This window comes from Candidatus Accumulibacter phosphatis (genome assembly GCF_012939955.1).
Classification (GTDB): Bacteria; Pseudomonadota; Gammaproteobacteria; order Burkholderiales; family Rhodocyclaceae; genus Accumulibacter; species Accumulibacter delftensis.
In genome coordinates, this window is sequence record NZ_SPMY01000018.1 from 56,648 (window position 1) to 101,684 (window position 45,037).

Consider the following 45,037-nt stretch of genomic DNA (forward strand, 5'->3'; position numbering starts at 1 on the left):
ACCGACGGGCGTATCGAGAACGTGTTCACGCTGCGTATTTCGAATACCGCCGAAGTGCCGCACCGCTATGCGATCACGGTCAGCGGCATGGACGGTATCGATATCGTTGGCGAGCGCCTTGTTGATCTTCCGGCCGCTTCGTCGCAGACCGTTTCCCTCTCGGCACGGGTCGAGCCAGGGGCTGGGAAAAAGGGCTCCAATGAAATCTTCTTCGAGGTTCGTTCCGAGAGCGACGACAAGCTCTCGGTTCGCGAAAAAGCAAGCTTTTTCATGCCATGAAGAGTAGGCGCGCGACCGATAGCGGCCCATGGTACCGCGAGCCCTGGCCCTGGCTGATCATGCTCGGGCCGGCGGTGGTCATTGTCGCTGGTGTGGCGACCGCCTATCTGGCAGTGATCAGCAATGATGGCCTGGTAGCCGACGATTACTACAAGCAGGGACTGGCGATCAATCAACGCAGCGAGCGTCACCTGCGTGCGGCCGAGTTGGGACTCGAAGCGGAGCTGATTCTCGGCGGGGATCGCGATCGCATTCGCGTTCTGCTGCGCGCCAAGGAGGGGACGCCATTGCCGGCCACGCTCAGCTTGCGCATTACGCACCCGACGCGGCCGGGTTTCGATCAGAGCGTTTCAATGCGCTCCGAAGGGGGTGGCGTCTATGGCGCCAAGCTGCTGCCGATCCATGGTCGCTGGCATCTTGTCCTTGAAGATGAACAGCAGGAGTGGCTGTTGGCGGGTGACTGGGAGAGTGACAAACAGCCTGCGCTGCGGCTGATACCCTCGGCCCGAGTACTGCCTGCTGACGAAAAAATTTCAGTTGATAAAGAAAGGTAAGGAATGGCTTGGGATCTGTTGTTTTCGAGTGATTACGGTCTGTTCAGCGTTTTCGTGATTGTCTTCCTCCTCGGCATGTCGGTCTGGTTCCCGTATTACTTCCACAAGAAAATGCGTCAGGGCGAACAGCGGAACAAGACTTAGGCCGCAACGCCTGATCGCCATTTTCGGCGGGCGGCGAGCGTAGGCGCCGACGGCGCTGGCGGCGGCAAGGACGCGCGCGCCACTGCCGCCGGTGCTCATCGGCGCGTGTGCGGGCTCAGGCGTGTGCCGCCGCTGGCCGCAACTCTTCTTCGTGGAGCACGAATTGGCCTGCCTTACGGTCGGCAAAATAGGCCCGCAAGCAGAGCGTGACGCTCTGGAAAGCGAGTTCCTGCCACGGGATCTCTGTTTCGGCGAAGAGCGCTGTTTCCAGGGTTTCCAATCCGGCTGCGAAGCCGGTATCGAGCAGGCGGGCACGGTAGAAGAGGTGCACCTGGTTGATGTGCGGGATGTTGACCAGCGAGAACAGTTCGCCAAGCTCGACGCGTGCGCAGGCTTCTTCGAGTGTTTCGCGCAGCGCGCCCTGGCGGGTCGTTTCACCGTTCTCCATGAAGCCGGCAGGTAGCGTCCACAAGCCGTAGCGTGGGGCGATCGAACGCCGGCACAGGAGGATTTGTTCCTGCCATTCGGCGATACAACCGATCACCAGCTTCGGATTTTGGTAATGGATCGTGCCGCAGCTTTCGCATACGTGCCGGGGGAGGTTGTCGCCCTCCGGAATCGACAGGCTGACCGCTTCGCCGCATTGGCTGCAGAAATACATTTCTCGGAGTCCCCGCTGCGTTCGATGACGCCGCAAGTTTATATGATTCGGGCCGGCAGGGCATCGCCTGTGGCGATGGCTCTGGCCTCTGCCGCAGGGCAAGTGGCGGTCGCGGGTCGCGTGCTGGGGAGGCGGCCCGGCAAGCGGGGCTCGAAAGAGCACAATCTTTTGCCGAAGAGGCGCTGCCTTGCCGTTTGGCCTGTGCCTGCAGTGTGCCATCTGGCTATACAATGCGCGACAATGCTGTGTTAAGTCAGCGACACGCGCCTTGGGCGCGATGACAAGGGGGGGCGGATGTTTCTGATTGTTGGCTACGTAATCATTCTGGTGGCAGCACTGGGCACCTACGCGGTTCACGGCAGCCTGGCGGCGCTGTGGGTGCCGATGGAATACATTGCCATCGTTGGTTTGACCATTGGTGGCTTCGTCGCCAGTAACGAATTGAAAATCATCAAGTCGACGATTGCTGCCTTGCCGGGAATCTTCAAGGGCTCGAAGTTCACCAAGGCGCTGTACGTCGACCTGCTGGCGATGCTCTTCGAGGTCTTGGCAAAGGTGCGCAAGGAAGGGCTGATGTCGATCGAGAACGACGTCGAGAACCCGCACGACAGCCCGATATTCAGCAAGTACCCGGTGCTTGCCAACGATCATCACGTGATGGAGTTCATTACCGACTATTTGCGCATGATGGTCGGCGGCAACCTCAACGCCATCGAGATCGAGAATTTGATGGATATCGAAATCGACACCCACCATCACGAGGCCGAGACGCCGGCACATGTCGTCTCCAAGATTGCCGACGCGGTACCGGCCTTCGGTATCATCGTTGCCGTGATGGGCGTGGTGAACGTCATGGGCTCGGTCGGCGAGCCGCCGGCGGTGCTGGGAAAAATGATCGGTGGTGCGCTGGTCGGCACCTTCCTCGGTATTCTCATCGCTTACGGCTTCGTCTCGCCGGTGGCCAGCCTGCTCGAACAGAAGGCCCAGGACGGCGCGAAGATCTATCAGGTGATCAAGGTCGTCCTGCTGGCGTCGATGTCCGGCTATGCGCCACAGGTGGCCGTCGAATTCGGTCGCAAGACCCTGGCCTCCGGGGTGCGTCCGACGTTTGGCGAACTCGAAGACGAACTCAAGAATCGCAAAGGCAAATAGGCGATGCGGATGCGACTCAGGGGAGGCGCTGAATGAGCGAAGACGTACGCCCAATCGTCATCAAGCGTATCAAGAAGGTGGCAGCGGCGCACCACGGGGGCGCCTGGAAGATTGCCTACGCGACTTCGTGACGGCGATGATGGCTTTCTTTCTGCTGATGTGGCTGCTCGGCTCGACGGCCAGCGGTGATCTGCAGGGGATCGCCGACTATTTCCAGAACCCGCTGAAGATTGCTTCGCAGGGAGGGTCGGGCACCGGCGACAGTTCGAGTGTCCTCAAGGGTGGTGGCAAGGACCTGACGCGCACCGCCGGGCAGGTCAAGAGAGGCGATATCGAGGCTCAGAGCAAGACCATCAACCTCAAGGAGACCAACGCCGAGCATGCGCGCAAGGTCTTCGAAGAGCGCGAGACGCTGATGCTGGGGGAACTCAAGCAGAATATCGAAAAGCTGATTGAAAGCAATCCGGCGCTCAGGCAGTTCAAGAACCAGTTGTTGATCGATATTACCAGCGAAGGTTTGCGCATCCAGATCGTCGACGAGCAGAATCGCCCGATGTTCGATACCAGTAGCGCCGACCTGAAGAGCTATACGCGTACCATTCTGCATGAAATTGGCAAGGCGCTGAATGCCGTGCCGAACAAGCTGAGTCTGTCGGGGCATACCGACGCCGCTCAGTTCGGTGGCGGTGCCAAGGGTTTCTCGAACTGGGAGTTGTCGGCCAATCGCGCCAACGCTTCGCGGCGCGAGCTGATTGCCGGTGGCATGGATGAGCACAAGGTGTTGCGCGTCGTCGGCCTGTCGTCCACCGTACTCTTCGACAAGAACGATCCGCTCAGCTCGATCAATCGCCGGATCAGTATCATCGTTCTCAATCGACGTGCGGAAGAGGCCTTGTTACAGGAAGACGGCAAGGCGGATGCAGTCGAGGTTAGCGGCCAGGGAATCAATGCCGACGCCATCGCCTCACCGCCAGGGAGCGGCCGCTAGGGCTGAACTGTGCCGTGCGCGGTGTGATGGCAGTTGCTGTTTGCTCAAGCGCAACGCCGGCCGGGGGCGCGCTCGGGCAATCCTGATCAGTCGTGCGGCACGGTTTCGGCGAAGGCGGAGCGTGTCATCAGTTTGCCGTAGAGGCGGGCAAGGTTGGCGTGCTGTTCCTGCCAGTGGATCTCGGGGAAACGCAGGATCAGATAGCCAAGCGCGCAGCCCACGGCGACGTCGGCGAGCGAAAAATGCATGCCCATGCAGAAGCTTTTGTCACCCAGTTCTTCGGCCATGAACTCCAGGCTGCGGCCGATCTTGTCTTCCTGGCGCTTGATCCAGTCAGCAGCTTGCTGAGCGGGCGGGCGCTTTTTTTTCGAGGAAGGTCAGCGCGGCCGCATCACAGACGCCGTCAGCCAGCGCCTCCCAGCGCTTGACTTCAATGCGCTCACGATTCTGGTTGGGCATCAGTTTGTTGTTCGGAGCGACATTGTCCAGGTACTCGACAATCACTCGTGAGTCGAATAGGGTGGTGCTGTCATCCAGGACGAGGACCGGTATCTTTCCCAGCGGATTGACGTTGGCCACCTGCGTTGCCGGAGTCCATGGCGAATCCAACTCAAACTCATAGTCGATTTTCTTTTCTGCCAGAACGACGCGTGCCTTGCGGACGTAGGGGCTGGTCAGCGATCCGATGAGCTTCATTTGTTTCCCGACAGTAAATATTTGCGCACAATTATACCATTGCAGCGGTATCTCAATTACGAGCGCATGCCGCGGACGGGTAAAATAGCGGGCTACCCTGCACACGCCTCAAGGACGCCCGCCATGCCCGATTCCGCACTTGTTTCCCTTTCCCCGCTGGATGGCCGTTACGCGGGCAGGCTTGACCCGCTGCGCCCCCAGTTTTCCGAATACGGACTCATCGGCCGTCGTTTGCAGGTCGAAATCGAGTGGCTGAAGGCTCTGGCTGCCGAGCCGCATTTCGCCGAAATACCGGCCTTTTCTGCGCCAACGCTGGCCGAGCTTGATGCCCTGGTGAGTGACTTCGGTGTCCAGCAGGCCGGCGAGGTGAAAGCGATCGAGGCGGTCACCAACCATGATGTCAAGGCGCTCGAGTACTGGATCAAGCAGCGCTTGGCAGGCAATGCAGAAGTGATGGCCGTCGCCGAGTTCATCCATTTCGCGTGCACCTCGGAGGACATCAACAACCTGGCGCACGCCCTGATGCTGCAGACGGCTCGCGACGAAACGATGTTGCCGATGCTGGACCGCGTGCTGGCGCGCCTTCGCGATCTGGCGCACGAATTTGCCGAACTGCCGATGATGTCGCGAACGCACGGCCAGCCGGCGACGCCGACGACGCTCGGCAAGGAAATGGCCAACGTCACCCATCGCCTGAGCCGCGCACGCGCCGGCATCGCCCGGGTAGCGCTGCTCGGCAAGATCAATGGCGCAGTGGGCAACTACAATGCCCATCTCGCCGCTTACCCGGATTTTGACTGGGAGAGTCTGGCGCGTCGCTTCGTCGAATCGCTGGGCCTGGAGTTCAATCCCTATACCATTCAGATCGAGCCTCACGACGCCATGGCGGAACTGTTTGACGCCTTTGCCCGCACCAACCTGATTCTGGTCGACCTGAACCGTGACCTGTGGGGTTATATCTCGCTCGGTTTCTTCAGGCAGAAGCTCAAGGCTGGCGAGATCGGCTCGTCGACGATGCCGCACAAGGTCAATCCGATCGATTTCGAGAACTCGGAAGGAAACCTCGGCTTGGCCAATGCCTTGCTGCGTCACCTTGCCGAGAAGTTGCCGATCTCGCGCTGGCAGCGTGACTTGACCGATTCGACGGTGTTGCGCAATATGGGGGTGGCCTTGGGATATACCTTGCTCGCTTACGACTCGCTGCTGCGTGGCTTGAACAAGCTCGAGGCCGATGCAGAGCGCCTGCATGCAGATCTCGACGCCAACTGGGAACTGCTCGCCGAGCCAGTGCAGACGGTGATGCGGCGCTATGCGGTGGCCAATCCGTACGAGAAACTCAAGGAACTGACTCGTGGCAAACGGGTTTCACGGCAGGCGATGCAGGATTTCGTCTCGACGCTGGAGATTCCAGCGGCAGCCAAGGCCGAACTGCTGACGCTGACGCCTTGGGACTATACCGGCAAGGCCGCTGAACTGGCGAGGAGGATTTGATGGGCAGCGCTGCTCCCCTGCGTCCCGATGGCCCCGATACCGATGCGACGCCTGTGTCGAAGAGCGACGGCGAGGTGCTCGAGCCGATCGTTTGCGGCAGCTGCCAGCGGATGCTGCCCGGCGACGCCCGCTACTGCCCCACCTGCTGCGGCGAGGACGGTCGGCGCGGTGCGCTGCAAGGCGCCATCTTTCTTGGTGCCGTACTTGGTGTCCTCGCCGGCGGTCTGATCGCCGCCGTCTGGTCTTCTGCCGTTGGTGTAGAGCAAACCCGCTGGAGCGATGTCCTGGCGACGCTTGCGACCTGCATCACCATCGGCGTGGCGATCGGCATTTTTCGCACGCTTCGCACGCGCCGGAAGGGCTGACGATGGCGCAGTTTGCCGAGAATCTGAAGAAGCTGCCGGGGGTGTCGCACATCGCGGCGATCAATCTGTTGGACGCTGCCGGCGAAGTGCAGGCCGTGCTCGAGAACAAGGCGGGCAGCCAGGGTTCAGTGGCGGTCTACAACCACCTGGCACAGACCTACGGGGCGATTACCCCGGAGGCGGCCAGGAAAGGCCTGGAGATGTTTGCCGAGCACACTGAGGACGCGCGCGCCAATCCCGGCAAGCATGTCAATATTGATCGTTTGCTGATGCTTGTGGAGGAGCGCAAGACGCTGCGCACGAAGCACATCTTCGCGGTCTGAGTTCGGATTTTACACTCCACACTCCACACTTCACACGACGGCGCCGTCCTCGTTGGCGCCTTCGATTTTCCGCTTCGGCTTGACGAACTGCTCGCGTGAGACACCGAGCCACATGACCAGCGGGCTGGCGACCAGAACCGACGAGTAGATCCCGAAACAAATGCCGATGGTCAGCGCCAGCGAGAAGTAATAGAGCGTCTCGCCACCGAAGATCAACATCGCCAGAACCATGACCTGCGTTGATCCGTGGGTGATCACGGTGCGCGAAATGGTGCTGGTGATCGCATGGTCGAGGACCTGTGGTGTGCTCAGGCCACGCGCCTTCTTGAAAGTCTCGCGGACACGGTCGAAAACGACCACTGACTCGTTGACCGAGTAGCCGAGCACGGCGAGCACTGCCGCCAGAACGGAAAGCGAGAATTCCCACTGGAAGAAAGCGAAGAAGCCAAGGATGATGATCACATCGTGCAGGTTGGCAATGATCGCCGATATCGAGAATCGCCACTCGAAACGAAACGACAGGTAGAGGACGATGCCGATGATCACCACCAGCAGCGCCAGGGCGCCGTTCTCGGCCAGTTCTCTACCCACCTGCGGGCCAACGAATTCGACACGGCGCAGCGTGGCGCCCGGCGCTTCAACGGCGAGCGCCTCGATGACCGCCTGACCGATGCTGGCCGTGTTCTGATCGGCCGTCAGAGGCAGGCGGACCAAGACGTCCTGGCTAGACCCGAAATGCTGGACCGAGAGGTCGTTATAGCCGGCTTTGCCAAGCCCGTCGCGAATTTTTTTCGAGGTCCGCCGTTTGCGTGTAGTGGAGCTCGATCAGCGTTCCGCCGGTGAACTCGACCGAGAGATGCAGACCTCGGGTGAAAAGAAAGGTCACCGCCAGCAGGAAAGTGAGCAACGAAATGACGTTGAACACCAGCGCATGGCGCATGAACGGGATGTCTTTGCTGATCCGGAAGAATTCCATGGTGGTGCCTCTCTATTTGACGGCGGCCGAGCCAGCGTCGGCCGGTTTCCAGTCCACCTGGCCGATGGACAAATTTTCGACCTTGCGGCGGCGGCCATAGATCAGGTTGACCAGCGCGCGCGAGACGACCACTGCCGAGAATAGTGAAGTCATGATGCCAAGGCAGTGCACCACCGCGAAGCCGCGTACCGGGCCGGAGCCAAACATCAATAGCGCCAGACCGGCAATGAGGGTCGTGATGTTGGAATCCAGAATGGTGCCGAAGGCTCGTTCATAACCGGTGTGGATCGCTGCTTGCGGCGATGAGCCATTGCGCAGTTCCTCGCGGATGCGTTCGTTGATCAGGACGTTGGCGTCGATGGCCATGCCCAGGGTCAGTGCGATGGCCGCGATACCGGGCAAGGTTAGGGTTGCCTGCAGCAACGAGAGCAGGGCGATCAGCAACAGCAGGTTGGCGGCCAGGGCAATGACTGAGACGAGGCCGAACAAGCGGTAGTAGGCGATCATGAAGACGGCGATGGCGGCAAAGCCCCACATCGTTGACTGGAAGCCCTTGGCGATGTTTTCGGCACCAAGGCTGGGACCAATGGTGCGCTCTTCGATGATTTCCATGGGCGCGGCCAGCGAACCGGCGCGCAGCAGCAGCGCCGTGTCGTTGGCTTCGGTGGTCGTCATGCGGCCTGAAATCTGCACGCGACCACCCCCGATCTCTGCCCGGATCACCGGCGCAGTGACCACTTCGCCCTTGCCTTTCTCGATCAGCAGGATGGCCATTCTCTTGCCGACGTTGTCGCGGGTGATGTCCTTGAAGATGCGTGCACCCGGCGAGTCGAGCGTCAGGTGCACGGCCGCTTCGTTGGTCTGGCCGTCGAAACCGGGTTGGGCGTCGGTCAGGCGGTCGCCGGTGAGCACCACCTGCTTCTTGACCAGCAGCGGTGCGCCGTCACGCTCGACATAGAGCTCGCTGCCGAAGGGCACCTGACCAGCCAGTGCCGCTTCGACGGCGCCTGGCGTTTCCTCGACCATGCGGATTTCCAGCGTTGCGGTGCGCCCGAGGATGTCCTTGGCTTTGGCTGTGTCCTGCACGCCCGGCAACTGCACGACGATGCGATCAGCGCCTTGCTGGGCAATCACCGGCTCGGCAACACCGAGTTCGTTGATGCGGTTGTTCAGGGTGGTGATGTTCTGCTTGAGCGCGAAATCCTGTAGGCGCTTGATCGCTTCCGGCCGCAGGCTGGCGACCAGCTTGAGGTCGCTGTCTTCGCCCTGATCAAGCAGGAGCAGATCGGGCTGGTTCTCCTCGAGGGTCAAGCGTCCCTGGTTGCGCTTCTCCTGGTCACGAAAACGGATCACGATGCGCTCGCCCTGGCGGTCGATGCCGGCGTGGCGGACATTCTTGTCGCGCAGCAGGGTGCGCAGATCGGCGCCGAGCGAGTCCAGGCGTTTGGTCAGCGCGCCCGGCATGTCTACCTGCAGCAGGAAATGTACGCCGCCACGCAGGTCGAGGCCGAGGTACATCGGCAACGCGTGCAGCCTGGTCAGCCATTGCGGCGAGCTCGACAGCAGATTCAGGGCGATGACGTATTGCGGGTTGCTACTGTCCGGGTTGAATTGCTTCTCCAGGACATCCTTTGCCTGCAGCTGCGTGTCGTTGCTCAACAGGCGAACCTTGACGCCATTGCTGTCGACAAAGAGGCCACTGTTGGCTATCGCGGCTGCCTGCAGAGTGCTGGCGACGCGTTCACGGGTGCTGCTGTCGATCTTCACCGTCGCCTTGGCGCTTGAAACCTGCACCGCAGGCGATTCGCCAAAGAAGTTGGGCAAGGTGTAGATCAGGCCGAACAGCAGTGCCAGGCCGACGAGGACGTACTTCCAGAGCGGATAGCGATTCATGAATACTTTTTGTGCCGTCAGAGGACGCGAGCGCTGCCCGGAGACAGGCGCCCGGCTGGTGGTTAGAGTGCCTTCAGCGTGCCTTTTGGCAGAAGCAGCGTGACCGCCTGTTTCTGGACCTGGATTTCGACGGCGGTGGCAACCTCGATGGCGATAAAATTCTCGCCGACCTTGGTAATGCGGCCGGCAATGCCGCCACCGGTGACTACTTCATCGCCTTTGGCAAGGGCTTCGACCAGCGCCTTGTGATCCTTGGTGCGCTTCATCTGTGGCCGGATCATCAGGAAGTAGAGGACGATGAACATCAAAATGATGGGCAGGAGCTGCATGAAGCCACCCGTTGGGTCGGCAGCGGCAGCGGTTTGGGCGTGGGCGGTACTGATTAGCACATCAGTCTCCTAGAATGGAAGGTTTAAATTGAACCCGCAATTATAGCACTATCATTCCGGCGGCCGCCGGCGGCGGCTGTGGAAGCTGCGCACCGTTTCGGCGAGCGTGCCGGCAGCAATCGCCGTGCGCAGTTCATGCATCAGCTGGTGATAATAGTGCAGGTTGTGCATGGTGCCGAGTTGCGCGCCGAGGATTTCGCCAACGCGGTGCAGGTGATGCAGGTAGGCGCGTGAAAAGTTCTGACAGGTATAACAGTCGCAGCTGTCGTCGAGCGGCTGAGGGTCTGTCTTGTGCTTGGCGTTTCTGATCCGGATATCACCATGACGGGTAAAAAAAATGACCGTTGCGTGCGTTGCGCGTCGGCAGCACGCAGTCAAACATGTCGATGCCCACCTGCACCGCGGCTACCAGATCCTCGGGCGTTCCGACACCCATCAGGTAGCGGGGCTTGTCGCCTGGCAGGCGTGGAGCGGTGTGGGCGAGGATTCTCGCCATGTCGTCTTTTGGCTCACCGACCGACAGTCCACCGATGGCGTAACCATCGAAGCCGATTTCGGCGAGCCCGGCCAGCGACTCGTCGCGGAGGTCCTCGTACATGCCACCCTGAACGATCCCGAACAGTGCGTTGTGATTGGCGAGCAGGTCGTGCGCGGCACGCGAGCGCTGCGCCCAGCGTAGCGAAAGCTGCATCGAGGTAGCGGTTTCGCCGTGGCTCGCTGGATAGGGCGTGCATTCGTCGAGAATCATGACGATGTCCGAATCGAGCACATGCTGGATGCGCATCGACTCCTCCGGCGTCAGAAAAAGCCGGTCGCCGTTGATCGGCGACTGGAAGGTGACTCCTTCTTCCGTGATCTTGCGCAGGGCCCCGAGCGAAAAAACCTGAAAACCGCCCGAATCGGTGAGAATCGGTCCATCCCAGGACATGAAGCGGTGCAGTCCGCGATGTGCGGCAATGGCCTCCAGACCCGGTCGTAACCAAAGGTGGAAGGTATTGCCGAGACAGATCTGCGCGCCGCTTTCAATCAGGTCGCGCGGGGTCATCGCCTTGACCGTCCCGTAGGTGCCAACCGGCATGAAGGTGGGGGTTTCGACGATGCCATGGGCGAGGTTGATGCGGCCTCGGCGGGCTGCGCCGTCGGCGGCGAGAAGTTCGAAGTTCATCTATTGAAGGCCATCAGGAAACTGGAGGTGGCACGCCACTGCGCGTCACGGCGTGAAAACGCGGGCAAATGGCTTTCCGGATAAAAAACACCGCCTGGGAGCCAGGCGGTGCGTTTCGTCGGCGATTACGGGTTCGCCAGGGCCGGGGCGCTGGCGGTCGCAAGAACTGACAGATCCGACCTCCTGCGTGCCCGGAGCCTGGCGATGCTGCTGCGCAGGCGAACCGGGAACGAAGACTGCCGGATGAGTGGCGGCTAAGCTCAGCTGGCGTCGTCGATGGCCGCTCGCGCCGCTGCCAGGCGGGCAATCGGCACCCGGAAAGGTGAGCAACTGACGTAGTCGAGGCCGGTACGATGGAAGAAGGTGATCGAATCCGGGTCGCCACCATGCTCACCACAGACGCCCAGCTTGATCCCCGGGCGCGCCGCACGACCTTTCGCGACGGCCATTTCGACCAGCAGGCCAACCCCTTTCTGGTCGATCGATTCGAAGGGGTCGCGCTCGTACATGCCGTCTTTCAGGTAGCTCGGCAGAAACTTGCCGGCGTCGTCGCGCGAGAAACCCATCGCCATCTGCGTCAGGTCGTTGGTTCCGAACGAGAAGAACTCCGCTTGCTGGCCAATGCTGTCGGCGATCAGGGCCGCACGTGGCGTCTCGATCATCGTGCCGACCATGTAGTCGATCTTTTCGCCACGCGCGGCGAAGACGGCGTCAGCGGTCTTGCGGATGATCTTGGCCTGGGCGTTGAATTCACGTACCGTCCCGACCAGTGGCACCATGATCTCGGCCTTGACGTCGAACCCCTTGGCTTTCATGTTGAGCGCCGCCTCGATGATCGCGCGGGTCTGCATTTCGGTGATTTCCGGATAGGTAATGCCGAGGCGGCAGCCGCGGTGACCCATCATCGGATTGAACTCGTGCAGGTCATCAACCCGCATCTTGATCACCCCCAGCGGCACATTCATTTCGTGGGCCATGATCTTCTGGTTGGCTTCGTCGTGCGGGACGAATTCGTGCAGCGGCGGGTCGAGCAGGCGGATGGTGACCGCCAGCCCGCTCATTTCACGGAACAGACCTTCAAAGTCACCACGTTGCATCGGCAGCAGCTTGGCGAGTGCCTTGCGGCGGCCTGCTTCGTCCTCGGCGAGGATCATTTCGCGGACGGCCTTGATGCGGTCGCCTTCAAAGAACATGTGCTCGGTACGGCAGAGGCCGATGCCCTTGGCGCCGAAATTGCGCGCGGCCTTGGCGTCGTCCGGGGTGTCGGCATTGGCGCGAATGCCAAGCCGCTTGTACTTGTCGGTCAGGTCCATCAGCGCGCCAAAGTCGCCGGTCAGTTCGGCTTCCTTGGTTGGCACCTGGCCTTCGAAGACATTACCGGTCGAGCCGTCGAGGGAAATCCAGTCGCCTTCCTTGTAGACTTCTCCACCGACCGTCATTGTCCGTGCGTGGTAATCGACACGCACCGCGCCGGCACCCGAGATACAGCACTTGCCCATGCCGCGTGCAACGACTGCCGCGTGCGAGGTCATGCCGCCGCGCGCGGTCAGGATGCCAGTGGCAACGCTCATGCCGCGCAGGTCCTCGGGGGAGGTCTCCTGACGCACCAGGATCACGGCCTTGCCCTTGCGGACCCATTCTTCGGCTTCGTCGGCGAAGAAGACGATCTGGCCGGTGGCGGCGCCCGGTGATGCCGGCAGGCCGTGGGCGATGGAACGTGCTTTCTTGATTGCTGCCGGGTCGAAGACCGGGTGCAGAAGCTCGTTGAGGCGATCCGGACCGACGCGGCGCAGGGCTTCCTTCTCATCGATCATGCCCTGACGCAGCATTTCCATCGCGATGCGCACCATAGCCGCGCCGGTACGCTTGCCGCCACGCGTCTGGAGCATCCACAGGCGGCCTTCCTGGATGGTGAACTCGACGTCCTGCATGTCCTTGTAGTGGTCTTCGAGCTTGGTTTCGGCGGCCAGCAGCTGCTTGTAGATGTCCGGCATCAGCTCTTCGAGCGATGGGAAGCGGCTGCGGCGATCTTCCTCGCTGACCATCGCCAGTTGTGCCCAGCGCCGGGATCCTTCGAGGGTGATCTGTTGCGGCGTACGGGTGCCGGCAACGACGTCTTCACCCTGCGCATTGATCAGGAACTCGCCGTTGAAGAGGTCTTCGCCGGTGCCTGCATCGCGCGTGAAGGCCACGCCGGTACCACTGTTGTCGCCAAGGTTGCCGAAGACCATGGCCTGCACGTTTACGGCCGTACCCCAGGCGTCAGGGATGTCGTTCAGTTCGCGGTACACCACGGCGCGGTCATTGTTCCAGCTCTGGAAGACGGCCATCACCGAACCCCACAGCTGCTCCCACGGATCGGTCGGGAACTCGCGCCCGATGCGGGCACGAATCAGCCCCTTGAAGCGCTGCACCAGTTCCTTCAGGTCGTCGGTGCTGAGATCGGTATCGAGCTCGACGCCTTTCTTTTCCTTGAGCATGTCGATGACCACTTCGAAGGGGTCATGCTCTTCCTTCGATACCGGCTTGAGGCCCATCACCACATCGCCGTACATCTGGATGAAGCGGCGGTACGAGTCCCAGGCGAAACGTTCGTTGCCAGCCTTGCTGGCCAAGCCGGCGACGGCCTCGTCGTTGAGGCCCAGATTCAGGATGGTGTCCATCATACCCGGCATCGAGGCGCGCGAGCCCGAGCGTACGGATAGCAGCAGCGGATCTGCGGAGTCGCCGAACTTCTTGCCCATTTCGTTTTCGATGAAGGCAACACTGGCACGGACTTCCGCATCGATCAATTTGGCGACAGCATCCTGGCCCTGCTCGGTGTAGACCGTGCACACTTCGGTACTGATGGTCAAACCGGGCGGAACGACGATTCCCAGGCGGCACATCTCGGCCAAGTTGGCGCCCTTGCCACCGAGAAGATTCTTCATCGTGGCATCGCCGTCAGTGCGGCTGGCACCAAATACGTACACGTTCTTTGTTTCAGTTGACATAAATACCTCGCGTATGAGGGGAGAAGGAAGGGAGCTTCGAGCAGTACGCTCGAAGGGGCCCTAGAGGGAGTTACCCGGGCAAGTTACGCCGCGGGTCACTGAATTGCAGCGCTCCCGACCCGTAAGCGGACCAGGAGCGGAAAACGGGCGCAGCGCCAGCGATCAGATTTCTTCTGCCTCCATCTTGATCGCGCCGCAGGGGCATTCGGCAACACACATGCCGCAGCCCTTGCAGTAGTCATAGTTGAATTGAAAGCGCTTGCCGGGGCCGAGCTTGATGACTGCATTGTCCGGGCAGACGCCATAGCAGTTGTCGCACTCGAAGCAGTTGCCGCAGGACAGACAGCGGCGGGCTTCGAACAGCGCCGTATTCTCGTCCAGGCCGCCCTGGACTTCATCGAAAGTCGACTGGCGACGAATGATGTCCAGCATCGGGCGCACGGTTTTCGGTGCGTCGGCGTAATACCAGGTGTTGAGTTTCTCGAAGTTGGCCACTTCGTGTTGCACTGCCGGAACGTGTTCCTCGCCGCGCAGCCAGGCGTCAATATGCCGCGCCGCCTGCTTGCCGTGACCGATGCCGACGGTGACGTTGCGCTCCGCGGGAACCATGTCGCCACCCGCGAAAATTCCCGGATGACCGGTCATCATGTTCGCCGCGACCTTGACTACGCCGTCGCTGACCTCCAGGCCGGGAACGCCTTCGAGGAGTCCGAGATCGACATCCTGTCCCAGCGCGAGGACCAGTGAATCAGCCTCGATGGTCTCGAACTCGCCGGTCGGCTGCGGGAAGCCCGTCTCATCCAGGGCCATCTTTTCGATGGTCAGGGATGACTCGTCGGCCTGGGTGATGGTCGACAGCCACTTGACCATGATCCCTTCCTGAAGGGCTTCTTCCATCTCGAAATCATGGGCCGGCATTGCCGCGCGTGTGCGGCGATAGACGATCAAGGGTTCGGCGCCCATGCGCTTGGCGGTACGCGCCACGTCGATAGCGGTATTGCCACCGCCATAGACGACCACGCGGCGACCGAGCATCGGCTTCTCTTCGCCCTCCATACTGCGTAGCAGCGAGATGGCGTCGACGATTTTCGCCGCGTCGCCAGCCGGGATGCGCGCGCGTTTGCCGATGTGCGCACCAACGGCCAGGAAGGCGGCGTCGAACTTGCCGTCGGCCATGGTGTTGAGAATGTTATCGACTTTGGTGTTCAGATTCACCTTGACGCCGAGTTCCACGACGCGCTGCATTTCTGCCTCGAGAATGTCGCGTGGCAGTCGGTATTTCGGAATCCCGAAGCGCATCATGCCGCCGAGCAGCGGTCCCGCCTCGTACACCGTGACGCTATGGCCGAGGCGGCGCAGGTGGTAGGCCGCCGACATGCCGGACGGACCGGCACCGACGACGAGCACATTCTTGCCCGACTCGCTGCTCGGTGGGGTGAGTTTCCAGCCGAGCTTGAGGGCCTCGTCGCCGAGAAAGCGCTCGACCGAATTGATGCCCACCGGCTCGTCGATCTGGCCGCGGTTGCAGGCACCTTCGCAGCTGTGGTAACAAACGCGTCCCATGATCGCCGGGAAAGGGTTGTCTTTGGTCAGGTGCCGCCAGGCGCTTTCATAGTCGCCGGATTCGGCATGAAACAGCCAGCCCTGGATGTCCTCACCAGCGGGACATTGCTTGTTGCAGGGGGGCAAGCGGTCGATATAGACCGGCCGCGAAGTACGCCACGAGCCGGTGTGGTTGGCCAGCGAGGAGCCGGGGTCTAGGGTAATGGCAAAGGGTTTTTCCATCAGTTCGCCTCCTGGTCGAGCAGTCCGTATTTGCGAATGTTCTTGTCTGCCGCCGCTTGCAGGCGGGCGATCGTTGCCACTGCCGGCTTCTTGCCGAAGAGGTGTGCATAGCGCTTCTGCCGCTTGAGGTATTCCTCAACCGGTTGCTTTCTGCGGATCTTCAAGGTGCCGGTAAGCTCGCCGTTCTCCGCTTCGAAGACCGGAAAAATGCCGGTTTCCTTGGCCAGGCGCGCCAGCAGAATGGTGTCTTCCGACGCCGCGCCCCAGCCCAGCGGACAGGGGACGAGAATGTGGATGTAGCGCGCGCCACGCATGCCCATGGCCTTGGTGACCTTGTACTCGAGATCACGCAGGTCGGCGACGGTAGCCGTCGCGACGTAAGGAATTTCGTGGGCCATGGCGATCGCCGGGAGGAACTTGCCCTGGCCGAACTGGTTGCCCGGTTCGGGGCCGACCGGCATGGTCGTCGCGGTGCGCGCTGCCGGTGGCGTTGCCGAACTGCGCTGTACGCCGGTATTCATGTAGCCGCCGTTGTCGTAACAAATGTACAGAACATCGTCATTGCGCTCGAACATGCCCGACAGGCAGCCGAAACCGATGTCGGTGGTGCCGCCGTCACCGCCCTGGGCGACGACGCGGACGTCACCCATCTGGCCTTTGTTTCTTTTCACCTTGATCGCTGCGGCAATGCCGGTGGCAACCGCCGCAGTGTTGCCGAACAGCGAGTGGATCCAGGGAATCTGCCACGAGGTTTCCGGGTAGGGCGTCGAGAAGACTTCGAGGCAGCCGGTGGCATTGGCGGCAATCAGGCGGCCACGGGCGGCATTCATCGCCGCATCGATGGCGTAACGTGCGCCGAGTGCTTCACCACAACCCTGACACGCACGGTGTCCGGAGTTCAGCGAATTGGTGCGTTGAATGTTGGCCTGGACACTGCGTTCTGATGCTTCCAGGAGACGATTGCCGACGGTGAAAGTGCCGGTCTGATAGAAATGGACGGGTTGAAAGCTCATCGTGGTTCTCCTCAGCCAATCCGTGCGGCGACGACGCCGACGTCACGCAGCATGCTTTCCGCTGCCGGGCCCGAACGGCGCGTCGTGCGCTCGCGTTCGAGTTGCTTGTTGACCACGTCCCAGTCGAGGTCGAGGAAGGTCAGGCGCTCAAGTTCGCCGCGGATGGCCTTGGCGAACAGCGCGTGCAGCGACTTCATGGTGATCGCCCGCCCGCCGAGTCCGGCGACGACGGTGTGTCCTTCGAGTTGCAGCCCGGACATCGCCATGCGTACATCGGTCGACACGACGCCGCCGATGCCGACGGCGAGGCTCTTTTCGAGCACGACGACGCGTTTTGCGTTCTGCAGCGCTTTACGTACCTCTTCGAGCGGGAAAGGACGGTAGGAAATGATCCCCAGGACGCCGATCTTCTCGCCCGCCAGGCGCATCTCGTCGACGACATCCTTGATGGTACCCAGGATCGAACCCATCGCCACGACGATGGTTTCCGCATCGTCGGTGAAATAGGAATGGGTCAGACCACCCGAATCGCGACCGAATATGGTCTTGAACTGCGCGGCCAGCTTCGGGATCAGTTCCAAGGCCTGCATCTGCTTGGCGTGCGCGAGGTAGCGCACTTCGGAAAAAGCTTCCGGGCCGACCATCGCGCCGATCGATACCGGGTCGGTCGGATCAAGGACCTGGCGCGGCTCGTAAGGCGGCAGGAAGGCATCGACCTGCTCTTGAGTCGGTACGTCCACGCGCTCGTAAGCATGCGTGAGAATGAAGCCGTCCATGCAGACCATTACCGGCAGGCTGACTTCCTCGGCAAGTTTGAAAGCCAGGATGTGCAGATCGAGCGCTTCCTGGTTGGTCTCGGCAAAGAGCTGGATCCAGCCGCTGTCGCGTTGCGAGAGGGCATCGGTATGGTCGTTCCAGATATTGATCGGAGCTCCGATGGCACGGTTGGCGACGGTCATGACGATCGGCAGGCCGAGGCCGGAAGCGTTATAGACCGCCTCGCACATGAACAGAATGCCCTGTGAAGCGGTGGCGGTATAGGTGCGGGCACCGGTTGCCGAGGAACCGATGGCGACGCTCATTGCCGCGAACTCCGATTCGACGTTGATGAACTCGCAGTCGCTTATTTCGCCGGCCTTGACCATTTCGCCGAGGCCTTCGACGATGTGTGTCTGGGGCGAAATCGGGTAGGCGCAAATGACTTCGGGCCGGCAAAGGCCGACCGCTTCGGCAACCGCGTGTGAACCTTCAGTCTGTTTAAGCATGTGCGGCCTCCTGGTGACTTGCCCCGGCAACTTCGTCAAGGACGAACTGATAAGCCTCGCTGGCGGCGGCGATGTTGTTGCTGGCGATCTTCTCCGAGAACTTGGTATTGATGGCCTTGATCACCGACTCCAGGCGGATGATTCCCGAGGCGGCGGCGAATCCGGCGAGCAGCGGCACGTTGGGCATCGGTCGGCCAACGTGCTTGCGACTGAGATCGGTGGCCGGGACGGTGAGAAGTCGCTCTGCCGGCCAGTCACGGACAAAATCAGCAAGGCCCAACTCGGTAAAGCTGCGGCTGGTGTTGATCAGGATATAGCCGCCTTTCTTCAAGCCGGAGAAGACATCGACCTGGAAGAGCAGGGTCGGATCCTGAATGATCAGGGCATCGGGCTCCATGATTGGTTCACGCAGCCGGATCTCCTGGTCAGCGATACGGCAAAAAGCGACTACCGGGGCGCCGGTGCGCTCCGATCCGAAGCTCGGAAAGGCTTGTGCATGGCGGCCTTCCTCGAATGCGGCAATCGACAACATCTCGGCAGCGGTAACCACGCCCTGGCCACCGCGACCATGTATTCGGACTTGGAACATGTTTCCTCCAGTGTTGAACTTCGGTTGTACATCGGTGTCGTTTTGAAGTTTGCGCAGCATAGCTCAGTTCGAGTTCATTGAAAACATCGACCTCGATCTGGATCGCAGGCAGCCGCAATTTTCCGGAAAGTCGTCAGAATCGGCGTCCGATAGACGAGATTTGCTCAACTGCCGACTCTCTGCAGCAGCTTGGTCTGGTGCTGGTGCTACCGATGCGTGCGGCGATGCCACCCGCTTGCTGGTCAGTGCTCATGCCGGCAGTGGGCTACTCCCCGGCCTTTTCGGCATCAGGACCGTATAGTCGAAGTCCAGGAGGACGCTTGGATCGTAGGAACCGTCGGCCCGCTTGTAGGGGAAGTCGGCGCAGCTACGGTCCTTGGTCGCCACCGTACGCACGCGCAGTGCGCCAAGGTCATGGCGGCCCGGCAAGGACATCTGTTCGATGATTTCCGACCACGCGTAGACCGTATCACCGGCGAATGCGGGCGCGACATGCCTGCCGGCGTTGATCGCCACGATGCTGAAGGCATTGGCCAGGCCGTTGAACGACAGCGAGCGCGCCAAGCTAATGATGTAGCCACCATAGACAATTCTGCGTCCGAAGCGTCCACTCTTTTCCGCATGCTGGTTGAAGTGTACCCGCGCCGTGTTCTGGTACAGGCGGGTGGCCATCATGTGCTCGCTTTCTTCGATGGTCATCCCGTCGAGATGATCGATTCGTTCCCCGACCCGATAGTCGTCCCATAGATCAGTACTGCCCGAGAGGGCGGTGTCGTAGCCTTCCACCCTGATTCCAGGCGGAATGACCAGCTCGCTCACCGGCACGACATCGTGCAGCTCGGGAATGACGGTTTCGGGCGCCGGCGACGCCGGGTCGCGCTTGCGAACCATGACCCAACGGCGGTAATCGAGGGCAATTTGCCCTCGCTGATTGACGCCGCACGAGCGTACGTAGACGATGCCTGTCTTGCCATCGCGGTTCTCCTTGAGCCCGATCACTGTCGAATCGGCGGTGAGCGTGTCTCCCGGATAGACGCGGTGGCCAAAGCGCCCAGCGGCGTAGCCGAGGTTGGCAATGGCATTGAGCGAGATATCGGGCACCGTCTTGCCAAAAACCACGTTGAAAGCCAAGAGGTTGTCCACCGGGGAACGGAGAAAGGACAGGCTGTGCGCGAACGTGTCGGCCGAGGTCAGGGCAAAGCGCGAGCCGGTCAGCGCCGTGTACAGGGCCACGTCACCTTCGGTGATGGTGCGCGGGGTCGCATGCACGATGGCCTGGCCGACGCGAAAATCCTCAAAAAAGTTGCCCCATCTGGTTTTCTCGCTCATTTTCTCTTCTCTCTGCTGTTGTTGATTACTGTGCTACAGCCCATAGGCTGCCGCCAGGTCCGGATCTCGCCTGGCCACCAGGCTCGCCAGATCGACGATCACCCGCGCTTGTTTCCAGGTCGCGTCGTCCTGCATCTTGCCGTCGATGGTCGCTACCCCACTGCCATCGGGCATGGCTTCCAGGATACGTTTGGCGAACAGGACCTCCTTGACGTCGGGGCTGAAGACGCGCTTGGCAATGGCAATCTGGTTTGGTGCCAGCGACCAGGCGCCTGAGCAGCCCATCAGGAAAGCATTGCGGAATTGCGCTTCGCAGGCCGCTTCGTCCTTGAGATCGCCGAAGGGGCCGTAGAACGAGTGCAGGCCGTGTGCCACGGCCGCATCGACCATGCGCGCCACCGTGTAATGCCACAGATCCTGCTGAAAGAAAGCGCGCTGTTCCTGGGCTTCCTGCGCGTCGGCAAGAACGCCGTAACCGGGGTGTCCGCCACCGACGCGGGTGGTTTTCATGCCGCGCGACGCGGCCAGGTCGGCCGGGCCGAGGCTCAGGCCGTGCATGCGCGGACTGGCGCCACAGATCGCCTCGACGTTGGTTACCCCCTGCGCGGTTTCGAGCAGGGCGTGCAGCAGAATCGGCTTGCGGATCGCGTACTTCGCCTCAAGCAGAGCAACGTACTGATCGACGAAGTGAATATCCCATGGCCCCTCGACTTTGGGAATCATGATCACATCGAGCTTGTTGCCGACATGTTTGATGATTTCGCTGAGGTCGTCGAGAACCCAGGGGCTGTTCAGCGCGTTGATGCGCACCCACATGCCCGTGTCGCCAAAGTCGTTGTTCTCCAGCACTTCGATGAAGCCGGCACGAGCGGCCTCCTTGGACTCGATCGGGATCGCGTCCTCGAGGTTGCCGCACATCACGTCGCATCTCCTGGCCGTCTCCGGCACTTTGGCGCGGATTTTTTCGATGTGCGGTGGGAAGAAATGGATCATTCGCTCCGGTCGCACCGGTAATTCGCGCAGGGGTGGTGGCGCACCGATGGCGAGCGGCTTGTAGAAATGGACGGGTAGCTTCATGGCGTTTTCCCCTGGTGAAAAGAACTGTCTGGTTGGCAAAGGCGGCACGAGGTGGCCACAAGTGGCCAAAGTCTCGTCGGCGAAGATTTCAGGCCGGTCCGGCGACGACGCCGGCGTCATGCAGGCGGCCAACTTCCGCTTCGCTCATGCCGAGAACTTCGAGCAGAATCTGGTCGGTGTGCTCACCCAGTGCCGGCGCCGGCAGCGCCGGCAGGCGTGGCGAGGCGCTAAAGTCGAGCGGCGTCGTGGGCATCAGGTAGCTGCCGACGCCAGGCTGCTCGGTCATGGTGAACAGCGGATTGTCGATCGAGCAATCGGGATCGTTGGCCAGCGCCTCGCGAACGCTGCGATAAGGGCCCCAGGTGACGCGGTGCTCATCGAGGATTGCTGCGGCTTCGGCCAGCGTACGCGCCTGGCACCAGGCTTCGATCAGGGCAGCGATCTGCTGGCGGGCGCGGAAGCGATTGCCTTCGTCGTCAAGATCGAGGCCGAGGCGGACAGCGAGCGCGTCGATCGACTCCTTTAGTCCGGTCGCCTTGAGCAGGCTGCGCCACTGCCTGCGGGTCAGTCCGACGATCATCAGGCGCTTGCCGTCGAGGGTCTGGAAGTCGCGCCCGAAGGCGCCGTACAGGTAGTTTCCCTGCTTGGGTCGGTCGGCGTCGTTGACCATCACCTCGGCGATCATGCCGACGTTGCCGAGCATCGCCAGGGCCACGTCCTTCAGCGCCAGGCGCACCAACTGTCCTTCACCGGTCATGCGCCGGTGCCTTTCGGCGGCAAGCATGCCGATGGCAATCATCTGGCCGCTGATGAAGTCCCAGGCAGGAAAGACATGGTTGACCACCTCCGGGGAATTGCTCGGCCCGGTCATGTAGGGCAGACCGATCTGCGGGTTCACCGTGTAATCGACCTCCGAACTACCATCGCGGCGACCGGTGAGGTTGACCATGATCAGGTCCTGACGATGGACTTTCAGCGCCTCGTAGCTCAGCCAGCCCTCGGCCGGGAAGTTGGTGCTGAACAGGCCGGCGTTGTCGCCTGGCGCACAGATCAGCTGGGTCAGCAATGCCTGACCGCGGGGATTGCGGAGATTGACGGCGATTGAACGCTTGCCCTTGTTCATGCCGGCCCAGAAAAGGCTGTGCTGGCCATCAAGGGTCACTGGCCAGCGACCATAATCGAGGCCGCCACCGATCGGGTCGAAGCGAATGACGTCGGCGCCGAGTTGGGCCAGCGTCATGCCGCCAAGCGGCGCGGCGACGAAAGCCGATCCTTCGACGACGCGCAAGCCCTTGAGAATTCCGTCCATGAGTTTCACCAATCCTGCCTGCGTGCCGTACGGCTGCCCATCGATTCGCCAGGTGAGCGAAGCGCCACCTTGCTCAAGGCTGGCTCCTGTCCGGACGCGGAGCGCACAGTATATGGGAAAAGGGGGGGGGCGGGCGCACACGTTCCGAGTTTTTGGGTAGCGACGCGCGATGGTCGTGCGTCGGCTTGAGTTTGACGGAACGCTGTGCTGTACTTGCCGAATGCCCGTAGGGCGAACTCTCAAGCGGTCATGATATGTCGAGCCCCCCTGATCATGGAAGGCATGACCGCCCCCCTCTTTTCCGGCCTTTCTCCCGCCAGGGAGAAAGGAGATTCGTGCGTCGCTTGCGCGACTTTCACATAAAAGGATGGACTTGATGACGGACGCGACAGCAGACTATGCAGCATGGATTGGCCGCCGGGAGATCACCGACGATGAGCTGGCTCTGGCGCCGGCCTTGGCGGCGGCCGCGACGCTGGACGACACGGCGACGCGCTTCGCGAAGGGTAGCCCGCTACCGCCGCTATGGCACTGGTTTTACTTTCTTCCCCGGGCAGCGCAGGCGCAGCTCGATGTCGACGGGCACCCACAGCGTGGCGGCTTCATGCCGCCGATCCCCTATCCGCGCCGGATGTTTGCCGGCGCCCGCATGCGCTTCCACCGGCCGCTACTGATCGGTCAGCCGGCGCGGCGCGAGGCCGTGATTCGCGATGTCCGGCAGAAATCGGGGCGATCCGGGTCGCTGGCCTTTGTTTCCGTGCTTTGCCGCTTCTATCAGGATGATGTGTTGTGCATCGAGGAAGAGCAGGACATCGTCTATCGCGAACCGGGCGCGGTGGTCGCTCGCCCGTCTGTGATCGAGTGGCCGCCGGTCGAGCACGGAACGTGGTCGCACATTGTGACCCCGGACCCGAAGCTGCTGTTCCGCTTCTCAGCACTGACTTTCAATGCCCATCGCATTCACTACGACCGGCCGTATGCGGTCGACGAAGAGGGCTATCCGGGGCTGGTGGTGCATGGCCCCTTGACCGCCGTCTTGCTGATCGAACTGCTGCGAAAGAATTCGCTGCGCCCGGTAGTCAGCTTCAGCTTCCGCGGACTGGCGCCGCTTTTTGACCTGGCCCCGTTTCGCATCGTTTGCGCCGGCGAGGACGGCCAGATGTCTCTCGAGGCTCAGGCGCCCGACGGCGTGGTGGCAATGAGCGCCCGCGCCGAGCTCATGCCGTTGTAGTTGTATTGCGGTCGGGCTTGCGGTGCATGGTCGCCGCTAGACGTTGATGCCGCTGGCGCTGTTTCTATTTCTGAGCAAGCGCAGGTGAATTTCCTGAATACCCCGCAGTCATCAAAGCGATCGCATTATCGCGTAGCGGGCGTTCGGGCAATAGTCCATTAAAAACTGATTGGCAAGCGGTCATGGGCGAATTACCCGTCTTCCTCTCGTGGACGATGTCCTTGACGAATGCGCGGCTGCTTATATTTTATCGTAAGCACATTCTGTTCAAGGTGAGTAATCCGGCGATCCGAAAGGTCGCGATCATTTCAAAAAAACACCGGGCCGGCACAGAGCGCTCCTCCGCGGGCGAATGATGGCGAGGCAGGCGTTCGCTTGAGGCGCTGACCTTTACGGCCCTCGGCAAGGCCTGGCGCGCTGCAGACTTTTGTCTTGAGTTTTTTATAAGACTTAAAAGATTTCTTTTGGGAGCCGTGAGCGTGTTGCCTTGCACCACGATCGTCGATAGAATCATTATCAGCGACGGGGAATAATTGATCAAGACAACCGCATAATAGTCGGGGGTATCTATTGTGCGCAATTATGGAGGGTGGACATGAAACTCACACTGACCCATGACGAAGTAGCTGCCTATTGTGGCGACTTGCACGCTTCCAACGAGGCGTTCAAGTCCCATTATCCGGCAGATTCTTTCGACCGGCAGCCGGTGCACACGGTTTACGGGGGGGCCAATCTGCTCAAGGCCGGCTTTGCCGCCAAGTTGGGTGAGGTGGCGCTCAAGACGCTGGAAACGTATGCGCCCAGCTACAGTGTTTTTGCCCGTGCTCTTGGTTTGCCGCGCGCCGATACCTTGCCGACCAACGCCATGGAGCTAGCGAGTCTGACGCGTGCGCTGGAAGCGAATCCCGAGCAGGTGCGTGAGACCAAGCAGGCGGCCTGGCTGGCTTTTACGGTTTATAACCGGGTCGTCAAGAAGCTGAAAACCGAGCCGGTTGAGGACAACCGCATCGATTTCGAGGATGGCTACGGTAATCGCCCGGACGCTGAGGAAGATGACCATGCCGCTGCGGCGGCAGACGAAGTCGCCAAAGGTATGCGCGAAGGCCTGCTACCGCCGTTCATCGGCATCCGCGTGAAGACCTTTTCGGACGAGTGCAAGCAGCGCTCGATTCGCACCCTCGATATTTTCCTGACCCGGCTGGCCGAACAGACCGGCGGCAAGCTGCCCGAGAACTTCATCGTTACTCTGCCCAAGGTGACGACGCCAAGCCAGGTGTCGACCTGCGCGAAGATCCTCGAAAATCTTGAAGCCAGACTTGCTTTCCCCAAAGATTCGCTGAAGATGGAAATCATGATCGAAACGACGCAGTCGATCATCAACTACCTGGGCGAGAATACGGTGCCGCTACTGGTGGCCGCTGCGGGTAGCCGCTGCCGCTCAGCAATTTTCGGGACTTACGATTACACGGCCTCGTGCAACATCACCGCCGCACACCAGAATCACACCCATCCAGCCTGCGATTTTGCCCGCCACGTGATGCAGGTCAGCCTCGCCGGAACCGGCATCACGATTAGCGACGGCGCGACCACCAGTATGCCGATTGGACCCCACAAGGCAGCCAAGGACGCGCCGCTGACGGCGCAGCAGATGGACGAAAACCGCACCGTGGTGCACGGTGCCTGGAAGCTTCATTACGACAACATCATGCACTCTTTGCGGCACGGCTACTACCAGGGATGGGATTTGAATCCGGGGCAATTGCCGGTGCGCTATGCCGCGATCGATACCTTCTTCCTGAGCAGTCTGCAGGATGCCTCGGCGCGACTGAACGCTTTCCTGAACAAGGCTGCTCAGGCGACCCTGGTTGGCAATACTTTTGACGACGCGGCGACAGGGCAGGGCTTGCTGAACTTCTTCCTGCGCGGAATGGCGTGCGGCGCGATCACCGAGCAGGAAGTTCTGGCGACGGGCATCACCCTCGACGAATTACGCTCGCGTTCGTTTGTGCAGATTGTCAATAATAGAACCGGTAAGCAAGGGACGTAACAGCCGATCGGGTACCAAGCACGCAAGAAAGGGATGAGCCATGACTGAGGTCAAGAACGGGACGCAGGAAGCACGACAGTATCTCCAGGCAGCCGATGCACTGATCAAGAAATCGCTGAGTTGGGTGAAGCAGCAGTGCGCCGGCGAGAAGGGCGTCTCGAACGAGAAACTGGACGCACATCAGATGGCCAGCTTCGATCTGGCCTGGTGTGCCGCTGAAGCGACCGCCGCGCGCTTTGCGGTGGAGTATGCCGAAAAGCTTGCCGCTGCCGCGGCGGACAACGACGGTCTGTGTCTGGAAGAGCGGATGGCGCAGGCCTTTTGTGCCGAGGCTTTGCAGAACATCCATAATCGTTTCTGGGCACGGCCGCAGAGTTTCGGTCTGAACGCCGCCGACCTGGCGGCTTTCGCTTCAAGCGCACTTGCCACCTTCTGCCAGGCGCAACTGGATGCCGACAAGCTGGCGGCTCTGGGCCGCGAGGTCGTGGCCCTGGAGGGCGATAGCGGCGCCTACATGCTCGGCGACGACGCGCTGATGATGCAGGACGCATTTCGCCGGCTGGCGACCAATGTGGTGATGCCGCTGGCCGAGGAGATTCATCGCCAGGACCGCATCATTCCGCAGGAAATCCTCGATCCGCTGACCGAAATGGGCTGCTTCGGGCTGTCGATTCCGGAACGTTACGGCGGCATCCAGAGCGACGATCATGAAGACAACATGGGCATGATCGTGGTCACCGAAGAGCTGTCGCGTGGTTCGCTCGGCGCCGCAGGCAGCCTGATTACCCGTCCGGAAATTCTCAGTCGCGCCCTGCAAAAAGGGGGCACGGAAGAGCAGCGACAGAAGTGGTTGCCACTGGTGGCGATGGGCGACCCACTGTGTGCCATTGCCGTCACCGAACCGGATACCGGCTCCGACGTTGCTGCCATGCGCCTCAAGGCGACCAAGTGCGATGGCGGCTGGCTGCTCGACGGCGTCAAGACCTGGTGCACCATGGCCGGCAAAGCGGGTGTGCTCCTGGTTCTGGCACGTTCCAACCCCGACCGCTCGCTTGGCCACAAGGGCCTGAGCATGTTCCTGGTCGAAAAGGACTCCTATGACGGCCACGATTTCGAGTATCGGCAGGCGCAGGGCGGTGTGCTCAGCGGTCGGGCGATTTCGACCATCGGTTATCGGGGAATGCATTCCTATGAAGTCTTCTTCGACAATGTTTTCGTCCCCGACGAGAACCTGGTTGGCGGGCCGGAAGGCGAGGGAAAGGGCTTCTACTTCACGATGGCCGGCTTTGCAGGCGGGCGCATTCAAACGGCGGCGCGTGCCATTGGGGTCATGCAGGCCGCCTTCGAACGTGCGGTTTCCTATGCCGGCGAGCGCAAGGCATTCGGCAAACCCATTGGCGAGTATCAGCTGACGCTGGTCAAGTTGGCGCGCATGGCGACCCTGCTGACCGTATCCCGCCAATTCACCTACGCCGTCGGGCGTTTGATGGATGAGGGTTCGGGGCAGATGGAAGCCAGCATGGTGAAGCTGTTTACCTGTCGGACGGCCGAATGGCTGACCCGTGAAGCGCTGCAGATTCATGGCGGCATGGGCTACGCCGAGGAGTCACCGGTCAGTCGCTACTTCCTGGATGCGCGTGTGCTGTCGATTTTCGAAGGCGCCGAAGAAACGCTGGCGCTGAAGGTCATCGCTCGCTCCCTGATCGACGCCGCGTAGGTCCGGCTTCAGTCTGCACTTCGCCCAAGCCTTCTCCCGCGCGCGGGAGAAGGGGGGATTCGTGAGTCGCGATTGGTGAAGGTTGAAGGTTAAATGCGACTCTTACCGCAAGAGGAAGATTTCATGTCGCAAGCGATTCGTTTCCGAGCGCAGGTCGAACTGGCTGAAAAAGTGAAGCTGGACGTGCAGCAAGTCCGCTATCCCCACTATGGCCGCTATCTGGAGGAGTTTGTACCGGGGCAGGTGTTTGTTCACCCGCGTGGTTTCACCTTCTTCCCTGCCCAGATGGAGGCTTTTGCGCGTACCTACATGCAGTGCAATCCGCTGTATGTCAATGACCAGTACGCGCGGGCCAGCGGCTTTGCCGGTCTGGTCGCTTCGCCGCAGATGGTCTTCAATGTCGTTCTCTCGCTGGGCGTGCAGAACGATTCAGAAAAGGCGATGGCCAATCTCGGTTATTACGATGCCCAGTACCTGCGACCGGTCTATCAGCTGGATACGATTCGCTCGCTGACCAAGGTCATAGACCGCAAAGAGCGCGGTGCCGGCAAGCCGGGCATTGTCACCATCCGTACTCTGGGCCTCAACCAGAATGACGAGGTCGTGCTGCAGTACGAGCGGAAAATCATGGTCGCCGGGCAGGGCGATCGTCCGCCAACGACGCCCTTGCCGCCGTCGACCGTGATGCCGGCCTTCCCCTGGGTGGACGCTGCCGAGGTCGCCTTGCCGGAGTTTCCGGAGTCGCTCCCTGCCGGACTGACTGGTCCAAACTCCTGTTTCGAGGACTTTTCCGTCGGCGAGATCATCGTCCATGCCAATGGCCGAACAATCACTGACGAGCATTTGCCACTGACTTACGCGGTGGGCAATACACATCCGCTGCATTTTGACCGCGTCTTCAGTTCCGGCCTGTCCGGCAAGATGAGCGGTGATCCCATCGTTTATGGCGGTCTGGTCTTCGCCTGGCTGGAAGGCCTGGCCAGTCGCGACGTCAGCGAGAACAGCGTTTGGGAGCTGGGTTTTACCGAGGGCTATCACACGCAGCCGTCGGTCAGTGGCGATACCGTGGCCGCCTTGTCGCGGGTACTGGCGGCCGAAGATGCGCCGGGCGACCTGGCTGCGAAGTTCGGCATCGTGAGTTTCCAGCTGATCGGCGTCAAGAATGTTAGTGCTGCCAGGGCCTTTGCCCAATACGGCGTCGATTTGTTCGTCAAGGAAGGCGACAAGAAAGCGCTGGCCAAGGAGAAGATCGATGCGAAGATTTTTGAGATCGAGAGACGTCTCTTGATCAGGAAAAGGGGCTAGCCATGGATGTTCTGCAAACGAAGCGCGATCGACCGTGGTTGATGCGCACCTATAGTGGTCACAGCTCGGCCAAGGCGTCGAACACGCTTTATCGAACGAACCTGGCCAAAGGTCAGACGGGATTGTCGGTGGCCTTCGATTTGCCGACGCAGACCGGTTACGACGCCGACAGTCCCCTGGCGCGGGGCGAAGTCGGCAAGGTCGGCGTGCCGATATCGCATATCGAGGATATGGATCAGTTGTTCGACCAGATCCCGCTCGATCAGATGAATACGGCGATGACCATCAATGCCACCGCACCATGGTTGCTGTCCTTGTACATCGGCCTGGCACAACGGCGGGGAATCGATCCGAAAAAATTGAGCGGCACGACGCAGAACGACATCATCAAGGAATACCTGTCGCGCGGCACCTACATCTATCCGCCGGGCCCGTCGATGCGCTTGATCGCCGACACCATCAACTACACCATCAAGCACGTGCCGAAGTGGAATCCCACCAACATCTGCAGTTACCACCTGCAGGAGGCGGGGGCGACACCGGTGCAGGAACTGGCCTATGCCCTGTGCGCGGCGATGGCGGTTCTGGACCGGGTGCAGGCGTCTGGCGAGATCAAGCCGGACGAGTTTTCACAGGTCGTGGAGCGTATCTCCTTCTTCGTCAACGCCGGCATTCGCTTCGTCGAGGAGTGCTGCAAGCTGCGCGCCTTCGGCGAAATGTGGGATGAGTTGACCCTTACCCGCTACAAGGTCGCCGACCCGAAGCTGCGCCGCTTCCGTTATGGCGTGCAGGTGAACTCGCTCGGGCTCACCGAGCCGCAGCCGGAAAACAACGTCCAGCGAATCGTTCTGGAGATGCTCGCGGTGGCGCTTTCCAAAGGCGCGCGGGCGCGCGCCATTCAGCTTCCCGCCTGGAACGAGGCCATGGGTTTGCCGCGCCCCTGGGATCAGCAATGGGCGCTGCGCATGCAGCAGGTATTGGCTTTCGAAACCGATCTGCTGGAGTATGAAGATATCTTCGATGGCTCGCCGGTCATTGCCGCCAAGGTCAGGCAACTGGTCGAAGGTGCCAGAAAAGAGATCGCCAATGTCGAGGCGCAGGGCGGCATCATCGCCGCCATCGAGTCCGGCTACGTCAAGCGTGAACTGGTCGCCAGTCATATGAACCGCCTGCGTGCCATCGAGTCGGGCGAGCTGAAAATCATCGGCGTCAACTGCTTCCAGGAAACCGCCGAATCGCCACTGACCCTGGGCAGCGATGGCGGCATCATGAAAACCGATCCGGCCGCCGAACGCGAGCAGATCGAACGCCTGCAGGCGCATCGAAAAAACCGCAACGACGCCGACGTGCAGGCTGCCTTGCAAGGGCTTGGCGATGCCGCCAGGAGCGGTGAAAACATCATGCCCAGTTCGATTCGCTGCGCCCTTGCGGGAGTCAGCACCGGCGAATGGGGCGATTCGCTGCGCGCCGTGTTCGGCGAGTTCAGGCCACCGACCGGTATCGATATCGCCATCGACAGCTGCGCAGTACTCGGCAGGAAGGATCAGGTCACCGAACTCAGGACCCGCGTCGCCAGTACGGGTGAGGCTCTCGGTCGTCCCTTGAAACTATTGGTCGGCAAACCGGGCCTGGACGGACACTCGAACGGCGCGGAACAGGTTGCCGTCAAGGCCAGGGACGTCGGCTTCGAGGTGGTCTACGACGGTATCCGGCTGACGCCGCAACAGATTGCCCAGGCCGCGGAGGAAGAGGGCGTGCACATGGTTGGCCTGTCGATACTGTCGGGAAGCCATATGGAACTCGTGGAGTCGGTTCTCGATGAACTGCGCCTGCGCGATCTGGCAAGCGTGCCGGTGATCGCCGGCGGGATCATCCCGCTGGAGGATGCGACGAAACTGGTGGCGCTGGGCGTCAGTGCGGTCTATACGCCCAAGGATTTCAGTTTCAACACCATCATGGCCGATATGGTGGACGTGATCCGCGCAGCCAACGGGCTGGGACGCCTTGGACCGCTGCCCTGACCCGCACATGACACAGGTGCCGCTTCCCGATCCCGAGCAGTTGGCCGTGCGGATACTGCGCCGGGAGCGTGCGGCGGTGGCCAGCGGCTTGAATCTGCTCGACAACAAGCTGGCGGCCGCGCGTCAGCGCTCGGCACGTTTGCTGGCGGCGCTGTCCGCTGAGCGGGCGCTCAATGACGGCCACCTTATTGGCGTTACCGGCCCTCCCGGCGCCGGGAAGTCGTCGCTCGTGTCGGCGCTGATTCGCGAGTGGCGGCTGGCGGGTCGGACGGTCGGAGTGCTCGCTGTTGACCCATCCAGTCGCCCCGAATTGGGCGGTGGCGCTTTGCTGGGCGATCGCATTCGTATCAAGAACGCGTCCTACGACGAAGGCCTGTTCATTCGCTCGCTGGCCAACCGCAACCAGTTGGGTGGCGTGGCGAGCGAGGTCTGGCCGATGAGTTGGCTGCTGCTGGCCTGCTTCGATATCGTCGTCGTCGAGACGGTTGGTGTCGGGCAAACGGAAATCGATATTGCCGAGATTGGCGACACGGTCTGTTATGTGGCGCAACCGGCCTCGGGTGACACGATCCAGTATCTGAAGTCTGGGATCATCGAGATTCCGGATGTTTTTGCAGTCAATAAGTCGGACCTTGGCGCTCCGGCGCACAAGACCGCCAGCGAAATTGGCCGCAGCGCCCCCCCGGCAGGATCGCCGTGATGATTGGGATTATCCGGTGTGCCTGGTGAGCGCCACGATGAATACCGGCATAAAGCAGTTGCACGGGCATTTCGATCGACATCGCAGCTTTCTCGTTGCGGCCGGCTTGTTGGGCAAACTGCGCGCTCGCCACCAGAGCGGCTGGGTAATGCGGGTGTTGAAGGAGGAGTTCGGGACTTTTGGCGTTGGGCTGGTCGGCGGCTACGCTGAAATCGGCAAGCGCCTGAACGCAACGCCAGGTAATCAATTCGAAGAATGTGAGCGAATGCGGCAGCAGATTATTTCCAGATTCAAGTCGTCAGATTGATCAAGTAGTTCAACCAACGAAGGAGCATCCTGATGAGCAAGCAGCTTTACGAAGTGGGTAATAGACCTCCCCTGGGCGAAGTTCCGGAACAGATGCACGCCTGGTTGATTCGCGCCGAGCGCTTTGGCCAGCCGACAGCAGCGTTCCAGAAGGAAGTAGTGAATACGCCGTCGATTGCCGACGACGAGGTCCTCGTTTACGTGATGGCGGCAGGAATCAACTACAACAACGTCTGGGCGGGAATGGGTGTTCCCGTCAATGTGATCGGCGCTCGCAACAAGGCCGGCGAGCCCGAGGATTTCCACATTGGCGGTAGCGATGCGTCCGGCATTGTCTACGCAGTGGGCAAGGACGTCACCAACGTCAAGGTGGGCGACGAAGTGGTCATGCATTGCGGGACCTATGATCGCAATTGTGCGTGGGTCAAAAAAGGTGGCGATCCGATGTACTCGCCGTCGTTCAAGATCTGGGGTTACGAAACCAATTACGGCAGTTTTGCCCAATTCACCAGAGTGCAGGCGCAACAGTGCATGCCCAAGCCCAAGCACATGAACTGGGAACAGGCCGCTGCCTATGTCCTGGTTGCAGCGACCGCCTGGCGGATGCTGCACGGCTGGGAAAGCAGTTCGGTCAAGAAGGGCGACGTGGCCTTGATCTGGGGTGGCGCGGGCGGTCTCGGTTCGATGGCGATTCAGATCGCCAAAGCGGTCGGTGCAACCTCCGTGGCCATCGTCTCGGGCGAGGACAAATACGACTACTGCATGAAGCTCGGCGCGAAGGGCTGCATCAACCGCAATGACTTCGATCATTGGGGAATGTTGCCGCACTGGAAGGACAATGCCGGCTACGCCAAGTGGTTGAAGGGCGTGCGCGGCTTCGGCGCAAAAATCTGGGAAGTGCTGGGTGAAAAGCGGGCGCCGAATATTGTCTTCGAGCATCCCGGTGAAACGACTATTCCGAGTTCGATTTTTGTTTGCGAAACCGGCGGCATGGTGGTGGTCTGCGCCGGTACCAGCGGCTACAATGCGACGGTCGATTTGCGCTACCTGTGGATGCGGCAAAAGCGCCTGCAAGGCTCGCATTTCGCCAATACCAAGCAGTGCAACGAGATGAACGAGTTGGCGCAGAGCGGCCAGCTTGATCCCTGTATGTCGCGGGCGTTTACCTATGAAGAATTACCCATTGCCCATCAGTTGATGGCCGACAACAAACACCCACACGGCAACATGTCGGTGCTCATCGGCGCCACCGACTTCGGTCTCGGTGCCAGCGGCAAGCCGGCGGTCGCGATGGTACAACCGACGCTGCCCAAGGGCGACGTGCACACCACGCCGGCGCCGTACCCGATGTCCACGCCGTTGCCGGGCATTGCCGAGGGCGAGCCGATCACCATTGCCGACGACGGCAGCAAGGTTCGCGATTTGATGCATCGTGGCATCATTTCCTGCGCGCCGGATGATACCGTCGGCGCCGTGGCCAAGATCATGGTCGGCAACGAAATCCATGCGGTGGTAGTCATGGATGCGCAGGGCGCGGCAGTCGGCGTCGTGTCGCAGACCGATATGGTGCTGGCGCGGCAGGGCCGCACTCCGGATCAGGCACGCTCGATGCTGGCCGGCGAAGTCATGACGCCGGGTTGCGCGACCTGCGATGCGGAAATGCTGTTGAGCGACGCGGTCAGCCTGATGACCGGACGGCGCATGCATCGTCTGGTAGTCACCGAGCAGGGTCAGCCGGTCGGTGTTATTTCGATGACCGACGTGGTGCGCAAGATCATCGGCGACTAGTCACAGCCGTTTCAATCGACCCCGCTGCCTGGCCTTTGGCCGCATCTCACGCTGGCCAGGTCGGGGAGTCCACAAAGACCCTTCCCGTCTTTCGCGACGGGGAGGGACTTTTCTCCGCAACCATGGAGAATTTCCCAGCATGCGAGCCATCGTCTGCCGTGAACTGAGCGGTCCATCCTCCTTGCGGCTGGAGGAACTTGCCGAAGCTCGCCCTGGTCCTGGCCAACTGCGCATCCGGGTCCGCGCCTGCGGCGTTAATTTCGCCGACAGCCTGATTATCCGCGGCCAATATCAAAAGCAGCCACCACTTCCCTTCAGTCCGGGCTTTGAAGTTTCCGGTGAGGTGCTGGAGTTGGGAGCGGGCGTAAAAGGGATTGCCCGTGGCGATCGGGTGCTGGCCATGACGCCGTCTGGCGGTTATGCCGAGCAGGTCGTCGCCGATGCGCAGCGCTGCCTGCGGATACCAGACGAAATGTCCTGGCAGCACGCTGCTGCCTTTCCGGTGGTGTTTGGCACTGCGCATATCGCCTTGTGGCACCGGGCCCGCTTGCGTGCCGGTGAAACCCTGGTCGTCCATGGCGCCTCCGGCGGCGTCGGCTTGACCGCTGTCGCGATTGGCAAGCAACTGGGGGCGACGGTGATTGCCACGGCCAGCAGCCCGGCAAAACTCGCGGTCGCCGGTGAGCACGGCGCCGATCATCTGATTGATTCCAGCCGTGATGACGTTCGCGAACGGATCAAGGAATTGACCGCCGGTCGCGGTGCCGATGTGGTCTACGATCCGGTTGGCGGCGACTTGTTTACCGCTTCGCTACGCAGTATTGCTTTCGAAGGGCGCATCCTGATCATCGGTTTCGCCGCTGGCAGCGTGCCGCAGATTCCTGCCAATCACTTGCTGGTCAAGAATGTGGACGTCATCGGTGTCAACTGGCCGGCGTACGTGGAACTGAACCCCGCGGTGATGACCGAGAGTTTCCAGACGCTGATTCACTGGTATCTCGACGGCGCGATCAAGCCGCATGTCTCGGCGACCTATCCACTGGAGGAGGCGTGTGAAGCGCTTGATCAGGTGGTGAGCAGAAAATCGACCGGCAAAGTCGTGATTGCTATCGACTGAAGCACCGTGATGACCTTTGCATTGACCGCTGTGCCTATATCAGAGATACTCCTTGTCGCTTATTAAAGATTCTCGTCCTCTGGACGTTTTGGATTCAAGTTTTTTGCTATGTTGAAAAATATTCACCGGTGCCAGCGATAGCTGACGCTGTTTTCCCTGGGCACGGACATATCCGTGCTGATAATCATTATGAAAGGCCTATCATGAATCCCCAGAACGGTTACGATATTGAAGACTTGTCTGTCGGTATGAGCGCGGAAATTGCCAAGACCATTACTGACGCAGATCTGGTCCTGTTTGCGGGCGTGTCCACCGACGTCAATGCGGTGCATATGGACGAGGATTTTGCGCGCACGACGATGTTTGGCGGCCGTATCGCGCACGGCATGTTATCCGCCAGCCTGATCTCGGCGGTGCTCGGCAATCGCTTGCCCGGGCCCGGCTGTATTTACATGAACCAGTCCTTGCGTTTCCGCGCGCCGGTGCGTCCCGGCGACACGGTGCATGCCAAGGTGACGGTCAAGGAAGTGTTCGCCGAAAAGGGCCGGGTGGCGCTCGACACCGTGTGCACCGTGGGTGACACCGTGGTCATCGATGGCGAAGCGATGTTGATGCCCACCTCGCGCAAAAAGCGCGAAGCGGCTGGCAAGTAGTTCGTCGCTACGGCCGCTGGCAGGGGGTTGGCGAAACTGCACGCGACGCCACCCCGCCGCAGCCGACTTTGCCGACGCGCCGCCGCCGCTCACCCGCCGCTCAGTGCCTGCACGATGATCAGTTCGCCGTTCGCGTCCAGCGGCTGAGCGAGGTCGCGTAGCTGCGCGCTGGCGTAGAAGAAGCGGATGTGTGCTCGTATCTGCTGCTGCTCGTCGATCATGCGGAAGCGAATTCCCGGGTAGCGGCGGTCGAGGTCGGCAAGCACGCTGGCGAGGGTCGCGCCGTTGGCCTCGACCTCGCCGTGTGTGGTGTAGGAGCGCAAGGCGCTCGGAATGAGCACTTTCATGGGCGGCCAGCCTTACCGTGAAAGTCGCGTAAGCGACTCACGAACCTCCCCTCTCCCCCCGCGGGAGAAGGGCCGGGGGTGAGGCGGGGAATTCAGGGAGCATGGTCCCTGCCCGGCGAACGATTCCGGCGTGCAAGCCGGAATGCGCACTGCAAGTGAGAGGGGGACGGTCATGACTCTCATGATCCGGGGTGCCTCGACTGCCATGTCCGTTACGCCAGGAATGCGGTTTCGACGGCGTAGATTTCCGGCAGGTGGCGGGCGATGCATTGCCAGTGCAGGCCTTCGTCGCGACTCATCCACAACTCGCCGCTGGTGGTCCCGAAATAGAGGCCTAGCGGCTGCAGCGCGTCGGCGCTCATCGCCTGGCGCTTGACCGTCCACCACGCCTGGCTGGTCGGCAGGCCGGCGTCGCGACGTTGCCAGCTCTGGCCGCCGTCGCCTGTCGCATACACCGCCGGCCTGCCGTCCGGACTGGTGCGTGGCCAGACGGAAGTGCCGTCCATCGGGAAGACCCAGGCGGTGTCTGCGTCGCGCGGGTGGAGCACCATCGGAAAGCCGACGTCGCCGACCTCTGCGGGCAGGCTCTTGCCGATGTTCAGCCATTGCTCGGACGGCCGGTCAAGGCGGTAGATGCCGCAATGGTTCTGCTGATAGAGACGATCCGGGTTGCTCGGGCACAGGCGGACGCAATGCGGGTCGTGGAAAGTGGGATCGGCGCGATCGAAACCGCCGACGACGTCGAGCTGGTCGAGCAGGGGCTTGAAACTCTGGCCGCCATCGCTACTCTCGTGCACGCCACCACCGGACATCGCCAGGTAGAGGTGATCGGCGTTGCGGGGATCAACGATGATCGAGTGCAGCTTTGGCCCGTCCGGCGTGCCGTCCTGTACGCTACCCATCCACTGCCGGTATTGCGGATCGTCGTTGATGCACGAGAACGGCGCCCAGCTGATGCCACCGTCGTCGGAACGGAACAGTCCCTGCGGCGAAGTGCCGGCGTACCAGACATCCGGCTGCTGGGCATTACCCGGCGTCAGCCAGAAAGTGTGATCGACCGTGCGGCCGGGCAGGGCTGTGCCAGAGGTGGCCCCTTCGCTGCTCGCAGCGAAAGCGGGCGGGCGCTTTGCTTCGCTCCAGCTGCGCCCACGATCGGTCGAGCGGAAGATCGTCGGACCGAGGTGTCCCGTCTTGGCCGCAGCGAGCAGGGTTTGGCCGTCGCGCGGGTCGAGCACCAGATGACTGATGATGTGGCCGAGAAAGTGCGGGCCATCGACGCGCCAGTTTTCGCGTGCCGCATCGCCGTGATAAAGCCAGGCGCCCTTGCGAGTGGCCACCAGCAGCACGACCTGCCCCTGCTCTGCCGTGCCGGCACCGCCATGGTCAGCGTGCCGGGTATTCGTATTGTCGGCCATTACTATTTCTCCTTCTCGTTGTCACTTGCCCTGCCGGTGCTGGTCGCTCCTGGCGCCGATTTCTCGAGGTGCCACTTTACCGCACAGTCGGACTGCGCCCAATAGGAATGCCCGTGTTCGTCACACTGTTCAACGCGGCCCCTTCCCGTGCCATCCCTTGGTAGAATCGCTGCCTGCATCGCTGCGGATGCCGGAATCCGTGGACATGCCTCCCAGAACGGCGACGGTCGGCGTCGCACCGGCAGCGACGCGCTCCCTTCTCGACGCCTGTCGCAAGCACTCCAAAGAGTCAGAGCGTGACACTCTCCCGTCGCCAACAAAGCCCGAATATGCCCACGCCCGTACCTGCATCACCCGCTAGCCAAGCATCCACTACGCCACCAACAGCAAGCGCGACAGCAAGCGGAGCTGCCGCGCCTGCCGAAGTCGCCGAAGTCGCCGAGGTCGCCGAGACTGCCGGCCTCGGCGAGGACCTGCTCAGCACGGGCAGCTTCGTCCGCGCGCTGTGGCTGGGGCCGCGTGCCTGGGGGCGCTGGTGGCGAGCTCTGGTGCGCGAGATCGATCACCGGGGGATTCTCGATCAGGTCGAACAGGACGCCAATTTCTCGTTCAATTTCTGCTTCATGATTGTGGTCGCCGGCGGCATAGCGACCATCGGCCTGCTGCTCAACTCGCCGGCGGTGATCATCGGCGCGATGCTGATCTCGCCGCTGATGGGGCCGATCGTCGGCAGCGGCATGGCCATCGCCACTCTCGACTTCGATCTGGCGCGTAAAAGTTTGCGTGCGCTGGCTTTGGGTACTGCCGCAGCAGTGGCGTTCACTTCGCTGATCGTGCTGCTTTCGCCGGTCAAGGAACTGACGCCAGAGCTGCTGGCGCGTACCCGCCCGAATCTTTTCGACCTGGTGGTCGCCATCCTCTCGGGTGCCGCGGGCGGCTATGCCCTGATCCGCGGCCGCGGTGGGGCGATCGTCGGAGTGGCCATTGCCACGGCCTTGATGCCACCGCTGGCGACCATTGGCTATGGCCTGGTCACCGAGCGCTGGCCGGTGGCGCGCGGCGCGCTGCTGCTGTTCTTCACCAACATGGCGGCGATCAGTCTTGCGGTCGCCGCCGTTGCCGAATGGTATGGTTTCGGCCGCGGTGGCTTGCGCAAGCGCTTTGCCCGCCAGGCAGCGATCTCTTTTCTGGTGCTGGTGCCCCTCGGCATACCGCTGTTCATTTCGCTGAAAGCGATCGCTTTCGAGAGTTTCGCGCAGATTCGTATTCGCAACGTGCTCGAGGCCGGCGCGGCCTCGCTGCCGGGCGGCCAGCTGGGCGCAGTAGAGGTGCTGTTCATCGACAGCAAGCCACCGCGGGTGCGCGCCATGGTCTTGAGCGCCGAACCTGAGGCCGAGCTGGAGCTGCGCCTGGGCGAGGAGATCGCACGGCAACTGCACCAGCCGGTCGATTTGCAGCTGACACAGCTACGCACGTCTGAAAAAGTGTCGCCGCAGGTGCTCGCGCTCGGGCTTGGCGAGAGTGCGCCCAAGCTCGATAGCAGCGTCGCCGACAGTCTGCGCAGCGCCTTTCCCTTGCCGCTGGCCGCTTTTGATGCCGATTCTGCGCAGCGACGCGCGACGCTGGTTCCCGAAGCGCAAGCGGGAATCGACCTCGCCGCCTGGCGGGCAATGGAGAGCGACCTGGGAAAGCGTCATCCGCAGTGGCAGATCCGCTTGCTGCCGCCGCCGCAGGCACTGCCGCCGATCTATTTCGAACCCGGCAGCAAGGGCCTCAATGAGGCCGCAGAGTTGCGCATCGCGACCATCGTCTGGGCCCTGCAACGCTGGAACATCGATCGCGTCGAAGTCGTCGGGCACGCCAGTAGTGACCGTGGGGGGCCGCCGCGGCTCGCTGGCGTGCGTGCCGAACGCGTTGCCGAGGCATTGCGCGCCGGCGGGATCGAGGTGGTTTCGGTGGCCCGCTATCCGCTGCCGAATCAGTTGGCCGCCGAACGCGAACGGGGCGAAGCGGCCTTTCGAGCGGTGTCGGTGCTGCTGCCGGTCGTCGCCGAGAAATTGCGCAAGGAGTGATGAGGGTAGCGGGCGGCGGAGGTCATTTCCACATCGCCCGCATCCGCGCCGCCAGGTCGAGCGCCTGTTGTTTGGCTTCGGGATTGGCGGCCGGAGCTTCTGGCGCGGGTGGCCACGAGCCTTGCTCGAAGTGGGGCAGCAGCGCGTTGCTGATGAAGCGTGTGCGGCTGGCGTAGAGATGCCGGTCGCCGAAGCCTGCTTGATGGGTGACGTAGAAGCGCTGCGGGACGATGATTTCCAGGTACTCCCTGGCGCGGGTCATGGCCACGTAGAGCAGGCGCCGCTCCTCCTCGATTGCGGCCGCCGAGCCGGTGGCCATGTCGGACGGGATGCAGCCATCGACGGCGTTGAGAATGGTGACGGCGGTCCATTCCTGCCCCTTCGCCGAGTGAATGGTCGACAGGATCAGGTAATCCTCGTCGAGCAGCGGTGGTCCGGCCTGGTCGCTGCTGGCGTCCGGCGGGTCGAGGGTCAGTTCGGTGAGAAAGCTTTCGGCGCTGGCGTAGGTGTTGGCGATGCGGCCGAGCTGCTCGACATCGGCCTGGCGGATTTCCGCATCCTGATGCAGGCGGTCGATCTGCATCTCGTACCAGCGGCAGATCTGATCGAAGGCGGTCGGCCAGGCCGCGCCAGCCGCGCCGCAGCAATCGACCAGCGTGGTGAATTCCAGCCACGCGGCGCGCGCGCCTGCAGGGACCGGCTGCTCGCCGAGCAGGGCGGGAGCGGGAGTGGTTTCGGCGACATTGCGCAGCACCTGGCTGGCCGTCTTCGGGCCGATGCCGGCGACCAGTTGCATGGCCCGGAAGCCGGCGATCCGGTCGCGCGGGTTCCGGGCCCAGCGCAGCACCGCCAGGACGTCCTTGACGTGTGCGGCTTCGAGAAACTTGAGGCCGCCGAATTTGATGAAAGGAATGTTGCGGCGAGTGAGTTCGAGTTCCAGGCGCACGCTGTGTTGTGCGCTCCGGAAAAGCACCGCCTGTGCCTTGAGCCGGACACCGGCTTCGCGCCGGGCGAGTACCTGCTCGACGACATAGTTCGCCTGATCGGCGTCGTCGCGAAGCGAAACCAGGGTCGGTTTTTGCGATGACTGACGCTCGCTCCACAGATCCTTGCTGAAGCGCTCGGCGGCGAGGGCAATGACCTGGTTGGCGGCGGCCAGGATCGGCTGCGTCGAGCGGTAGTTGCGCTCCAGCGTCACCAATTGCGCGGGCGGTTCGAAGTGCGCCGGGAAATCGAGGATGTTGCGCACCGTTGCGCCGCGAAAAGCGTAGATCGACTGCGCGTCGTCGCCGACCACCGTGAGGCCGCTGCCATCGGGTTTCATGGCCAGGAGAATCGCCGCCTGCAGGCGATTGGTGTCCTGATACTCGTCGACCAGCACATGCCTGAAGCGCGCGCCAAGCTCCCCACCGAGCGCCGGATCGCTGACCATCTGCGCCCAGTAGAGCAGCAGATCGTCGTAGTCGAGCACCTGCTGCGCCTGTTTGGCTTCGACGTAGGCGAGAAACAGTCGCTGCAGATCGCTCTCCCATTCGGCGCACCAGGGAAAGCTCGTTTGCAATACCTCGCGCAGAGGCGACTGGGTGTTCACCGTCGCCGAGTAGATCGCCAGGCAGGTCCCTTTCAGTGGAAAGCGTTTGCTCTTGACCGCGAAGCCGAGCTCGTGGCGCACCAGGTTGGTCAGGTCGCCCGAGTCCTGCCGATCGTGAATGGTGAAATTTGGGTCGAGGCCGATGCGGCCCGCGTACTCGCGCAGCAGGCGTGCACCGACGCCGTGAAAAGTGCCCGACCAGTTGAGCGACGGCGCGGCGGTACGCGCCTGACCCGCGGCGCAACGCGTCAGAAGGCGCTCGACGCGGCGGCTCATTTCGCTCGCCGCCCGTCGCGAGAAAGTGAGCAGCAGGATTCGCCCCGGGTCGGCACCGTGGGCGACCAGCTGCGCGACCCGCTGCGCCAGCGTCGCGGTCTTCCCCGATCCCGCGCCGGCGATGACCAGCAGCGGTGGATGCGCAGCATCGCTGGCTGCCAGGCCAGTGTCGTCGATGCCGAAAGTCGCCGCCTGGCGCTGCGCTGCATTTAGCTGGGCCAGCGGATCGACAGCGCGCGGCGTTGCCGCCTTCTGCGCGGCTGCGCTTTCAGACTGAGCATGTTCAACGGCTTGCGGGGCGCGCACCGGCGATTCCTTGTGTGCTGTAATTAACAACAGTATAACGTAGCCGCCTGGCTGAACACGTCACGCTGCTATAGTGCCATCCCACCCCCTCCACCCCGACCCAGCAGCCATCCCGTACCCACCGTCATTGTGAGGAGGCGTAGCCGACGCGGCAATCCAGCTCCATCCTCTCACTATTTCCCGCCGCATTGACCTATTGACAATGCGAAAAGCCAAACCTCTGGATTGCCACGTCGGCTGCGCCTCCTCGCAATGACGTGCGGGCTGATGTGGCGCCGCATTCCGCATTCCCCATTCCCCATTCCCCATTCCCCATTCCCGGCAAGACTTTGGCAAGCCTGACAGCGGCGTAAGATCCGCGCGGTGGCCGGGGGGATTCATATGTTCCATAGTGCGTGCAACACGACACTATCGATCAGCTGCCGATCAGCTTCAGATCGAAAGCGCGTTCGAGCAGCCAGACCAGGGCGATGGCCAGCGTGGCCAGGGAACCGCCGATGAACACGCCGCGGCGATAGAAGCCGGTGTTGCGCAGCGCGTAGGCCAGCGGCAGGAAGACGGCGACAATCGCCAGCTGGCCCACTTCGACGCCGAGGTTGAAGCCGAGCAGGGAGAGCACCAGCGCCTGCTGTGGCAGGCCGAGTTCGGCGAGCACGCTGGCGAAGCCGAAACCGTGGATCAGGCCGAAGGCGAAGGCCACCAGCCAGCGCCGGCCTTCGACCAGCGGTTTGAGATTGTTGGCCGCCGCCAGTACTACCGACGCGGCGATCGCTGACTCGACCAGCCGCGACGGAAGCTGGATCAGGCCCAGTGCGGCCAGCGAGAGGGTGATCGAATGGGCGACGGTAAAGGCCGTGACCACCCACAGCACTTCGTGCAGCGCGTCGCGGAAGCGCGCCACCCCGCGCCAGCCGCCGTTCTCGTGCACCAGCACCGCGGGCAGCAACAGGGCGAGCAAAAAGAGGATGTGATCGAAGCCAATCCAGATGTGCCAGATACCCTCGACGAGATACTGCCCGAACTGCGCCAGGCGTGAGCTCTCGCCGGCGACAAAGCGCTGTTCGGCACGCTCCGGGGCGAGGACGGCGGAATGCGAGCTGCCGTCCAGCGTCAGGCGCAGCAGGCCGCGGTGCAAGGCATCGAGCTCGAAGAGCAGGCGGTAGCTGACGCTCAGCTCGGCATCGGTGCGCGGGCATTCGCCCCGCAGTTGCAGCACGGCGTAGGCACCGTCGGTGTGCGTGTCGACCAGGTGGTCGGCGACCCCTATCCGGCAGCTACCGCCGCGCTGCAGGCCGAGGCGGCCGAGCGCCCAGGCGTCGATATCGGGCTGGCGTGCGCGCAGTTCGCCCCAGGTGATCTCGCCGTTGCCGTCGACATCGAGCCCGAGCGCAAAATCGATGTCGCGCAGCGCGATGTCCCATTGCCCGGTGACCTGGCTACCGCTGACATCGAGGATCAGGTAGCTGTCGCTGGCCTTGTGCGCCGAGGCGAGCGGAGAGAGGGCGAACAGCACGAAGAAAAGCAGCAACGCCGGCAGGCGAAACGGGCAATGGCGGAGACTCATCGCGGAGCTTCCGCCCTGGACGCTGCTTGTGCCGGGCCCGGCGCCAACCTCTGACCCAACTCGCGCAGTCGCTGATCCTCAAAGCCGCTGTCGCGCAACCAGTCGCGCGCCGGCTGTGCCGCTGCCGGGTCAGCTGCGGCGATCGCCGCTTCGAGCAGGATGCGCGCGTCACGCGGTTCGCGCTGGACGGCGTAGTTTTCCGCAGCCAGGCGCACGGCGCTTGCCGGGTCCTTGCGCAGATGCAGGGCGTAGCGCGCCTCCTCGGCACGATGGGTGGTGTCGCCACGTTGGCGGGCGGCCGCAAAGCGCTCATCGAGCGTCTGCGCCAGGCGTGCGGCGTCCGGCGAGTTCTCCAGGGCTGCTGCCTCGGCAAGGCGCAGCAGCAGGGTGTCGGATGCTTGCCAATCCGCCAGTTCGCGGAGCACTTCGGCGGGTCGGCCGTTGTCGAGCAGAAAGTCGCTCCAGGCGGCAAGCAGATAGCCGTCGTCGCGACCGATGCGCAAGGCCTCGCGGTAGTGCTCTTCCGCGACTTTCGGCTGGCCACGCCAGGCCGCCACTTCGCCCAGACGCGTCAGCAGCCAGAGGCGATTGTCGGGGTCGCGGCTGCTCGCCAGCCCCTGCTGCAAGGCGCCGTAGCCGGCTGCGAGTTGACCGCCGTAGGCCTGCGCGAGGCCGCTACAGCTGGCATGAAGAATGGTTTTTCCCAGCGCCTGCAGGGCAGCGCATTCCTCTTGCGCAGCGGCGTAGTTGGCCTGGACCAGAAAAATGGCGCCGCGCCAGGCGTGCGCCTGAGCGAGTTGCGGATTTTGCACCAGGGCCGCCGCAAAATCGTCCAGCGCCGCTTGAAAGCCGTGCCGATACTGGTTCAATATCCCGCGCATGGAAAGCAGTTCGGGCGGCAGTGGCTCTGGAAAACGCGCGATCACTGCTTCGGCATAGCCGGCGTAGCGCGGATCGCCACGGGCCATGGCCAGGTCGAAATAGCGCTCGGCGAGCCGCGCTGCCGGCAGCGGGTCCTTGCCGGCGGCAGCCATCGCCGCGCGCAAGGCGACCAGTTCGCGGGCACTGGCGTCGCCGGCCCGCGTCGGCAGCCGTTCCAGCACTTCCGAGTCGTCGCTCGGTTTGCGCGGCGCGGCATGCGCGGTCAGCGCCAGCAGCGCTACCCCGGCCGCCAGCAACCAGGGCAGAAAGCGAAAGTGGGTGCAAGAGGTCAACTTGAGAAGGTCCATTCGCGTTACTATTTTTGTGCGTGCCAAATCGGCCGTCACATTCTCCAACAAATCCAGAGGAGTTTCATATGCGCAAGCTACTATCCGTTCTGATTGCAGCGACCTTCGCCACTGTCTCCGCTAGTTCCTTCGCCATGTCGCATGGCGGTGCCCCCAAGGACGAGAAGAAGATGGAAGAGAAGAAGCCCGACACGAAAGACATGAAGGCGGACGAGAAGAAAATGGACGACAAGAAGGACATGAAGGAAGAGAAGAAATAGCCGTACGGCTTCCTGAAAACAAGAGCGGGCTTCGGCCCGCTTTTTTGTTGCCCTTGTCGGGCCGGACGAATTTCTGCGCCGCGTCGAAGCACTTTCGTGCCTCCCACTGCGCACGCCCCCACCGCGCACGCCGGGCCAGAAACAGTGCACAACAAATCGCGCGCGACAAATCGCGTTTGCGACGCCTGGCAAATCACCTTCGCAGCATCTTCTCCACTTCTGCCGCCGTCAGCACCTTGCCGACCGAGACCACCTTGTCGTCGATCGCCAGGGCCGGCGTCGACATCACCCCATGCGCAGCGATCTGCGCGAAGTCGGTCACTTTTATCACGTCGGCCGTCAGGCCCAGACTGGCGAGTGCCTTTTCGGTGTTTTCCGTGAGGGTGCTGCATTTCTTGCACCCTGGTCCGAGAATCTTGATGATCATATTGCGCTCCGTAGCTTAATGTGAAAGTCGCGCAAGCGACTCACGAAACTCCCTTCTCCCTTCGCGGGAGAAGGGGCAGGGGGAAGAGGGAAACGGGTCATGACTNTCATCGACTTTGGGGTGTCTCCACCGTGTCATGACCGTTAATGTGAAAGTCGCGTATGCGACTCACGAACCTCCCTTCTCCCCTGCGGGAGAAGGGCCGGGGGTGATACGGGGAATTCGGGGA

At 61.9% G+C, this 45,037-nt stretch carries 35 protein-coding genes and 6 pseudogenes (1 of these 41 only partly in view); 21 read left to right on the forward strand and 20 right to left on the reverse strand.

What is annotated here, in order from left to right; all coding sequences use genetic code 11:
* The 3 genes and pseudogenes from ccoG to E4Q23_RS06785 all read left to right on the forward strand — a co-directional run.
* Nucleotides 1-279 (forward strand): annotated as a pseudogene (gene ccoG, locus E4Q23_RS06775) (cytochrome c oxidase accessory protein CcoG) (it extends 1,048 nt beyond the left edge of the window).
* The gene (locus E4Q23_RS06780; RefSeq protein ID WP_169065930.1) at nt 276-833 is read left to right on the forward strand and encodes a FixH family protein; all 558 of its coding nucleotides are present in this window, start codon (nt 276-278) and stop codon (nt 831-833) included. Before ccoG ends, E4Q23_RS06780 begins: the two are co-directional and overlap by 4 nt.
* 3 nt (nt 834-836) lie before the next feature.
* Nucleotides 837-977 carry a DUF3149 domain-containing protein gene (locus E4Q23_RS06785; protein WP_169065931.1) on the forward strand — a complete coding sequence of 47 codons (141 nt, stop codon included), beginning with the start codon at nt 837-839 and terminating at the stop codon, nt 975-977.
* Between the two features lie 115 nt (nt 978-1,092).
* On the opposite strand, the gene E4Q23_RS06790 is transcribed toward E4Q23_RS06785, so the two are convergent.
* Nucleotides 1,093-1,638, reverse strand: a complete 546-nt coding sequence (locus tag E4Q23_RS06790; protein ID WP_169065932.1) for an NUDIX hydrolase — start codon at nt 1,636-1,638, stop codon at nt 1,093-1,095.
* Nucleotides 1,639-1,932: 294 nt separating this feature from the next.
* On the opposite strand from E4Q23_RS06790, the gene motA reads away from it, so the two are divergent.
* Nucleotides 1,933-2,790: a flagellar motor stator protein MotA gene (motA, locus tag E4Q23_RS06795; RefSeq protein ID WP_169065933.1), complete on the forward strand. Its 858-nt coding sequence runs from the start codon at nt 1,933-1,935 to the stop codon at nt 2,788-2,790.
* A gap of 32 nt (nt 2,791-2,822) precedes the next feature.
* Nucleotides 2,823-3,778 (forward strand): annotated as a pseudogene (gene motB / locus E4Q23_RS06800) (flagellar motor protein MotB).
* An 86-nt stretch (nt 3,779-3,864) separates the two neighbouring features.
* Here the strand turns inward: motB and E4Q23_RS06805 are convergent.
* A pseudogene (locus E4Q23_RS06805) lies at nt 3,865-4,474 on the reverse strand (glutathione S-transferase).
* Between the two features lie 123 nt (nt 4,475-4,597).
* On the opposite strand from E4Q23_RS06805, the gene purB reads away from it, so the two are divergent.
* From purB to E4Q23_RS06820, 3 genes are read left to right on the forward strand one after another with little or no spacing between them, the layout of a single operon-like run.
* A complete protein-coding gene (gene purB, locus E4Q23_RS06810) occupies nt 4,598-5,965 on the forward strand; it encodes an adenylosuccinate lyase (RefSeq protein WP_169065934.1) in 1,368 nt (455 codons plus the stop codon).
* Nucleotides 5,965-6,330: a zinc ribbon domain-containing protein gene (locus E4Q23_RS06815; protein WP_169065935.1), complete on the forward strand. Its 366-nt coding sequence runs from the start codon at nt 5,965-5,967 to the stop codon at nt 6,328-6,330. The genes purB and E4Q23_RS06815 overlap by 1 nt, the downstream gene beginning before the upstream one ends.
* 2 nt (nt 6,331-6,332) lie before the next feature.
* Nucleotides 6,333-6,653, forward strand: a complete 321-nt coding sequence (locus E4Q23_RS06820; protein ID WP_169065936.1) for a DUF2322 family protein — start codon at nt 6,333-6,335, stop codon at nt 6,651-6,653.
* Nucleotides 6,654-6,683: 30 nt separating this feature from the next.
* Here E4Q23_RS06820 and secF read toward each other — a convergent pair.
* From secF to E4Q23_RS06880, 12 genes and pseudogenes are all read right to left on the reverse strand, one after another.
* Nucleotides 6,684-7,629, reverse strand: a pseudogene (gene secF / locus E4Q23_RS06825) (protein translocase subunit SecF).
* A gap of 12 nt (nt 7,630-7,641) precedes the next feature.
* A complete protein-coding gene (gene secD / locus E4Q23_RS06830) occupies nt 7,642-9,522 on the reverse strand; it encodes a protein translocase subunit SecD (protein WP_169065937.1) in 1,881 nt (626 codons plus the stop codon).
* 62 nt (nt 9,523-9,584) lie between these two features.
* Nucleotides 9,585-9,911 carry a preprotein translocase subunit YajC gene (gene yajC / locus E4Q23_RS06835; protein WP_169065938.1) on the reverse strand — a complete coding sequence of 109 codons (327 nt, stop codon included), beginning with the start codon at nt 9,909-9,911 and terminating at the stop codon, nt 9,585-9,587.
* Nucleotides 9,912-9,962: 51 nt separating this feature from the next.
* Nucleotides 9,963-11,076 (reverse strand): annotated as a pseudogene (tgt, locus tag E4Q23_RS06840) (tRNA guanosine(34) transglycosylase Tgt).
* A gap of 260 nt (nt 11,077-11,336) precedes the next feature.
* A complete protein-coding gene (gene ppdK, locus E4Q23_RS06845; protein ID WP_169065939.1) occupies nt 11,337-14,069 on the reverse strand; it encodes a pyruvate, phosphate dikinase in 2,733 nt (910 codons plus the stop codon).
* Between the two features lie 162 nt (nt 14,070-14,231).
* Complete coding sequence (locus E4Q23_RS06850; protein ID WP_169065940.1) at nt 14,232-15,854, reverse strand: NAD(P)-binding protein; 1,623 nt, start codon at nt 15,852-15,854, stop codon at nt 14,232-14,234.
* Nucleotides 15,854-16,867, reverse strand: a complete 1,014-nt coding sequence (locus E4Q23_RS06855; protein ID WP_169065941.1) for a thiamine pyrophosphate-dependent enzyme — start codon at nt 16,865-16,867, stop codon at nt 15,854-15,856. The genes E4Q23_RS06850 and E4Q23_RS06855 overlap by 1 nt, the downstream gene beginning before the upstream one ends.
* Before the next feature lie 11 nt (nt 16,868-16,878).
* Nucleotides 16,879-18,132 (reverse strand): pyruvate ferredoxin oxidoreductase, encoded by a 1,254-nt coding sequence (porA, locus tag E4Q23_RS06860; protein ID WP_169065942.1) that lies wholly within the window; start codon nt 18,130-18,132, stop codon nt 16,879-16,881.
* Entirely contained in the window at nt 18,125-18,721 is a 597-nt protein-coding gene (locus tag E4Q23_RS06865) for a 2-oxoacid:acceptor oxidoreductase family protein (RefSeq protein ID WP_169065943.1), read from the reverse strand. The genes porA and E4Q23_RS06865 overlap by 8 nt, the downstream gene beginning before the upstream one ends.
* 249 nt (nt 18,722-18,970) lie before the next feature.
* Nucleotides 18,971-20,050 carry a MaoC family dehydratase gene (locus tag E4Q23_RS06870; RefSeq protein ID WP_169065944.1) on the reverse strand — a complete coding sequence of 360 codons (1,080 nt, stop codon included), beginning with the start codon at nt 20,048-20,050 and terminating at the stop codon, nt 18,971-18,973.
* Between the two features lie 33 nt (nt 20,051-20,083).
* Nucleotides 20,084-21,127 carry an HpcH/HpaI aldolase/citrate lyase family protein gene (locus tag E4Q23_RS06875; RefSeq protein WP_169065945.1) on the reverse strand — a complete coding sequence of 348 codons (1,044 nt, stop codon included), beginning with the start codon at nt 21,125-21,127 and terminating at the stop codon, nt 20,084-20,086.
* Between the two features lie 88 nt (nt 21,128-21,215).
* Entirely contained in the window at nt 21,216-22,436 is a 1,221-nt protein-coding gene (locus E4Q23_RS06880; protein ID WP_169065969.1) for a 2-methylfumaryl-CoA isomerase, read from the reverse strand.
* Nucleotides 22,437-22,812: 376 nt separating this feature from the next.
* On the opposite strand from E4Q23_RS06880, the gene E4Q23_RS06885 reads away from it, so the two are divergent.
* The 11 genes and pseudogenes from E4Q23_RS06885 to E4Q23_RS06935 all read left to right on the forward strand — a co-directional run bounded on the left by E4Q23_RS06885 (nt 22,813) and on the right by E4Q23_RS06935 (nt 35,321).
* Nucleotides 22,813-23,667: an FAS1-like dehydratase domain-containing protein gene (locus tag E4Q23_RS06885; protein ID WP_169065946.1), complete on the forward strand. Its 855-nt coding sequence runs from the start codon at nt 22,813-22,815 to the stop codon at nt 23,665-23,667.
* Nucleotides 23,668-24,262: 595 nt separating this feature from the next.
* The gene (locus E4Q23_RS06895; RefSeq protein WP_169065948.1) at nt 24,263-25,714 is read left to right on the forward strand and encodes a DUF6986 family protein; all 1,452 of its coding nucleotides are present in this window, start codon (nt 24,263-24,265) and stop codon (nt 25,712-25,714) included.
* A 40-nt stretch (nt 25,715-25,754) separates the two neighbouring features.
* The gene (locus E4Q23_RS06900; RefSeq protein WP_169065949.1) at nt 25,755-27,431 is read left to right on the forward strand and encodes an acyl-CoA dehydrogenase family protein; all 1,677 of its coding nucleotides are present in this window, start codon (nt 25,755-25,757) and stop codon (nt 27,429-27,431) included.
* Between the two features lie 123 nt (nt 27,432-27,554).
* Complete coding sequence (locus tag E4Q23_RS06905; RefSeq protein ID WP_169065950.1) at nt 27,555-28,736, forward strand: MaoC family dehydratase; 1,182 nt, start codon at nt 27,555-27,557, stop codon at nt 28,734-28,736.
* Between the two features lie 2 nt (nt 28,737-28,738).
* Nucleotides 28,739-30,757 carry a protein meaA gene (locus E4Q23_RS06910; protein ID WP_169065951.1) on the forward strand — a complete coding sequence of 673 codons (2,019 nt, stop codon included), beginning with the start codon at nt 28,739-28,741 and terminating at the stop codon, nt 30,755-30,757.
* Between the two features lie 7 nt (nt 30,758-30,764).
* On the forward strand, nt 30,765-31,457 hold the full coding sequence (locus tag E4Q23_RS06915; protein ID WP_169065952.1) for a hypothetical protein: 693 nt from the start codon (nt 30,765-30,767) through the stop codon (nt 31,455-31,457).
* Nucleotides 31,458-31,494: 37 nt separating this feature from the next.
* Entirely contained in the window at nt 31,495-31,764 is a 270-nt protein-coding gene (locus tag E4Q23_RS06920) for a hypothetical protein (protein ID WP_169065953.1), read from the forward strand.
* Nucleotides 31,765-31,796: 32 nt separating this feature from the next.
* Nucleotides 31,797-33,029, forward strand: a pseudogene (gene ccrA, locus E4Q23_RS06925) (crotonyl-CoA carboxylase/reductase); the annotation flags it as partial.
* A 159-nt stretch (nt 33,030-33,188) separates the two neighbouring features.
* On the forward strand, nt 33,189-33,551 hold the full coding sequence (locus tag E4Q23_RS23640; RefSeq protein ID WP_248595288.1) for a cyclic nucleotide-binding/CBS domain-containing protein: 363 nt from the start codon (nt 33,189-33,191) through the stop codon (nt 33,549-33,551).
* A gap of 139 nt (nt 33,552-33,690) precedes the next feature.
* Nucleotides 33,691-34,668: an NADPH:quinone oxidoreductase family protein gene (locus E4Q23_RS06930; RefSeq protein WP_169065955.1), complete on the forward strand. Its 978-nt coding sequence runs from the start codon at nt 33,691-33,693 to the stop codon at nt 34,666-34,668.
* A gap of 203 nt (nt 34,669-34,871) precedes the next feature.
* The gene (locus tag E4Q23_RS06935) at nt 34,872-35,321 is read left to right on the forward strand and encodes a MaoC family dehydratase (protein ID WP_169065956.1); all 450 of its coding nucleotides are present in this window, start codon (nt 34,872-34,874) and stop codon (nt 35,319-35,321) included.
* 89 nt (nt 35,322-35,410) lie between these two features.
* Here E4Q23_RS06935 and E4Q23_RS06940 read toward each other — a convergent pair whose 3' ends face one another.
* Complete coding sequence (locus E4Q23_RS06940) at nt 35,411-35,668, reverse strand: MoaD/ThiS family protein (RefSeq protein ID WP_169065957.1); 258 nt, start codon at nt 35,666-35,668, stop codon at nt 35,411-35,413.
* Nucleotides 35,669-35,880: 212 nt separating this feature from the next.
* Nucleotides 35,881-37,083 (reverse strand): WD40/YVTN/BNR-like repeat-containing protein, encoded by a 1,203-nt coding sequence (locus E4Q23_RS06945; RefSeq protein ID WP_169065958.1) that lies wholly within the window; start codon nt 37,081-37,083, stop codon nt 35,881-35,883.
* A gap of 329 nt (nt 37,084-37,412) precedes the next feature.
* Between E4Q23_RS06945 and E4Q23_RS06950 the strand changes: the two genes are divergently transcribed.
* Nucleotides 37,413-39,155 carry a TIGR00341 family protein gene (locus E4Q23_RS06950; RefSeq protein ID WP_169065959.1) on the forward strand — a complete coding sequence of 581 codons (1,743 nt, stop codon included), beginning with the start codon at nt 37,413-37,415 and terminating at the stop codon, nt 39,153-39,155.
* Between the two features lie 22 nt (nt 39,156-39,177).
* On the opposite strand, the gene E4Q23_RS06955 is transcribed toward E4Q23_RS06950, so the two are convergent.
* The 3 genes from E4Q23_RS06955 to E4Q23_RS06965 all read right to left on the reverse strand — a co-directional run bounded on the left by E4Q23_RS06955 (nt 39,178) and on the right by E4Q23_RS06965 (nt 44,106).
* Nucleotides 39,178-41,328 carry an ATP-dependent helicase gene (locus E4Q23_RS06955; RefSeq protein ID WP_169065960.1) on the reverse strand — a complete coding sequence of 717 codons (2,151 nt, stop codon included), beginning with the start codon at nt 41,326-41,328 and terminating at the stop codon, nt 39,178-39,180.
* A 415-nt stretch (nt 41,329-41,743) separates the two neighbouring features.
* Nucleotides 41,744-42,892: a HupE/UreJ family protein gene (locus E4Q23_RS06960; protein WP_169065961.1), complete on the reverse strand. Its 1,149-nt coding sequence runs from the start codon at nt 42,890-42,892 to the stop codon at nt 41,744-41,746.
* Nucleotides 42,889-44,106 carry a hypothetical protein gene (locus E4Q23_RS06965; protein ID WP_169065962.1) on the reverse strand — a complete coding sequence of 406 codons (1,218 nt, stop codon included), beginning with the start codon at nt 44,104-44,106 and terminating at the stop codon, nt 42,889-42,891. The genes E4Q23_RS06960 and E4Q23_RS06965 overlap by 4 nt, the downstream gene beginning before the upstream one ends.
* 83 nt (nt 44,107-44,189) lie before the next feature.
* On the opposite strand from E4Q23_RS06965, the gene E4Q23_RS06970 reads away from it, so the two are divergent.
* Nucleotides 44,190-44,381: a hypothetical protein gene (locus E4Q23_RS06970; protein WP_169065963.1), complete on the forward strand. Its 192-nt coding sequence runs from the start codon at nt 44,190-44,192 to the stop codon at nt 44,379-44,381.
* A 193-nt stretch (nt 44,382-44,574) separates the two neighbouring features.
* Here E4Q23_RS06970 and E4Q23_RS06975 read toward each other — a convergent pair whose 3' ends face one another.
* On the reverse strand, nt 44,575-44,808 hold the full coding sequence (locus E4Q23_RS06975; protein ID WP_169065964.1) for a thioredoxin family protein: 234 nt from the start codon (nt 44,806-44,808) through the stop codon (nt 44,575-44,577).
* Nucleotides 44,809-45,037 lie beyond the last annotated feature (229 nt).

Coding starts and splice junctions, on each gene's coding strand:
- E4Q23_RS06780 (WP_169065930.1), top strand. CDS start 276: ATGAAGAGTAGGCGCGCGACCGATAGCGGCCCATGGTACCGCGAGCCC.
- E4Q23_RS06785 (WP_169065931.1), top strand. CDS start 837: ATGGCTTGGGATCTGTTGTTTTCGAGTGATTACGGTCTGTTCAGCGTT.
- E4Q23_RS06790 (WP_169065932.1), bottom strand. CDS start 1,638: ATGTATTTCTGCAGCCAATGCGGCGAAGCGGTCAGCCTGTCGATTCCG.
- motA (WP_169065933.1), top strand. CDS start 1,933: ATGTTTCTGATTGTTGGCTACGTAATCATTCTGGTGGCAGCACTGGGC.
- purB (WP_169065934.1), top strand. CDS start 4,598: ATGCCCGATTCCGCACTTGTTTCCCTTTCCCCGCTGGATGGCCGTTAC.
- E4Q23_RS06815 (WP_169065935.1), top strand. CDS start 5,965: ATGGGCAGCGCTGCTCCCCTGCGTCCCGATGGCCCCGATACCGATGCG.
- E4Q23_RS06820 (WP_169065936.1), top strand. CDS start 6,333: ATGGCGCAGTTTGCCGAGAATCTGAAGAAGCTGCCGGGGGTGTCGCAC.
- secD (WP_169065937.1), bottom strand. CDS start 9,522: ATGAATCGCTATCCGCTCTGGAAGTACGTCCTCGTCGGCCTGGCACTG.
- ppdK (WP_169065939.1), bottom strand. CDS start 14,069: ATGTCAACTGAAACAAAGAACGTGTACGTATTTGGTGCCAGCCGCACT.
- E4Q23_RS06850 (WP_169065940.1), bottom strand. CDS start 15,854: ATGGAAAAACCCTTTGCCATTACCCTAGACCCCGGCTCCTCGCTGGCC.
- E4Q23_RS06855 (WP_169065941.1), bottom strand. CDS start 16,867: ATGAGCTTTCAACCCGTCCATTTCTATCAGACCGGCACTTTCACCGTC.
- porA (WP_169065942.1), bottom strand. CDS start 18,132: ATGCTTAAACAGACTGAAGGTTCACACGCGGTTGCCGAAGCGGTCGGC.
- E4Q23_RS06865 (WP_169065943.1), bottom strand. CDS start 18,721: ATGTTCCAAGTCCGAATACATGGTCGCGGTGGCCAGGGCGTGGTTACC.
- E4Q23_RS06870 (WP_169065944.1), bottom strand. CDS start 20,050: ATGAGCGAGAAAACCAGATGGGGCAACTTTTTTGAGGATTTTCGCGTC.
- E4Q23_RS06875 (WP_169065945.1), bottom strand. CDS start 21,127: ATGAAGCTACCCGTCCATTTCTACAAGCCGCTCGCCATCGGTGCGCCA.
- E4Q23_RS06880 (WP_169065969.1), bottom strand. CDS start 22,436: ATGGACGGAATTCTCAAGGGCTTGCGCGTCGTCGAAGGATCGGCTTTC.
- E4Q23_RS06885 (WP_169065946.1), top strand. CDS start 22,813: ATGACGGACGCGACAGCAGACTATGCAGCATGGATTGGCCGCCGGGAG.
- E4Q23_RS06895 (WP_169065948.1), top strand. CDS start 24,263: ATGAAACTCACACTGACCCATGACGAAGTAGCTGCCTATTGTGGCGAC.
- E4Q23_RS06900 (WP_169065949.1), top strand. CDS start 25,755: ATGACTGAGGTCAAGAACGGGACGCAGGAAGCACGACAGTATCTCCAG.
- E4Q23_RS06905 (WP_169065950.1), top strand. CDS start 27,555: ATGTCGCAAGCGATTCGTTTCCGAGCGCAGGTCGAACTGGCTGAAAAA.
- E4Q23_RS06910 (WP_169065951.1), top strand. CDS start 28,739: ATGGATGTTCTGCAAACGAAGCGCGATCGACCGTGGTTGATGCGCACC.
- E4Q23_RS06915 (WP_169065952.1), top strand. CDS start 30,765: ATGACACAGGTGCCGCTTCCCGATCCCGAGCAGTTGGCCGTGCGGATA.
- E4Q23_RS06920 (WP_169065953.1), top strand. CDS start 31,495: ATGAATACCGGCATAAAGCAGTTGCACGGGCATTTCGATCGACATCGC.
- E4Q23_RS23640 (WP_248595288.1), top strand. CDS start 33,189: ATGCATCGTGGCATCATTTCCTGCGCGCCGGATGATACCGTCGGCGCC.
- E4Q23_RS06930 (WP_169065955.1), top strand. CDS start 33,691: ATGCGAGCCATCGTCTGCCGTGAACTGAGCGGTCCATCCTCCTTGCGG.
- E4Q23_RS06935 (WP_169065956.1), top strand. CDS start 34,872: ATGAATCCCCAGAACGGTTACGATATTGAAGACTTGTCTGTCGGTATG.
- E4Q23_RS06940 (WP_169065957.1), bottom strand. CDS start 35,668: ATGAAAGTGCTCATTCCGAGCGCCTTGCGCTCCTACACCACACACGGC.
- E4Q23_RS06945 (WP_169065958.1), bottom strand. CDS start 37,083: ATGGCCGACAATACGAATACCCGGCACGCTGACCATGGCGGTGCCGGC.
- E4Q23_RS06950 (WP_169065959.1), top strand. CDS start 37,413: ATGCCCACGCCCGTACCTGCATCACCCGCTAGCCAAGCATCCACTACG.
- E4Q23_RS06960 (WP_169065961.1), bottom strand. CDS start 42,892: ATGAGTCTCCGCCATTGCCCGTTTCGCCTGCCGGCGTTGCTGCTTTTC.
- E4Q23_RS06970 (WP_169065963.1), top strand. CDS start 44,190: ATGCGCAAGCTACTATCCGTTCTGATTGCAGCGACCTTCGCCACTGTC.
- E4Q23_RS06975 (WP_169065964.1), bottom strand. CDS start 44,808: ATGATCATCAAGATTCTCGGACCAGGGTGCAAGAAATGCAGCACCCTC.